Source organism: Streptomyces sp. NPDC002588 (assembly GCF_040295925.1).
Classification (GTDB): Bacteria; Actinomycetota; Actinomycetes; order Streptomycetales; family Streptomycetaceae; genus Streptomyces.
This window is the reverse complement of the sequence record NZ_JBEOWF010000002.1, coordinates 227,841-283,393: the sequence shown is the minus strand read 5'-3', so window position 1 is coordinate 283,393 and position 55,553 is coordinate 227,841. Positions and strand designations below refer to the sequence as shown.

The window sequence follows — 55,553 nt, the reverse complement described above, 5'->3', positions numbered from 1 at the left end:
GACACGGGTGAGCGCATCGAGGCCGACGAGATCCTCTTCGCCATCGGCCGCGCCCCCCGTACCGACGACATCGGACTGGAGACGGTCGACCTGGCACCGGGCTCCTGGCTCGGTGTCGACGACAGCCTGCGCGTCACCGGCACCGACTGGCTGTACGCGGTCGGCGACGTCAACCACCGTGCCCTCCTCACCCACCAGGGCAAGTACCAGGCCCGGGTGGCCGGCGCCGCCATCGCCGCCCGCGCCACCGGGACCCCGCCGGCGCAGACCGGCCCGTGGAGCGTGCACGCCGCCACGGCAGACCACCAGAGCGTCCCCCAGGTCGTCTTCACCGACCCGGAGGCGGCCGCCGTGGGCCTCTCCCTCGCGGAGGCCGAACAGGCCGGGTACCGGGTGCGGGCCGTCGACGTCGACATGTCGTCGGTGGCCGGGGCGGGCCTGTACGCCGAGGGCTACAAGGGCCGCGCCCGGATGGTGGTCGACCTGGAGGAGGAGATCCTGCGCGGTGTCACCTTCGTCGGCCCGGGCGTCGGGGAACTGATCCACTCCGCGACCGTCGCCGTCGTCGGCCAGGTGCCGATCGCCCGCCTCTGGCACGCGGTCCCCTCCTACCCGACGCTCAGCGAGGTGTGGCTGCGCCTGCTGGAGGCGTTTCGGGACAACTGACCCGCGAGCTACGGCAGTTCGAAACCCAGCGTCTTCGCCGCCTCGATCGGCGTCGGCTGGGTCCAGCGTTCCAGCACGGCCTGGTTGGCGGCGAGCGAGCGCGGTTCGGCCCGGTCGAGGTAGAGCACGCCGTCGAGGTGGTCCGTCTCGTGCTGCACGATCCGGGCGGGCCACCCGGCGAACACCTCGTCCAGCGCCCGCCCGTGCTCGTCCGCACCCGTCAGCCGCACCTCGGCGGGCCGGGCGACCACCGCCTGGTAGCCGGGAACGCTCAGACAGCCCTCGAAGAACGCGGCACGCGCCGGACCGACCGGCTCGTACGCCGGGTTGACGAGCACCCGGAACGGCTGCGGCACCCGGCCGCGGGCGAGGCGCACCTCCTCCGGCACCGGTGCCGGATCCTCGATCACCGCGATCCGCAGGTCCACCCCGACCTGCGGAGCGGCGAGACCGACGCCGGGCGCCGCGTGCATGGTGATGCGCAACGCCGCCACGAACCGCGCCAGCAGCGCGGGGTCGAGCTGACCGTCGTAGGGCTCGGTGCCCGAGCGCAGGACCGGGTCGCCGGCCGCGACGATGGGCAACGGGCCACCGGGGGCGAGGAGTTCCTCGACGCGGTCGGCAAGGGGCGGGCGGGGGCGGGGAGTTGCCATCCGGCCAGCATGCCATGGCCGGAGATCGTGTGACGCAGGTCACTGGAACTGGCGGGAACTCGGTGGGGATCCGCCCCGACTACTGGGTCACCACGGCTGAAAACCGTCCCCTCCCGCCCGTCCGTCCCCTCCCCGACCCCCCGGAGAAGCCGCCGATGTCCACCGCTCCCTCGACCTCCCCCACTTCCGGCTCCGCTCCAGCGGGGGGACCTCCGCCGGACGAGGCCCCCGAGGCGGCGCCGGCGCCCGCGCCGAAGCCCCGCGGCCCCTGGGCCCCGCTGCGCCCGCTCGTCCTGCGCCTGCACTTCTACGCCGGCCTGCTGGTCGCGCCGTTCCTGCTCGTCGCCGCTCTCACCGGGTTCCTGTACGCCACCTCGTTCCAGGCCGAGAAGCTCGTGTACGCCCACGAGCTGACCGTCCCCGTGGGCGACACCAAGCTGCCGATCTCGGAGCAGGTGGACGCCGCACGCAAGGCCCACCCCGAGGGCACGGTCTCGGCGGTGCGGCCCTCCCCGGAGGACGACGCCAGCACCCGCGTGATGCTCTCCGGTGTCAAGGGAGTCGACGCCACGCACACCCTCGCGGTGTTCGTCGACCCGTACACCGGCAAGGTGCGCGGCGCGCTGGAGCAGTACGGCTCCACCGGCGCGCTGCCGCTGCGCACCTGGATCAGCGAGTTCCACCGCAACCTGCACCTCGGCGAGAACGGCCGCCTCTACAGCGAGTTCGCCGCGAGCTGGCTGTGGGTGATAGCCGGCGGGGGCGTCGTGCTGTGGTTCTCCCGCCGCCGCGCCCTGCGCAAGGTGCGCGGCACCAGCGGCCGGCGCCGCACGCTGGGTCTGCACGGCACCGTCGGCGTCTGGGCCGCCGTCGGATTCTTCTTCCTGTCCGCGACCGGACTGACCTGGTCGACGTACGCGGGTGCCAACATCGACGAACTGCGCACCTCGCTCGGCCAGGCCACCCCGTCCGTCTCGGCGGTCGCGAGCGGCGGCGAGCACGCCGGTCACGACGCGGCCTCGGCGGCGGGCGGGGACGGCGAACACGGCGTCGGCCTGGACGAGATCCTGGCGGCCGCGCGCGCGAAGGGGCTCGGCGACCCGGTCGAGATCGTCCCGCCCGCCGACGCCACCTCCGCCTACGTCGTACGGCAGGTACAGCGCAGCTGGCCGGAGAAGCAGGACTCCGTCGCCGTCGACCCGGCCACCGGTGAGGTCACCGACACGGTGCGGTTCGCCGACTACCCGCTGCTCGCCAAGCTGACCCGCTGGGGCATCGACCTGCACACCGGCGTCCTGTTCGGCCTGGTCAACCAGATCGCGCTGATGCTCCTCGCGCTCGCCCTGATCCTGCTGATCGTGTGGGGCTACCGCATGTGGTGGCAGCGCGGCCGCGGCAACGCCTTCGGGCGCCCCATCCCGCGCGGCGCGTGGGCACAGGTCCCGCCGTACGTCCTGGTCCCGCTGATGGCGGCGGTCGCCGTGCTCGGCTACTTCGTCCCGCTGCTCGGCATTCCGCTCGCCGGGTTCCTCGTGGCGGACGTCGTCCTCGGTGAGATCGCCCACCGTCGCCGCACGGCCTGACGGCCCGTCCGGTCGCTGTGGCCCGCCGTGTCCAGTGCTGTGACCGGAAAGCCATGAAGACGGCGACCGCCGGCATGCCGTAGGCGATGGAACGGCGGGCACGTACCGGCCGCAGCAGGCCGGCCGGCACGTAGAAGATCACCCGCGCAGTATGTCCGTAAAAGTGTTCGGTGATCCAGGCCCCGGCCGGTTCTCCGGCCGGTTCACCGCTCGGTCTCCGGTCAGTTCCCCGGCCGGCTCTCCGGGAGGTCGCCCGACAGCGCGGAGGCGATCCGCAGATGCTGAGCCGCCTCCGGGTGGCGGCCCTGCCGCTCCAGGGTGCGGCCCAGCATCAGCCGGGCGTAGTGCTCCACCGGGTCGCGCTCCACGATCAGCCGCAACTCGGTCTCGGCGCGGCGCAGTTGGGCCGAGTGGTAGTAGGCGCGGGCCAGCAGCAGCCGCGGTCCGGTCTGCTCCGGCACCTCCTCGACCAGCCCGACCAGCACCCGCGCGGCGGCGGCGTAGTCCCGGGCGTCGAAGAACAGCCGCGCCCGCTCCCAGCGCTCGGCCGGCGTGCCGTGCGCGTAGTAGGCCGTGTCCTGCGTGTCGTCGTACATGGTGTCCACCTGGGGCCTCCTTCGAGGCCGACAACCGGACGTCGTAGTTGAATATTCCACTAAGCCTGGGTGGTCAGGGCGGCCAGCTCCGCGCCGGCCCGCTCGATCACCAGGGTGAGGACCCGGCCGGCGGCCGCGAGGTCCTCGGTGGGGATCCCGGCGTAGATCCGGGCGGAGAACGGGGCCGTCTCGGCGCCGACGGTGGCGAGCAACTCCCGCCCGGCGTCCGTGGGGCGGATCCCTTCCTCACCGGCCGCCAGCAGTTCCCGGTCGAGGAGCTCCCCGACCGTGGCGCGCACGGACTCCGCGTCGACCTTGAGTGCCGCGACGACGCCGGCGACCAGTGTGTCGAGGTCCAGCGGGCCGTCGGCCGTGACGGCCGCCCGGAGGGTGATCTGCTGCTGGAACGTGGCCCCGTGGCGGGCCAGGACGTGTTCCAGGACGGCGCGGCCCGCGTAGTGCGCCAGGCCGATCAGGCGGGCGTCGGCGAGCGGTGTGGTCGTGGTCATGACTCTCCCTGTGGGCTCTCGGAGGAATCGAGGGGTACGTCGAGCAGGGCGGTGAGCTCGCCGGTGAACTCCCGTGTCCGGGCGCTGTCGAGGCCGCCGAGCGGCTCCAGCAGCCGCTCCAGCAGACCCTGTACGACCTTGATGGCCCGCCCGGTGACGTCCTGGCCCTGTTCGGTCAGGGCCAGTTGCACGGCGCGCGGGTCGCGGGGGTCCCGGGTCCGCTCGATCAGTCCGGCGGACTCCAGGGCGCGGGCCAGCTTCGAGACGTAGAGCGGCTCGAGGCCGGTGTGGTCGGCGAGCCGGCGCTGACTGGGGCGTTCGCCGTCGCGCTGCATGCCGTACAGCGACGCGACCAGCGAGTACTGCGCGTGGGTGAGACCGAGCGGGGCCACCGCCCGGTCCACCGCCACGCGCCACTTCGTCGACAGGCGCCACACCAGGAAACCGGGCGTGGCCCGTTCGGAACCCTTGCTCATGCCGAATAGATTACATGGCTACTATGTCCATGGCTACTAAATCTGCGTCGCTGTCGGGTGCGGTGCCCGGGCCGCCAGTGCCTCCAGCAGAAGGTCGACCGCCTCCTCGAAGGAACTGTTCCCCATCGTGTGCAGCGTGTGGCGCACGGCGGTCAGCGCGGGGTACGAGTCCGGGTCCAGCCCCTGGTAGACCTCGCGCCACGCCCGGTGGTCCGCCTCGCGCCGCTGCCGCGGGAGCGCCTGGAACGCCGCGTCCATGGCGGCATGACCGAGCACGGTGTCGATGAACGCCAGATACAGGCGCGTCGCCTCGGCCGGTTCGAAGCCCGCCGACAGCAGCAGGGCGACCCCGGTCTCCACGGCACGGATCTCGTTCTCGCGCCGGGTCACCCGGTACGAGGCGAAGGCGGCCGCGCGCGGGTGGGCGAGATATCCGGCGCGGACCCGCAGGGCCATCTCGCGCAGGTCCGCCACCCAGTCGCCCCCCGGGGCGAACCCCGCCATGGCGTCGCCGATGATCCGGTCGGCGACGGCCAGCACCAGGTCGTCGGTGCCGTGGAAGTAGCGGTACAGGGCGCTGGGATCGCAGCCGAGGGCCGTGCCGAGCCGGCGCACGCTGAGCGCCTCCGGGCCGTGCTCGCCGATCAGCCGCAGGGCGGTCTCCACGATCAGGTCCTCCGACAGCAGGACTCCCGAGCGGGTGGGCCGGCGGCGTCTGCGCTCCTGCGGGACACGGGTGGTCATGGCGGGGCTCCTGTCGTCGCGGACCGCGTACCGGCAGTGAAAGGGGCCGGTCAGCCTTATGTCAACAGGATTGACGCAAGGCGAAGCCCAGGTGTTCCATCACAGTCCCGCGCGGCTCTTCCCTCGTCCCCGTCGCCTCCCCGCGAGGAGCCTTCCATGTCATCCCCATCACTGCGCCGTTCCCTCGGCGTCGTCGACGGTGTCGCCATCGCGGCGTCCAGCACCGCCGCCACCACCAGCATCGCCATCGGCATGGGCACGATCGCGACCATCGTGGGTCTGCAGGCTCCGGCGCTGCTGCTCCTCGCCTTCCTGCCCGTGCTGGGCATCGCCACCGCCTACGCCCGCCTCAACCGTTCCGAACCCAACTGCGGCAACGGTTACACCTGGGTCGGCAGGACTCTCGGCCCCTGGCCCGGCTTCCTGACCGGATGGGTCACCATCGTCGGCTCGGTCATCTTCTGCGCCTACACCAGCGCGATCATGGGCTCGGTCGTCCTGATCTTCGCCAACAAGGCCGGCCTGCACACCGTGGCGGGCATCGCCCTCGATCCGTCGTCCACCGGTGTCACCACCGCCGTCGGGCTGGTGCTCCTGCTCGGCCTCACCGCTCTCGCCGTCACCGGGACACGCACCACCACCCGCTTCCAGTTCGTGCTGCTGGTCTTCGAGTACACGGTGCTGCTGGGATTCTGCGGCTGGGCCATGATCACCGGTGGACAGTCGTTCTCCCTGTCCTGGTTCAATCCGTTCGAGATCACCGACGGTACGGCGTTCGCCCAGGGCATGGTCCTCGCGGTGTTCTTCTTCTGGGGCTGGGACGCGGCCTTCAGCGTCAACGAGGAGACGAAGAGCCCGGGCGACGCGGCCCGCGGCGGCCTGATCGCCCTGCTCGCGATGCTCGGCCTGTTCCTCTTCGCCTCGGTCGCCTTCCAACGGGAGATGAGCCTGACCGAACTCATCGAGAACGGCCCGCAGGCCCTGCCGTACCTCGGTGAGAAGCTGGCCGCCGAACCCTGGGCCACCCTGCCCGTGGTCGCCCTGATGTTCTCGGCCGCCGCCTCGGTCCAGTCCACGCTGATCCCCACGGCGCGCGGGCTGCTCGCGATGGGCCGGGACCGCACCATGGGGCCGGTGTGGACCCGCGTGCACCGCCGGTACGGCACCCCCGCCGCCGGAACGGTCGTCGTGCTGTCCATCGCCGCCGTGATCGCCCTGCTGGCCGTCGCCATCCCCCGGCTGAGCGACATGCTGCTGGCCGCCGTCAACTCCATCGGCCTGCTCGTGGCCCTCTACTACGGACTCACCGCTCTCGCCTGTGCCGTCCGCTTCTGGCCCGACCGCAGGGAAGGCCTCCGGACGGCGTTGCTCGCCGTGGGCGTGCCGGCCGTGTCCGGTCTGGTGCTCCTGGGGCTCGGCTGCTATCTCGGACACTCCTACCTGACCATGAGCGACCACTTCGAACTGAGCCCCGACAACGGGTGGTTCATGTTCTCGCTGCCCGCCCTCATCGTCCTCGCCGGGCTCGGGATGGCCGCGGTCGCCAAGTACGTCCGCCGGTCGCCGTACTTCACCACCGGCCGCGGCACCGACGCCGAGGCGATCACCCTCCCGATGGACCGCACCGCCGTCTGAGCCCGCCTCCCGCCCCGCCCACCACGGAGTTCACCCCCCATGTCGCAGTCCCAGGTCTCCGGCCCCGCCGACCTCGTCCTCACCGGCGGGCCCGTCCACACCGTCGATCCCGCCCGCAGCCGCGCCACCGCCGTGGCCGTGCGCGGCGGGCGGATCACGGCCGTCGGCCACGGCGAGGTGCACGCGCTGATCGGGCCGGGCACCGAGGTCGTCGACCTAGCCGGAAAACTGCTGGTACCCGGCTTCCAGGACGCCCATGTGCACCCGCAGGGCGCGGGCCTGGAACTCGGCCTGTGCCATCTCGCCGACACCGTCGACCCCGCCGAGTACCTGCGGCGGATCCGGGCGTACGCCGACGGCCACCCGGACGCCGAATGGATCACCGGCGGCGGCTGGTCCCTGGAGGCGTTCCCCGGCGGCGCCCCCACCGCGGACGCCCTCGACGCGATCGTCCCCGACCGGCCGGTCTTCCTGCCCAACCGCGACCACCACGGCGCCTGGGTCAACACCCGCGCCCTGGAACGGGCCGGCATCGACGCCCGCACCCCCGACCCCGCCGACGGCCGCATCGAACGCGACGCCGACGGCGACCCGACCGGCATGCTCCAGGAGGGCGCCGTCCACCTGGTGGGCCGGCTGGTGCCCGCCCCCACCGCCGACGAGCAGCTCGCCGCCCTGCTGCGCGCCCAGGCCGTGCTCCACTCCCACGGTGTCACCGCCTGGCAGGACGCCATCGTCGGCGCCTACGCCAACATGCCCGACCCGGCACCCGCCTACCGGGCGGCCCTGGACCGGGGACTTCTCACCGCCCGCGTCGTCGGCGCGCTGTGGTGGGACCGCGAACGCGGCGCCGAGCAGATCCCGGAACTTCTCGCGCGGCGCGAGGAGCTGAGCGGAGGACGGTTCCGCGCCGGCACGGTCAAGATCATGCAGGACGGCATCGCCGAGAACCACACCGCGGCCATGCTCGACCCGTATCTCACCGGCTGCGGCTGCGCCTCGGACACCAGCGGCATCAGCTTCGTCGAACCCGGAGACCTGAGGAAACACGTCACCGAACTCGACGCGCTCGGCTTCCAGGTCCACTTCCACGCCCTCGGCGACCGGGCGGTGCGCGAGGCGCTCGACGCCGTCGAGGCCGCCCGCACCGCGAACGGCCACCGCGACACCCGCCACCACCTGGCACACCTCCAGGTCGTCCACCCCCACGACGTACGACGCTTCAGGGAGCTCGGCGCCACCGCCAACCTGCAGATGCTGTGGGCCGCCCACGAACCGCAGATGGACGAACTCACCCTGCCGTTCCTGGGCCCCGAACGCGGCGCCCGGCAGTACCCCTTCGGCGACCTGTTGCGCGCCGGGGCGACCCTCGCCGCCGGGAGCGACTGGCCGGTGAGCAGCCCGGACCCGATCCAGGCCCTCCACGTCGCCGTCAACCGTGTTTCCCCCGACGCCCCCGAGGGCACCCCCGAGTTCCTGCCCGAACAGCGCCTCGACCTCGGCGCCGCCCTCGCCGCCCACACGGCGGGCAGCGCCTACGTGAACCACCTCGACACCCTCACCGGCAGCATCACCGTCGGCAAGGCCGCAGACCTGGTCGTCCTCGACCGCGACCCGTTCACGGGCCCGCCCGAGGAGATCGCGACCACCCGGGTCCTGCAGACCTTCGTGGCAGGAAAACGCGTCCACACGACCCCGGACGCCTGACCCGGACTCGGCCGGCCGGGCCGGGCCGGCGGTGCCGCGATCACGGGAAACGGGCGAGTGCTAGGGTCGGCCGCATGCCCGAACTCATCGCCCCCACAAGCCTGTTGAGGTCCTCGTGGCTTGCCGCCTGGGAGGAGTGGCCCCCAGGTGCCCACCAGGACGGGACGGGTCTGCGTCTCGCGCCCGAGGGCGACCTCGCCGACCCCGAGATCTTCTCGGAGTGGGTCGGACGGCTGCTGCAGCAGGCCGACAGGTCGGTCGCCGTGGGAGAGGAGCGGGTGCACGCCACCCACTGGTGGATCGTCGAGGGCGACACCTGTCTGGGGGCCATCGACCTGCGGCACTACCTGAACGCGTTTCTGCTCGACGTCGGCGGCCACATCGGCTACAGCATCCGGCCCTCCCACCGCAGGCGTGGCCTGGCGTCGTGGGCTCTCGGGGCGGTTCTCCCCGAGGCACGCGCGCTCGGCCTGGAGCGCGTCCTCGTCACGTGCGACGACGACAACATCGGGTCGGCACGCAGCATCGAACGCAACGGCGGTGTCCTGGAGGACGTCCGCACGACCGACACGGGCAAGAAGCGCCGCTACTGGATCACTCTCTAGGTGGTGGCGCCCCGCCCCCTACCCCTCCGCGGGGTAGCGCGTGCCCATGATCTCCTCCAGCAGGGCCTTCGACTCGCGCGGCTGGAGGGCCTGGTCGGCCAGGCGGTCGAGGGCGACGCGGTACTCCTCGGTCTCGTCCCGGTCCTCGAGGAAGGTCGCGCTCCTGATCTGCTCCAGGTAGACGATGTCGGGCAGATCGGCGCCGCCGAACCGCAGATAGGTGACCGGTATGGCCGGCGCGGAGGCGTGGGTGACGTCCAGCGGGACGATCTGGACCGTGACATGGGGCAGCCGGGACAGCTCCACGAGGTGGGCGAGCTGTTCGCGCATGACCTCACGGCTGCCGAGGACGCGCAGCAGCACCGACTCGTCGAGGATCGCCCACACCCGCGGAGCGTCCGCGCGGCGCAGCAGATCGGTGCGCCGGGTACGCAGCTCCACCCGGCGCTCCACCTCCCGCGCCGATGCCGAGGGCAGCCCGCGCTCCACGACGGCCCGCGTGTAGGCGGCGGTCTGCAGCAGGCCCGGCACGTACTGGATCTCGAAGGTACGGATCGCGGTCGCCGCCTCCTGCAGTCCGACCAGGCGGTCGAACCACTCGGGCATCAGCCGCTTGTCGTACCGCTGCCACCAGCCGGGTTCCCCCGCCTGCCGCAGCAGCCGGAGCAGCACGGAGGCCTCGTGGTCGTCGGCACCGTACAGCGTCAGCAGCGCGCGGACATCGGTCTCCGTGGGAGGGCGGCGTCCCTTGCCCGCCTCGATGCGCGACAGCTTCGCCGGGCTGAACCCGACGGCACGCGCGGCCTGCTCCTGAGCGAGACCGGCGTCCTCCCGCATACCCGCAAGCTGAACCCCGACCAGCATTTTGAGCAAGGTCGGGGCGGGCTCGGCCCGGTTCAGATACGGTTCGAGACGGGAGGCTCGAGGCGACTCGGCAGGCATCCTGTGACTCCCCATGGACCGGCAGACGACAGCCCCCATTATCGCATCCTCCGGCCTACGACCGTATGGAGCACGGGAATTGACCCGCCCGCCGTGTCGGACCGCCCGCTCACAGCAGGTGGTCGAACTCCCCGTCCTTCGCCCCCGCCAGGAACGCCGCGATCTCGGCCGGCGTGTAGACGAGGGCGGGGCCTTCGGGGTCACGGGAGTTGCGCAGCGCCACATCTCCGCCGTCGAGTGCCGCGACCTCGACGCAGTTACCCTCCGCGTTGCTGTGGCTGCTCTTGATCCAGCGCACGCCCAGCGCGCTCGCGCGCACTCCGTTCGGAACCGACCCGGTTACTGAGGACACGGCAACTCTCCTCGCTCGTACGCGCGCAATTTCCCGTGAAATTGCACGAGGACATCTTCAGCGTGGATAATAGCTCTGCCGTCAACCGTTGTTCAGGCGGCCCGTCCTGACCTCGCCTCAGGGAGATGCCCCGTGCCATCACCTGCGCAGTTCCGGAACCGCGAGTCCGTGCGTGACTCGTCCAGAACCGCAGTCCTGCGCCTCGAGGACAGCCGGGAGGGTTTCGCCGCGGCACGCGACTTCACCCACCGCACCCTGGACGGCTGGTCCCTGGACCGCTGTGCGGACGACGCGGCCACCGTCGTCACCGAACTCGCCGCCAACGCCGTGCTGCACGGCGTCCCCCACCCCTCGACGGACCACTTCGGCGTCCGGCTCAGGCTCACCCTGCGCCGCCGGCACCTGATGTGCGCCGTCACCGACCCCGGCGACGGCCTGCCCGTCTACCCGCACACCGGCGACGAGCTGCTGGAGCACGGCCACGGGCTGCACATCGTCGAAGCCCTCTCGGAGCACTGGGGCTGGACCCGCCGCTGCCCGGTGGGCAAGACCGTCTGGGCCATGCTGCCGACCGACCCCCACCTCTGAGATGACTGCCGCGAAGACCCCCGCACCCCTCAAGGACCTGGGACACGTCCCGTGGCCCGAGATCCAGGACACCACCGGATCGGCCGCCGGCATCCCCGCCCTGCTCACCGCCGTCGCCCGCGGCGACGCCGAGACCGCGGACACCGCGCTCGGCCAACTGCGGCGCCGAATCTGCCAGTTCGGCTTCGTGGTGGATCAGGCGACGGCCGCGACGGTGCCCTTCCTCTGGGAGCTCGTACGGCTCCCGCAGGTCACCTGCCGGGCGGACATACTGCGACTGCTGAAGAGCATCGCCGACGCCCGCCAGTGGGAGACCACCGCCACCGCCTACCCCAAACTGCTGCGCCATCCCGGCAACCACGTGGCCTGGGAACGGGAGGCCCGCCACGCCGTCCGCGCCCAGCGCGCCGTCCTGCAGGACCTGCTCACCGACCGCGACACCGAGATCGCCGAGGCGGGCCGGGAACTCGCCGCGGCGATCGACGGCTGACCCCGCCGCGACGCTGAACGACTGAAGAGGGGCCGGCGGGTGAGCGCGCGGCCGCGCCCGACCGCTAGGTTGACCGCATGAGCAACCTTGACCGCGCGCCCGTGCCGAGTGTCTGCGGCGGACGTGGATTCGTCGTCGCCGAGCCGGTTCGCGAACTGCTGAGCCCCCGACAGGTGAAGCTCGGTGAGTCGACCGAGGTGCGCCGGCTGCTGCCGAACCTCGGCAGGCGCATGATCGGCGCCTGGGCCTTCGTCGACCACTACGGCCCCGACGACATCGCCGACGAACCAGGCATGCAGGTCCCGCCGCACCCGCACATGGGCCTGCAGACCGTCAGCTGGCTGCACGAGGGCGAGGTGCTGCACCGCGACTCGACGGGCAGTCTGCAGACCATCCGGCCGAGAGAACTCGGGCTGATGACCTCGGGGCGCGCGATCAGCCACTCCGAGGAGAGCCCGAGGCCCCACGCCCGCTTCCTGCACGGCGCCCAGCTCTGGGTCGCGCTGCCCGACGCCCACCGCCACACCGAGCCCCGCTTCGAGCACCACGCCGACCTGCCCACGGTCACCGCTCCCGGCCTCACGGCCACCGTGATCCTGGGCGACCTCGACGGCTCCCGCTCGCCCGGAACGGCGTACACCCCCATCGTGGGCGCCGACCTCGCGCTCGCCCACGGGACGGACGTACGCCTGCCGCTCGAGCCCGACTTCGAGTACGGCGTGCTGTCGATGTCCGGCGAGGTGCACGTCGACGGAGTGCCCGTGCTGCCCGGCTCGATGCTCTACCTCGGCTGCGGCCGCACCGAACTGCCGCTGCGCGCCGCATCCGACGCGGGTGTGATGCTGCTCGGCGGGGAGCCGTTCGAGGAAGAGCTGATCATGTGGTGGAACTTCGTCGGACGGACCCAGGAGGAGATCGAACGGGCTCGCGAGGACTGGACGGCGGGTACCCGCTTCGGCGAGGTGACAGGGTACGACGGGGATCCGCTGCCCGCACCGGAACTGCCGCCCACGCCCCTGAAACCGCGCGGCCGAGTGCGCTGACCGGCCATGACCGGGGCTTTTACGACAGGCCCTGAACGAGGCGGGCCACGCCGCCGAACTCGATCCACTCCTGGGTGAGCTGGCGGGGGGCGAGCTCGGTCTCGGGGCGCCAGGTGGAGACCTCCACCAGTCCCGGTTCGAGGATCTCCAGCCCCGCGAACCACTCGGCGACGTCCTTCTTCTGGCGTACCCGGCCCCAGTGTCCCTGCGTCGCCTTGTCCATGAAGTCGGTGACGAACTCCCGGACCTTCGCGTCCTCGCTGACGAGCTGGCACATCACCAGGCAGCTGCCGGGCGCGAGGCGTTCGGACACCCGGCGCACCACGGCGAGCGGGCCGTCGGTGTCGCTGTCCGGGATGCAGTGGAAGACGGAGTTGAACAGCACGGCCACCGGCTGGGTGAAGTCGATCAGGCGCTCGGTGTCGGGGTGGGTGAAGATCGCCTCGGTCTCCCGCAGGTCGGCGTGGATCACCGTGGTCCGCTCGTCCTGCTCCAGCAGGGCGCGGCCGTGCACGAGGACCATCGGGTCGTTGTCCACGTAGACCACGTGGGCCGTCGGGTCGATGCGCTGGGCGACCTGGTGGACGTTGTCCTGGGTGGGCAGACCTGAGCCGTGGTCCAGGTACTGCCGGATGCCGTACTTCTGCGTCAGCGTCCTCACGACGCGCTGCAGGAAGTGCCGGTTGTTCAGCGCGAGGGCCCGGGTGCTCGGGACGACCTTGTCGAGTTCCTCGCAGGCGGCCCGGTCGGCCGCGTAGTTGTCCTTGCCGCCCAGATAGTGGTCGTACATGCGCGCGGCCGTCGGGACCGCGGCGTCGATCTCCATGGACAGCTGCTTGTCAGGCCGCATCTCTTCCCCCGGTGCCCCGCCGTGCCCGACACCGGCACGGTCGGCAACCCATCCTAGGGAAACGGTGATTGACGCCACCACCCGGTGACCGACCGTTCCCCTGAAGGCGTCGTTCCGCGCCGTCGATCTGGACTCCTGGTCCAGCCTCTGGACGTGTGGTCTAATCATGGGTGTGAGGTCGAGAGGTGTGAGGCCGGGAGACGGCGCGAGGGATGCGGAGCGGGACGCGATCCTGCGGGCGCTCGCCCCTGTCGTCGACGGGATCGCGGCGACCTTCGGGCCGGTGTGCGAGGTCGTGCTGCACGACTACCGGCGGCCGGAGCGGTCCGTGGTCGCCGTCGCCGGCTCGGTGACCGGGCGCTCGGTCGGCGGGGCGATGAGCGAGATCGGGATGAGGATGCTCGCCCGCGGCGACGAGGCCCGCGACGAGCTGAACCACGTCACCCGCACCGGCACCGGCGCCCTCGTCAAGTCGTCCACGATGGTGCTGCGCGACTCGGCGGGCACGGTGTTCGGCGCCCTGTGCGTCAACGTGGACGTCACCGAGGTCGACCGCGTGCGCGGCCTGCTCGACGCCCTCGCCGGCCCGGTCACCGACCCGCCGGTGACCACTTTCGCCGACGACATCGACTCCGTCGTGGACGCCCTGCTGGACGCCCACCTCCGCCGCCACGGCCGGACCTGGGCCGGTCTCGACCGGGCCCGCCGCCTCGCGCTGTTCCGCGGCCTCGACGAGCGGGGCGTGTTCGCCGTACGCCGCGCCGTCGAACAGGTCGCCACCCGCCTCGGCATCTCCCGCGCCTCCGCCTACCACTACCTCGCACAGGCCAGGGCCACGGCCACCGACAACCCCGAGGGAGCCCACCCGTGACCACCGCACCCCCGCCGATCACCCTCGACGACGTCCGGGACGCGGCCGCCCGCCTCGAGGGCGTCGCCCACCGCACCCCCGTGCTGGGCTCCCGTACCCTCGACGCGGCCGTCGGCGCCGAGGTGCTGCTCAAGTGCGAGAACTTCCAGCGGGTGGGCGCCTTCAAGTTCCGCGGCGCCTACCACGCGATCTCCCGGCTGGCCCCCGGGCAGCTGGCCCGCGGCGTCGCCGCCTACTCCTCCGGCAACCACGCCCAGGCCGTCGCCCTCGCCGCCCGGGAGCTCGGCACCACCGCGGTGATCGTCATGCCCGAGGACGCACCGCGCTCCAAGCGGGCGGCGACGGCAGGGTACGGCGCCGAGATCGTGACGTACGACCGCTACCGCGGAGACCGGGTGGCCATCGCGCGGGCCCTGGCCGACGAGCGGGGGCTGGCCCTGATCCCGCCCTACGAACACCCGCACGTCATGGCGGGACAGGGCACCGCCGCACTCGAACTCATCGAGGAGGCAGGAGAGTTGAACGCGCTGCTCGTGCCGGTCGGCGGCGGCGGGCTGATCGCCGGGAGCGCCACGGCGGCCAAGGGTCTGCTGCCCGGCATCCGGATCGTCGGAATCGAGCCCGAGGCCGGGGACGACACCAGACGCTCGCTCCAGGCGGGCCGGCGGATCGAGATCCCGGTGCCGCGCACCATCGCCGACGGTCAGGCCCTGCAGACACCGGGTGAGCTGACCTTCTCGGTGAACCGGCGGCTGGTCGACGAGATCGCCCTGGTCTCGGACGACGAGATCCGCGCGGCCATGCGCTTCGCCTTCGAGCGGCTGAAGATCGTCGTGGAGCCGAGCGGCGCCACTCCGCTGGCCGCCCTGCTCGCCGGCCGGGTGGATCCCCCGGGCCGCCGGATCGGGGTGATCGTCTCCGGCGGCAACATCGACACCGGCCGCTTCGCCGAACTGTGCGGCGGTTCCTGAACCGGGCCGAATGGCGGTGCCCGGCGGAGGGGCGGAGGATGGGCGGTGGGGTACGGGCCCCCATCGCCGGAGGGGTGCGGCCCCACCGCCGCAAGGAGGGCTCATCATGCTGGAAGTGAAGACGCTCGACAAGCCGGACGAACGCCGTGATTTCCCCCGCGGACACCTCGAGGCCGTCCACATGACGGGCCTGGACTTCGCCATGGGCACCTTCGAACCCGGATGGCGCTGGTCGGAATCCGTGAAGCCGATCGCGGGCACCGACAGCTGCCAGGTGCACCACAACGGTTACGTGGTCTCCGGCCGTATGCACGTCACGATGGACGAAGGCGGCGAGAGCGAACTCGGTCCCGGTGACGTCTTCGTGATCCCGCCAGGACACGACGCCTGGGTGGTCGGCGACGAGCAGTGCGTGGTGTACGACTTCGCCGGCGCCATGGCCAAGGACTACGCGAAGGCCGGGGGACAGTAGCCGCGCGGGCTCAGATCGGGAGCAACCGCTCCACCAGCGCGCCGAGTTGATGTGCGTTGCGGCACTCGTGCATCGCGACCAGCCCGGCGTACTCGGGGGCGGCCGAGTCACCCGTGCCCCACAGGGGGCGCGGCTCCGGGTTCAGCCAGTACAGCCGGCGGGCCCGTTCGGCGATCTCGCGGACCGCCGGCAGGTTCGGATCGCTCATGTTGGTGCGCGCGTCCCCCAGTACGAACACCGTCGTCCGGGGGCCCACCGCCGCGCCGTGCCGCTCGGCGAACTCGCCCAGCGCGGCGCCGTAGTCGCTGCTGCCGTGATATCCCGTCAGCCGCGCCTCGGCCAGGATCCGGGCGCCGAGTCCCGCCGGGTCCGCCGCGCCGCGTTGGAGCAGGCCCGTCACCTCGTCGATCCGGTTGACGAAGGCGAACACCCGCACCTTGCTGAACTGCTCGTGCAACGCCTGCACCAGCAGCATGGTGAAGTCGGAGAACCCGGACACCGAGCCCGACACGTCGCACAGCAGCACCAGTTCGGGCCGGACCGGGCGACGGCGGCGCAGCACCGGCCGCATCGGCACCCCGCCGGTGGACAGCGAACCGCGCAGGGTGCGCCGCAGATCGATCGTGCCGCGCGCGGCCCGGCGGCGGCGCGCGGCCAGCCGGGTGGCCAGCTTGCGCGCCAACGGCTGTACCGTCCGCCGCAGTTCGGCCAGCCGGTCGCGGCCCGCGTACAGGAAGTCCACCCGGTCCGCGGTCGGTGCCACCGCCCGCCGAGCGATCTCGTCCCGCCCCCGCCGCTCCGCCACCCGGCGCCGCGCCTCCTGCGCCACCAGCGTGCGGAACACCTCGATACGCCGCCGGATCTCCTCCTCGAGAAGCCGGTCCGCGAAACCCGAACCGCCTCCCTGCCGGCGCATCTCGTCCCGTACCCGGGCCAGCAGCGTCTGCGGCCGCAGCCGTTCGAGGGTCTGGTGCGACGACCAGCCGTCCGCCCCCGGTGAACTCCCGTACCCGCCGAGACCGTCGACCGCCTCGATCGCCAACCTGCCCATCAGCGTACGGTCGTTGTCGGCGAGTGCCGCAGCGAGCCGGTCGCGCAGCTCGTCCCGGTCGCCGCTCTCACCCGCGGGCGCGCCGACGCCGTACGGGAAGTACAGGTCGAAGACGGTGTCGAACAGCCGCCGTTGGTCCGTCGAGTGCAGCAGGGTGGCGGCCAGGCCCTCGCGCAGCAGCCCCCGGTCCGCGAACCCGAGTGCCGCCGCCGCCTCGGCCCCGTCCACCGTCTCGCCGGTTCCGATCCGCACGCCGTGCGCGCGCAGCGCCGCGACGAGGCCGGTCAGCCGCTCGGCGGCGCCGGCGTTCACATGGCGTCCAGGTCGAGCTTCGCCCCCGCCTTCAGGACGTCGTCCTGATGCTTGAGGATCACGCCCAGGCTGTCCTGCACGACCCGTTCGTCGAGGGTGTCGGCGCCGAGCGCGAGCAGGGTCCGCGCCCAGTCGATGGTCTCGGCGACCGAGGGCACCTTCCGCAGGTCCATCGCACGCAGCGCGGCGACCACCCGGACCACCGATTCGGCCAGCGCCGCGTCGATCCCCGGCACCTTCAGCCGGACGATCCGCCGCTCCAGCTCCTCGTCGGGGAAGCCGATGTGCAGGAAGAGGCAGCGGCGGCGCAGGGCCTCCGACAGCTCGCGGCTGGCGTTCGAGGTGAGGACGACGAAGGGGCGGCGGGTCGCGGTGATCGTGCCCAGCTCCGGCACCGTCACCTGGAAGTCGCTGAGCACCTCCAGGAGCAGGCCCTCCACCTCCACGTCGGCCTTGTCGGTCTCGTCGATCAGCAGGACCGTGGGCTCGTCGCCCCGGATCGCGGTCAGCAGCGGGCGCGGCAGCAGGAACTCCTCGCTGAAGATGTCCGTGCGGGTCTCGTCCCAGGTCTCGTCGCGGCCGGCGCTGATCCGCAGCAGCTGCTTGGCGTGGTTCCACTCGTACAGCGCCCGGGACTCGTCCACACCCTCGTAGCACTGCAGCCGCACCAGCCGCGCCCCCGCCACCGCGGCGACGGCCTTGGCGAGTTCGGTCTTGCCGACCCCGGCCGGGCCCTCCACGAGCAGCGGCTTGCCGAGCCGGTCGGCGAGGAAGACGGTCGTGGCTACCGCGGGGGAGGCCAGATAGCCGGTCTCGGCGAGACGTGCGGAGACGTCGTCGACGGACGTGAACAACGGGGCCTCCCGGGCGGTCGATCGTGGGCGGTGCTCGGTTCCGGGCACTATCTAAGCGCTTGTTCACCTCGCTTGTCGATGTTGTCGATGTTGTCAGTGGCCCCGGCTACGGTGCGCTCATGGGTATGTATCTCGTGAGTGTGAGCACGGAGGACTGGTCGGTGGCCGGGGAGGACGGCCACGGAGACCTCGCCACGGCGCTCCGCGCGGAACTGGCGCGGCGTGGTCTGCCGCCGTACGAACCGAAGGATCCCGGCGCCCCGGGCTGGTTCGAGGAGAAGCTGAGCCCGCCGATGGACGGCTTCGACGACCTGTGCCGAGCGCGGCTGACCGAGGAGGAGCGGCACACCCTCCTCGACTGGTCGCTCCTGGTCCCGTTCGCGCTGGACGAGGAAGTCCTGCTGCCCGTCGGCTCCGCTTACACGGACGAGACGCTGGTCGTCGGAGCGCCGCGGGTCCTCCCGCTCGCCGAGCGGCTCGCCGGGGCCCTCGGCCTGCCGCTGGACCTGATACCGGCGAACTCCGGCAACCCAGTGCCCCGGCAGGCAACGTTCGCCCCGTCGCGACGCCCGGCACCCACTCCCGCCGCACCGGCCGAAAGCCCAAGTACGTCCAGTACGAGGGCTTCCGGCCGGCACGCCGGGAGCACGCACCGGACGCCGCTCCTCGACGGGCGAACGTTGCCTGCCAGGGCACTGGAACTGACCTTCTGGTTCCTGGAAGGCGAGGCGGAACAGGCCGCCGCCACCCGGCCGGGCCCCTGGGCCGACGACCTGGCCACGGCGTTCTACACCGCGCTCTACCTGCGCGCCGCCCAGTACTCGCTACGGCACGGCTGCCCGATGACCTACTGCTGAGCTCACCGGAAGGCGGCCGCGTTGTGCCGCGCCCACTCCTCGAAGGCGCGCGGCGCACGGCCGAGCAGTCGCTCCACATCGGGGCTGACCCGCTGCTCGGCGGGTGTCGGCTCGCCCAGGACCGCCAGGGTGGTCTCGACGACCGGCTCAGGCAGGAAGGCCAGCAACTGCTCGCGCGCCTCCTGCCGTGTCTGCTCGACGAAGCGGACCGGCTCCCCGAGCGCGGCGCCGATCGCCGCCGCCCGCTGCCTGGGCGTCGTCGGGACGGGCCCGGTCAACTCGTAGGCCTGGCCGGTGTGTCCGTCCTCCCGCAGCGCCACGGCCGCGACCGCGGCGATGTCCGCGGGGTCGACGGTGGGCAGCGCCACGTCGGCGAAGGGGGCGGCGGCCGTGCGGTGGGCACGCACCGGCTCGGCCCAGGCGTAGGCGTTGGAGTGGAAGGCGCCGGGCCGCAGGAAGGTCCACGCGAGGCCCGACTCCCGCACGGCGTCCTCGACCGCGCGCATCATGCCCCCGTGCGAGGCCGACTCCGGGCGCGTGACCACCCCCAGGGAGGACAGCAGCACCACCCGGCCGACCCCGCTCTTGTGCGCAGCGTCGATCACCTCACGCGGCTTGAGCAGATGCTGGCTGGGCCCGCCGTCATGGAGGAACAGCGCGTCGGCGCCGTCGAGCACGGGCCACAGGCTGCCCTTGTCCGTGAGGTCCGAGCGCACCGCCCGTACACCGTCCGGGACGTCCCCGTCCGAGATGTTCCGGGACGTGGCGGTCACCCGGCTGCCCGCCGCCGCGAGGATCCGCACCAGTTCACGGCCGACGTTACCCGTCGCTCCCGTCACCACGATCATGAGTAACTCCCTGTTGGAAATGGGTGGTTGGCGTTACGGGAGCGACGCTAGCAGCGCACGTATAGTAGGTTCCTAGAGGAAAGTGACTTACCCGGAGGGGTGCGTATGACCGGAGACGTGCGTATGCGGGACGTCTCGGCCGATCCCGAACTCGCCTGTTCCATCTCCCCGGTCCTGGACATCGTGTTCAGCCGCTGGACCACCCCGATCCTGTGGACGCTCCACACCCACGGCCGGCAGCGCTTCGTCGAACTGGAGCGCCGGATCGCACCCATCACCCCCAAGGTGCTGACCCAGCGCCTGCGCCAACTCGAACGCGACGGCCTGGTGGTGCGCACCTACCACCCCGAGGTGCCGCCCCGGGTGGAGTACGAGATCAGCGCGCTCGGCCTCAGCCTCCGCCCGCTCTTCGCCCACCTCACCGAGTGGGCGGAGAACCATCTGTCCAGCGTGGAACAGGCCCGGGAGGAGTTCGACCGCCGAGGCTGACCTCAGCCGACCAGGATCACCTCCAGGGTGCGCGGGCCGTGCACGCCCTCCACCCGGTCCAGTTCGATGTCGCTGGTGGCCGACGGGCCGGAGATCCAGGTCAACGGGCGGGCGGGGTCCAGCCGTTCCAGGGCCTGCGGCACCGAGGACACCACCTGTTCCGGGACGCGCACCACGCACACATGGTGGTCGGGGACCAGGGTGATCCGGCGCCGGCCCTGGTCGGGGCCGCCGTCCAGGACGATCGTCCCGGTCTCGGCGGCCGCCACCGCGCACGCCGTGACGACACTGTCCACCCGGTCGAGCTCGTGCGGGGTGCCCTCGGCGTGGTCCTCGACCCGGTCGGCGTCGGTCGCCGCGAGCCAGGCCGGGTCGAGACCCGACGGCACGACGACCGACTTCGTCCCGCGCTCGGCGAGCAACCGGCCGATCAGGGACGGCAGTTCGGCCTCCGAGCAGCGGTGCACGAGGGCCCGGTAGTCCGCCAGGTTCTCCGCGAGCAGCTCCACCGTCTCCTCGACGCTCCGGTCCCCGTGCTCACGCAGATAGTCGCGCGTGACGGCGTCCTCGTACGGCGGTTCGTCCCGCGGCACGTCCGCCAGCGCCCGCCGCACCCGCCCCAGGATCCGTTCCCTGCTGTTCACTTCGCGCCCCCCTCGCCGGTGCTCCCGCCCCGCGTCCGCTGCCACCAGTCGCGGAACGGCTCCGCCGGGACCGCGGGCAGATCACGGGTCCCGCTCCAGGCCCTGCCCGGACCCGGCAGCGAGCGCGGATGCAGGCCCCGCGTCCGGGAGGCCAGCCGCTGCCCGGCGCGCAGGGCGCCGGGGCGGGAGAACGCCCAGCGTGCCGCGCGCATGGCGGCCCGCTCCGCGGCGTGTCCCTTGGCCGGCTTCAGCACCACCTTGTTGCCCTCCCGCACCACAGGTCCCCCCTCGACGACCCGCTCCCGCAGATGCACCAGCACCTCCGGGATGTCGATGGCGACCGGGCACACCTCGTAGCAGGCACCGCACAGCGAGGAGGCGTACGGCAGCGAGGCGTCGATCTCACTCCCCGTACCCCGCAGCTGGGGGCTGAGGATCGCGCCGATCGGACCCGGGTAGACCGAGCCGTAGGCGTGGCCGCCGGCCCGCTCGTACACCGGGCATACGTTCAGACAGGCCGAGCAGCGGATGCAGCGCAGCGCCTGGCGGCCGACCTCGTCGGCGAGGGTGTCGGTGCGGCCGTTGTCGAGCAGGACCAGGTGGAAGGTGCTCGGACCGTCGCCGTCCGTCGTGCCGGTCCAGGTCGAGGTGTACGGGTTCATGCGCTCGGCGGTGGAGGAGCGGGGGAGGGTCTGCAGGAAAACCTCCAGGTCGCGCCAGGTCGGCACGATCTTCTCGATGCCGACGACCGAGATCAGCGTCTCGGGGAGGGTGAGGCACATCCGGCCGTTGCCCTCGGACTCCACGACCACCAGGGTGCCGGTCTCCGCGACCATGAAGTTGGCGCCGGAGATGCCGACCTTGGCCCGCAGGAACTTCTCCCGGAGGTGGAGGCGGGCCGCCTCGGCCAGCTCGGCGGGCGTGTCGGTGAGACCCTCCGGGGCCGGGCGCCCCCACTCGCTCATCTCCGCGCGGAAGATGTCCCGGATCTCGCCCCGGTTGCGGTGGATCGCGGGCACCAGGATGTGCGAGGGCCGGTCCTTGCCCAACTGCACGATCAGCTCGGCGAGATCGGTCTCGTAGGCGCGGATCCCCTCGGCCTCCAGCGCCTCGTTGAGGCCGATCTCCTGGGTGGCCATCGACTTGACCTTGACGACCTCCGACTCGCCGGTCGCCTTGACCAGGTACGCCACGATCCGGTTGGCCTCGTCGGCGTCCGTGGCCCAGTGCACGGTGCCGCCCGCGGCCGTGACCGCCTCCTCCAACTGCTCGAGATACCGGTCGAGATGACGCAGTGTGTGGTCCTTGATCCGCTTGCCCGCCTCGCGCAGGGCCGCCCAGTCGGACACCTCGGCGACGGCCTTCGCCCGCTTGGCGCGGATGGTGTGGGTGGCGTGCCGGAGATTGCCGCGCAGCGTCTCGTTCCGCACGGCCTCGTGCGCGGCCGCCGGGAAGGCCGGCATTCCTACGAACGTCCCGCTCATACGGCCTCCTCCTCCGTGCTCGCCAGGATCTCCGCGATGTGCACCGGCCGGACGCCCGACCCGAGCCGGGTCATGGTCCCGCCGATGTGCATCAGACAGGAGTTGTCGGCCGCGCACAGCACCTCGGCCCCGGTCGACTCGGCGCTGCGCACCTTGTCCGCGCCCATCGCCGCCGACACGTCGGCGTTCTTCAGCGCGAACGTGCCGCCGAAACCGCAGCACTCGTCCGCCCCGGGCAGCTCCACCAGCTCCAGCCCCCGGACCGCCTCCAGCAGTCGCCGGGGCCGCTCGCCGAGCCCGAGCCCGCGCAGCCCGTGACACGTCGGGTGGTAGGTCACCCGGTGCGGGTAGTAGGCGCCGACGTCCGTCACCCCCAGCACGTCCACCAGGAACTCCGTCAGTTCGTACGTCTTCGGGACCACCGGCGCCAGCGTCGCCGCGAGACCGCCCCCACGTCCCTCGGCCCGGGCCCGCTCACCCATGCGCGGATACAGCTCCCGCACCATCGCCCCGCAGGAGCCCGAGGGCGTCACGATCGCCTCGTACTCACCGAAGACATCGGAGAAATGCCGGGCGAGCGGTTCGGCCTCATGGCGGTAGCCGGTGTTGTAGTGGGCCTGGCCGCAGCAGGTCTGGGCCATCGGGAAGTCGACCTCGACACCCAGCCTGGTCAGGAGTTTCACCACGGCACGGCCGGTGTCCGGATAGAGCGTGTCGTTGACACAGGTCAGGAACAGGGCGACACGCATCGCGGCTCCTCGGGGTCGATCATCGGATGAGTGCAGGGTAGTCGGGCACAAGGCCGTGGGGGAGACCTCCGCTCACCGCGTGGCGAGCCGGTCCTGCGCCGCCCGCCACCGCTCGGCGGAGCCCTGCGGCTCGTAGCGCGTCAGCGGCTGGGTGCGGGCGAGCAGACGCCGCATGCCGGAGCGGTCGCCGACCAGCCCGTGCGTCCGCGCCTGCACGAGCACGTTGCCGAGGGCGGCCGCCTCCGTCGGACCGGCCACCACCGGCAGCCCACAGGCGTCGGCGGTGAGCTGGCACAGCAGAGCGTTGCGGGTGCCGCCCCCGACGATGTGCACGACGTCGACGGGATGGTCCGCCAGCCGCTGGGCGTCCGCGATCGCCCGCCGGTGGGCCAGGGCGAGGGAGTCCAGGATGCAGCGGGTGATCTCGCCGGGCGTCCCGGGCACCGGCTGCCCCGTGGCCCGGCACGCCTCGGCGATCCGCTCCGGCATCCGCCCCGGCGCCAGGAAGGCGGCGTCCCCCGCGTCCACGACCGACCGCAGCGCGGGAGCGGCGGCCGCCTCCCGCAACAGGGCGCCCAGATCGGGGTCCCCCCAGGCCCGTACGCACTCCTGGAGCAGCCACAGCCCCATGATGTTGCGCAGATACCGGACCGTGCCGTCGAGCCCCAGCTCGTTGGTGAAGTTCGCGGCGCGGCTCTCCTCGGTCAGCACCGGAGCCGTGAGCTCCAGCCCGGCCAGCGACCAGGTGCCGGTGCAGATGTAGGCGAACCGCTCGCCGGCCGCCGGCACGGCGGCCACCGCGGACGCCGTGTCGTGCGACCCGACGGCGGTCACCGGCACCGGCCCGGTCAGCCCGGTCTCCTCCAGCACCTCGTCCCGCAGCAGCCCGGCCGGATCACCGGGCCGCCGCAGTGGCGCGAACAGCTCCAGGCCGATCCCCAGCCGGGCGGCGACGTCGTACGACCAGTCGCGCGTGCGGGGATCGATCAGCTGGGTGGTCGAGGCGTTGGTCAGCTCGGTGCCCTGCTCGCCGGTCAGCCAGTACGTCAGCAGGTCGGGGACGAGCAACAGGCGCTCAGCACCGGCGAGACGGTCGGCCACGAGCTGGTACAGGGTGTTGAAGGGCGCGTACTGGATGCCGGTCGCCGCATAGAGCTCCGCCGCCGGCACGGTCGCCCACACCTTCCCGGCGACGCCCTCGGTCCGCGCGTCCCGGTAGTGCACCGGGTTGCCGAGCAGGGCCCCGTCCGCGTCCAGCAGTCCGTAGTCCACGGCCCAGCTGTCGATGCCGACGGAGTCGACCTGCCCGGCCGCCCGCAACCCGTCCAGGACACCGGCGTAGAGGGAGAGGATGTCCCAGCGCAGCCCCTCCGGCACCCGCACCGGCCGGTTCACGAACCGGTGCGCCTCCGCGAGCTCCAGCGAGTCCGGGCCGACCCGGCCGACCATGACGCGCCCGCTGGACGCGCCGAGGTCGACCGCGGCGTACGACCGCACGCCCGTCACCGGAGGAAAGCGGCCGCCACACCCGCGTCGACGGGCACATGCAGCCCGGTGGTGTGGGTCAGCTCGCCGCCCGTCAGCGCGAAGACCGCGCTCGCGACGTGCTCGGGCAGCACCTCCCGCTTGAGGATGGTCCGCTGCGCGTAGAACTCGCCCAGCTTCTCCTCCTCCACCCCGTACACGGCGGCCCGCTGGGCGCCCCAGCCCCCGGCGAAGATCCCCGACCCCCGCACCACACCATCCGGGTTGACACCGTTGACGCGGATCCCGTGTTCACCCAACTCGGCGGCCAGCAGCCGTACTTGATGGGCCTGGTCGGCCTTGGTGGCCGAGTAGGCGATGTTGTTCGGCCCGGCGAACACGGCGTTCTTGGACGCGATGTAGACGATGTCGCCGCCCAGCTGCTGAGCGATCATCACCCGAGCCGCTTCACGGGAGACGAGGAAGGACCCGCGGGCCATGATGTCGTGCTGCAGATCCCAGTCGCGCGCCGAAGTCTCCAGCAGCGGCTTGGAGATGGAGATCCCCGCGTTGTTGACGACGAGGTCGACCCCGCCGAAGGCGAGCACGGCCGCCTTGAAGGCGTCGGCGATCTGCTCCTCGGAGGTGACGTCGACGGTGACCGCGACGGCCTTGTCGGCGCCGCCCAGCTCCTCGGCGACGGCGGCGGCGTTCCCACCGTCGAGGTCGGCGACGACGACACACGCCCCCTCGGCGACCAGCCGGTGCGCGATCGCCTTCCCGATCCCGCTGCCGGCCCCCGTCACCAGCGCCACCCGCGTGGCCAGCGCCTTCGGCCTGGGCATCCGCTGGAGCTTGGCCTCCTCGAGGGCCCAGTACTCGATGCGGAACTTCTCCCGCTCCTCGATCGGCGCGTACGACGACACCGCCTCGGCGCCCCGCATCACATTGATCGCGTTGACGTAGAACTCCCCCGCGACCCGGGCGGTCTGCTTGTCCTTGCCGAAGGAGAACATGCCCACGCCCGGGATCAGCACGATCGCCGGGTCGGCGCCGCGCATCGCGGGCGAGCCGGGCTCGGCGTGCCGCCGGTAGTAGGCGGCGTACTCCTCGCGGTACGCGGCGTGCAGCTCCTTCAGCCGGGCGACCGCCTCCTCCAGCGGGGCGCTCGGCGGCAGGTCCAGGACCAGCGGCCGCACCTTGGTGCGCAGGAAGTGGTCCGGGCAGGAAGTGCCGAGCGCGGCGAGCCGCGGATGTTCGGCCCGCGCCAGGAAGTCGAGGACGACGCCGGAGTCGGTGTAGTGCCCGACCTGCGCCCGGTCCTGGGAGGCGACGGCCCGGACGTACGGCGCGAGCGCGGCGGCCCGCTCCCGCCGCTCACCCTCGGGCAGCGCCTCGTACCCCTCGACGACGGCCCCGAAGGGCTCGGTCTTCCCCCGCTCGGCGAGGAACTTCTCCGCGGTCCGGATGATGTGCAGCGAGTTGCGCTCGCACTCCTCGGCGGTCGCACCCCAGGCGGTGATCCCGTGCCCGCCGAGGATCACCCCGACGGCCTGCGGGTTGGCCTCCTTGATCGCGGCGATGTCCAGCCCCAGCTGGAACCCCGGCCGACGCCACGGCACCCACGCCACGCTGTCCCCGAAACACTCGGCGGTCAGCTTCTCCCCGTCGGCGGCGCAGGCGAGCGCGATCCCGGAGTCCGGGTGCAGATGATCGACATGGGCGGCGTCGACGAGTCCGTGCATGGCGGTGTCGATGGACGGGGCGGCTCCGCCCTTCCCGTGCAGGCAGTAGTCGAACGCGGCGACCATCTCGTCCTCGCGCTCGACGCCCGGGTACACGTCGACGAGTCCCCGCAGCCGGTCCAGCCGCAGCACGGCCAGCCCCGCCTCGGTGAGCGTCCCGAGATCCCCGCCGGACCCCTTCACCCACATCAGCTCGACGTCCCCGCCGGTGACGGGGTCGGTGTCGGTTCCCTTGGCGGACGCGTTGCCGCCGGCGTAGTTCGTGTTACGGGGATCGGCGCCGAGCCGACGGGACCGGGCGAGGAGGGCGGCGGCTTCGGGATGGGTGGACATGGAGATCCTTACTTCTCGAACGAAGGGTGAGTCGGTTTTCCAGGGGCACGGGGCTGCATCGGTGTGCGGCTCCGCCGCGTGGGCGCGACCAGCCGCATACGGCCCGCAGTCCGCGCGTCACAGATCCGGGCAGACGCTCACGCCCCCCAGCCGGCCTGCTCCCCACCGACCCGCTCGGCGACGATCTTCTCGGCCCACCCGGACCGCCGATACGCGGCAGTCGGCTCCGGGTCCAGCCCCATCTCCTCCCGCACCTCACGAAGCAGCGGCCGCACATCCGTGTTGTACGCGTCCATCAGCACCGCGTTGGCCTCCAGCACGTCACCGGAAGCCTGCGCCGCAGCCAACGCCGCCCGATCGACGAGCAGCGCCTTCGCCGTCGCTTCCTGCACGTTCATCACCGACCGGATGATCGCCGGGATCTTCGCCTCGATGTTGTGGCACTGATCCAGCATGAACGCCACCTCGGAGCCGAACCCGCCCCCGCGCACGACCTCGTACATGATCCGGAACAGCTGGAAGGGATCCGCCGCCCCCACCATCAGATCGTCGTCGGCGTAGAACCGCGAGTTGAAGTCGAACCCGCCGAGCTTGTCCTCCCGCAGCAGCGTGGCGACGATGAACTCGATGTTGGTCCCCGGTGCGTGATGCCCCGTGTCGACCACGACCTGCGCCTTCGGCCCCAGCTTCAGACAGTGCGCGTACGCCGTCCCCCAGTCGGGCACGTCCGTCGTGTAGAACGCCGGCTCGAACAGCTTGTACTCCAGCAGCATCCGCTGCCCGTCCCCGAGCCGCCCGTACACCTCGGCGAGCCCCTCGGCCAGCCGGTCCTGCCGCGCCCGTACGTCGTCCTGGCCGGGGTAGTTCGTGCCGTCCGCGAACCACAGCTTCAGATCACGCGACCCCGTCGCGTCCATGATGTCGACGCACTCCAGGAGATGCCCGACGGCCTTGCGCCGCACCGCCGCGTCCGGATGACAGATGCTGCCCAGCTTGTAGGCGTCGTCCTGGAAGGTGTTGGAGTTGATCGTCCCCAGCTTCACACCCCGGTCCTCGGCGTGTTTCGCAAGCGCGGAGTAGTCCTCCACCTTGTCCCAGGGGATGTGCAGCGCCACGCTCGGCGCCACGCCGGTGACCGCGTGCACCTGCGCCGCGTCGTCCAGCTTCTCCTGCGGGGTGCGGGGGACGCCCTCCTGGGCGAACACCTTGAAGCGGGTCCCCGAGTTCCCGTACGCCCACGACGGCGTCTCGACGGCCTGGGTCTTCAGCGCGGCCTTCACCGCGGCGAGGTCGGTCACTTCGGGCTCCTGTGACATCAGTCCGGAACACCTCCCGGATGAAACGATTCAGGAGGGGAAGTTATGAGGCCACAGGGGGAGTGTCAACCCCTCCGACCCGGCTTGTCTTCCGTGACCGTCGCGTGACCTTCGACTATCGAAAACTTTTCGAGACGGACCCATTGACGTGACATACCCGCGGTGCCTAACGTCCCGGCAATCCAGTTGAAACCTTTCACGACGCCGTGGCGGACCCCGGAGGGCACCGGTGCGGACGTCGTCGAGGAGCCACCCATGACCCACCCGTCCGACACGGGACCGGCCCCGGTGCTGGCGCTGAGGGACGTCGCCAAGTCCTTCGGCGCCGTACGCGCCCTGCGGGGCGTCTCCCTGGAGCTGTTCCCCGGCGAGGTGCACGCCCTCGCCGGGGAGAACGGCGCGGGCAAGTCGACCCTGATCAAGACCCTCGCGGGGGTGCACCGACCGGATGCCGGCCGGGTGCTGCTCGACGGTGAGCCCGTCGTCTTCCACGGTCCCGGCGACGCCCGCGACGCGGGCATCGCCGTGATCTACCAGGAACCCACGCTCTTCCCCGACCTTTCGATCGCCGAGAACATCTTCATGGGCCGCCAGCCCCGGCGGACCCTCGGCCGCATCGACCACAAGGCCACCCACGCGGCCACCGCCGCACTGATGGCCCGGCTCGGCGTCGACCTCGACCCCGAGCGCCCGGCCCGTGGCCTGTCCATCGCCGACCAGCAGATCGTGGAGATCGCCAAGGCGCTCTCCTTCGACGCCCGGGTCCTGATCATGGACGAGCCGACCGCCGCCCTCACCGGCAGCGAGGTCGCCCGCCTCTTCGGAGTCGTGCGCACCCTGCGCGAACAGGGCTCGGCGGTGCTCTTCATCTCCCACCGGCTGGAGGAGATCTTCGAGATCTGCCAGCGGGTGACGACCCTGCGCGACGGCGCCTGGATCGCCAGCGAGCCCCTCGACGGCATGACCGAGAACGACCTGGTCCGCCGGATGGTCGGCCGCGAGCTCGACGAGCTCTACCCCAAGCAGGACGTCACCCCCGGCGAGGTCGCCCTCAGCGTCCGCCGCCTCACCCGCGAGGGCGTCTTCACCGACGTCTCCTTCGAGGTCCGGCGCGGTGAGATCGTCGGGCTCGCGGGCCTGGTCGGCGCCGGCCGCACGGAGGTCGCCCGGGCGGTCTTCGGCATCGACCGCTGGGACGCCGGCGAGGTCGCGGTCGACGGCCGGGCCCTCACCAACGGCGCCCCCTCCACCGCGATGTCCGCCGGCCTCGCCCTGGTCCCGGAGGACCGCCGCGCCCAGGGCCTGGTGATGGACATGTCCATCGAGCGCAACATCGGCCTCACCGGCCTGCGGACGACCGTCAGGGCAGGTCTGATGGACCGCGGCGCCGAGCGCAGCCGCTCCCTCGACTGGGCGGTGAAGCTCCAGGTGAAGTACGCCCGGATCGCCGACACCGTCAACACGCTCTCCGGCGGCAACCAGCAGAAGGTCGTCCTCGCCAAGTGGCTGGCCACCGGCCCCAAGGTGCTCATCGTCGACGAGCCGACGCGCGGCATCGACGTCGGCACCAAGGCCGAGGTGCACCGGCTGCTCAGCGAACTGGCCGCCGACGGGGTCGCCGTCCTGATGATCTCCTCCGACCTGCCCGAGATCCTCGGCATGGCCGACCGCGTGCTGGTCATGCACGAGGGGCGCCTGACCGCCGAGATCCCCCGCTCCGACGCCACCGAGGAAACCGTGATGGCCGCAGCCACCGGGAGGGCCGCCGCATGAGGCCCACCCCCTTCGGGAGCCGCCGCATGAGGCCCCCCGTCCTCGGGAGGGCCGCCGTATGACGGTCACGACTCCCGAACAGGCCCCCGTCGCCGAGGCGCCCAAGTCCAGCGGCACCCGGCTCGTCGACCGTGTCTTCAAGATGCGCGAACTCGCCATCCTGGTCGTCTTCCTGGTGATGATCGCCGTCACCCAGGCCGGCAACAGCGAGTTCCTCTCCGAGCAGGGCATCAAGGACCTGCTGCTGAACGCGACCATCCTGGTGCTGGTCGCCACCGGCCAGTCCCTGGTCGTCATCACCCGCAACGTCGACCTGTCGGTCGGCTCCACCCTCGGCATCACCGCCTTCGCCGCCGGCACGTATCTGCACGGCGGCGGCAACCCGGTGATCGCGATCGTGCTCGCCGTCCTGCTCGGGATCGGTTTCGGGCTCCTGAACGGCCTGCTGGTCAGTCTCGGCCAGGTGCCCGCCCTCGTCGTCACCCTCGGCACGCTGTACATCATCCGCGGCATCGACTCCATCTGGGTCGGCTCCCGCCAGATCACCGCGGCCGACCTGCCCGGCGGCTTCGTGGACTTCGGCTCCGGCGGCCTGAGCGCCGTGCCGTACCTCGCGCTGATCGCCCTCGTGGTCCTGGTGGCGACCGCCTACTACCTCAAGCACTTCGGCAGCGGCCGCGAGCTCTACGCCCTCGGCTCCAACCCCGAGGCCGCCCGCCTCGCCGGCATCCCGGTGCGCAAGCGGATCCTCGCCGCGTACACCTTCTGCGGCGGCCTCGCCGGCCTCGCCGGGGCGATGTACCTGGCCCGGTTCGGCAACGTGGACTCCGGGACCGGCAACGGCTACGAACTCACCGTCGTCAGCGCGGTCGTGGTCGGCGGTGTCGTCTTCACCGGCGGCTCCGGCAGCGTCTACGGCGCTGCGCTCGGGGCCCTGCTGCTGACCTCGGTCAACAGTGTCCTGCCCGCCCTCGGCGTCAGCTCGGTGTGGGTGCTCGCCATCAACGGCGTCCTGCTTCTCCTCGCCATCGCGGTCGACCGGATCGTGGCGCTGCGGGTGGCGGCCGCCCTGAAGAAGAAGTCGGCCTCCGCGAAGCCGGCCATAGCGAAGGGGGAGGCCCGTGCCTGAGTCCGGATCGCTCGCGCACCGCGTGATCCGCGGGTCCACCGTGAGGTGGGACGGGGCCGTCGGTGCCCTCCTGATCGTCCTGCTGCTGTTCTCCTTCACCTCCGTCGACGGCTTCGGCAACGCGCTGAACCTGTCCTTCCTGATCGGCAACACCCTGCCGATCGCGCTCATCGCCCTGCCGATGACCCTGCTCGTGGTCGCCGGGGAGATCGACCTGTCGGTCGCCTCCACGGCCGGCCTGTCCGGCGCGGTCATGGGTGCCCTGTGGAACCAGGGGATGACCATCGAGACGATCATCCCGATCTGCCTGCTGCTGGGCGTGGTCTGCGGACTGGTCAACGGTCTGCTCGTGACCCGCCTGGGCCTGCCGTCCCTGGCCGTCACCATCGGCACCCTCGCCGCCTACCGGGGCATCGCACAGATCGTGCTCGGCTCGGACGCGGTGACCGACTTCCCGTCGCAGTACCTCGACTTCGCGGCCGGACGGATCGGGAACAGCTTCCTCCCGCAGGCCTTCCTGCCCTTCCTGGTCCTGCTCGCGATCGCCGTGGTCGTCCTGCACGCCACCCCGTTCGGCCGCTCGCTGTTCGCGATCGGCGCCAGCGAGGAGGCGGCCCGGTTCGCCGGCATCCGCGTCAAGCGGCAGAAGCTGATCCTGTTCACGGTGACCGGCCTGATGGCCTCCCTCACCGGCGTCTTCTGGGCCCTGCACTACGCCAGCGCCCGCTACGACAACGCCACCGGGCTCGAACTCTCCGTCGTCGCCTCGGTGTTGCTCGGCGGCATCGACTTCGACGGCGGCAAGGGGACGCTGGGCGGCGCGATCGCCGGTGTCTTCCTGCTCGGCGCGCTGCAGAACGTGATGAGCCTGGTCAACGTCTCCGCCCAGTCGCAGATCGTCGTCACCGGCGTGCTGCTGGTCGTCTCCGTGCTCGGCCCCCGGGTCGCACGCCAGATCTCCGTCGCGAGGGCGGGCCGTCAAGCCGCCTCGACACCGACGTCGTAACTCCGCCTCGCCTCACCCTCGTAAAGGACACACCACCATGCGCAAGTCATCCCTCCGTCGTGCCTGCGCGGCCCTCGCCGCCGTCTCCTCGCTCGCCCTCGCCGCCACCGCCTGCGGCGGCACCACCAAGGAGGACGTGAAGAACGAGAGCACCGGCTCGGCCGTCTCCGCCGGCAAGGCCGACCCGAACGCGGCCACCAAGAAGGGCCTGACGGTCGGCTTCCTGCCGAAGCAGGTCAACAACCCCTACTTCACCTCCTCCGACAAGGGCGGCGAGGCGGCGCTGAAGGAGCTGGGCTCCAGCTACAAGGAGGTCGGCCCGTCCAGCGCGACCGACACCTCGGGGCAGGTGTCGTACGTCAACACCCTCACCCAGCAGCAGGTCGACGCGATGGCCGTGTCCGCGCAGGACCCGGGCGCCCTGTGCACCGCGCTCAAGCAGGCCATGAGCAACAAGATCAAGGTCGTCACGTACGACTCCGACACCAACCCCGAGTGCCGCAACGCCTTCGTCTCGCAGGCCTCCGCCGAGGACCTCGGCCGCACCGAGGTGCAGCTGCTCGCCGAACAGATCGGCTACAAGGGCGAGATCGCGATCCTGTCCGCCGCGCAGACCGCGACGAACCAGAACACCTGGATCGACTACATGAAGGACGAGCTGAAGGACGCCAAGTACAAGGACGTCAAGCTCGTCAAGGTCGCGTACGGCAACGACGACGCCCAGCAGTCCTTCCAGCAGACCCAGGGCCTGCTCGCGCAGTACCCGAACCTGAAGGGGATCATCTCCCCGACCACCGTCGGCATCAAGGCCGCCGCCCAGTACCTCTCCGGCTCCAAGTACAAGGGCAAGGTCAAGCTGACCGGCCTCGGCACCCCCAACGACATGCGCAAGTACGTCAAGAACGGTACCGTCGACGCCTTCGAGCTGTGGGACCCGTCGAAGCTCGGCGCGCTGGCCGCGCAGACGGCCGTGGCGCTGGTCTCCGGCCAGATCACCGGCAAGGAGGGCGAGACCTTCAAGGCCGGCGGCACCACGTACACCATCGGCAAGGACGGCGTGATCAGCCTGGGCAAGCCGACCGTGTTCGACGCCAAGAACATCGACCAGTTCAACTTCTGAGCCCCCTTCACCCCCCCACAGGGAGCGGTACTTCATGCAGCGCGTGTGTTTCCTGCTCAAGGTCCGACAGGACCGCCTCGCCGAGTACCGCGAACGCCACGCCGCCGTGTGGCCGGAGATGCTGGAAGCTCTCTCGGCCACCGGCTGGCGCAACTACTCGCTCTTCCTGAGAGACGACGGCCTGCTCGTCGGCTACCTGGAGACCGAGGACTTCGAGGCCGCCCTCGTCGGCATGGAGGCCACGGACGTCAACACCCGCTGGCAGGCCGAGATGTCCCCGTTCTTCGAAGCCCTCGACGGAGCACGGCCCGACGAGGCCATGAAACCGCTCACCGAAGTGTTCCACCTCGCCTGACAACGGAGTCCTCGAGATGCACAGACGTACGCTGCTGGGTGCCGCCCTCGCCGGGGCCGTGGTGACCCCCGCGCTGGCCTCCGGCACCGCCCGGGCGGCCGACCCGGGTCCCTCGGTCACCCGGACGGGTACCACACAACTCGACGCCACGGCGATCTTCTTCGTGTCGTACGACGGCCTCGTCAACAACAACTCCTTCCAGAAGAACGGCCTGTTGACGTACAAGGGCTACCAGTACGCCGCCTGGTACACCTCCACCGGCAACGCCGTCGTCGCGCGCCGGGTCCTCGGCGCCGCCACCTGGTCCAAGGTCACCCTGTCCCACGTGCTCAAGTCCAGTGACTCCCACAACGTCATCTCCATGGGCGTCTCCAAGGCCGACGGCCGGCTCCACCTCAACATGGACTCCCACAGCGACGGCTTCTTCTACGTCAAGTCGGTGGCGGGGCTGCTCGACAACCCCGGCACCACCTCCTGGACCTCGTCCGTCTTCGGCGCCGTACAGACCACACTCGACGGGCTCTCGCTCACCACGCAGTTCACCTACCCCCAGTTCATCTCCACCCCCGAGGGCAGGCTCCAGCTCAGCTACCGTGTCGGGATCTCCGGCAACGGCCGCAACGCCCTCGCCGAGTACGACGGTTCGACGTGGACCGCGCTGGGGGAGTGGTCCAGCTCCACCGGCACGTACACCAGCTCGCACGGCTCCAGCACGGCCCGCAACATGTACCTGCACGGCATCGACTACGACACGGCCGGCCGGCTGCACTCCTTCTTCACCTGGCGCGAGCAGAACGGCGCCGTGATGTGCAGCAGCGGCGGCATCACCAACCACGACACCGGTTACGTCTACTCGACCGACCGGGGCCGCACCTGGCGCAACGACGCCGGCGCGCTGGTCGCCACCACCGGCACCTCCGACACCGTCGCCGTCACCGACGCGGGCCTGGTCGTCGACTCCCTCAACCCGGACCACTCCCTGATGAACCAGGAGAGCCAGTCCACCGACTCCGCCGGCCTCCCGCACGCGATCATCAGCTACGTACCGGGCCGTTTCGGCCAGTGCACCACCGACTACGTCAGTGACCGCACCGCCAACGGCCGCGCCTTCCACGTCCGCAAGAACTCCTCCGGAACGTGGCAGAAGACGGAGATCCCCGTCGTCCTGAACTCCAGCCAGCGCACCAGACTGGTCCTGGACAAGTACGACAACGCCTACGCGGTCTTCCCCTTCGGGCGGATCGCCGGCGCGTCGAAGTCCTCCGGGTACTCCGACTGGACACTGCTGTTCGACGGCAGCGGACTGAACGCCTTCGGTGAGGTCGTCATCGACGAACCGAGGGTCAAGGCCGACAACACTCTGTCGTTCATGTACCAGGAGAAGTCGAGCGGGACGACCCCCTCGGCGCTCCACGTCGTCGACTTCGCCCTGCCCGCCTGACCGTATCGCCCGCACGGCCCCGGGGCGGCGTGACGGTAATGTGAAGACCGTCCCGCCGTACCCCGTTCACCTGGAGGTTCCCGCCCGATGGCCCAGTCGGTGGGTATCAAGGACGTCGCCCGTGCCGCCGGAGTCTCCGTCGGCACCGTCTCCAACGTCATCAACCGCCCGGACACCGTCGCCACGGAGACCCGGGCCCGAGTGCTGTCCGCGATAGACCGCCTCGGCTACGTCCGCAGCGAGTCCGCGCGTCAGCTGCGCGCCGGCCGCAGCCGGATCATGGGCCTGCTCGTCCTCGACATGGGCAACCCCTTCTTCGTGGACGTGGCGCGCGGCGCCGAGCGGGCCGCCCGGGACGCCGGGCTCGGCGTGATGGTCTGCAACAGCGCCGAGAGCGTCGGCGAGGAGGCCGAGTACCTGTCGCTCTTCGCCGAACAGCGGGTACGCGGCGTCCTGCTCACCCCGGCCGACGCGACCGGCCGCAACATCGAGTCCTTCCGGCGCCACGGCATCCCGTTCGTGCTGGTCGACCGGGTGTCCGACGGCACCACCGAGTGCTCGGTGTCCGCCGACGACGTGGCCGGCGGCGCGCTCGCGGTACGTCATCTCATCGACGCCGGACACCGCTCCCTCGCCTACGTCAGCGGCCCGCCCGGCTTCACCCAGGTCCGCGACCGGCGCACCGGCGCGCTGAACGCGCTCGCCGAGGCCGGCCTCGGCCCGGAGTGCCTGCGCGAGCTGCCCACCGAGCGGCTCGACGTGGCCGCCGGACGGGACGCCGGCGCCCGCCTCCTCGGCCTCGCCGACCGCCCCACGGCCGTGTTCTGCGCCAACGACCTGCTCGCCCTGGGCGTCCTGCAGGCCATGTACGCGGCCGGCGTCAGCGTCCCCGACGACCTCGCCATCGTCGGCTACGACGACATCGAGTTCGCCGCCGCCGCGGCCGTCCCCCTCACCTCGGTCCGCCAGCCCGCCGTCACCATGGGCGCGCTCGCCGCCGAACTGCTGCTGGAGGAGACGGAGGAGAGCGAGGCGGGCGGCCGCAGACACGAACACCGGCGGGTGGTGCTCCAGCCCGAGCTGGTGGTCCGCCGCTCCAGCCTCTCGGCACGCTGAGGTAGGCCGAGGGGAGCGGACGGAAGCCGAGGGAAGCCGAGGGATGCCGAGAGATGCCGAGGGAAGCCGAGGGATGCCGAGAGATGCCGAGGGAAGCTGAGCCGTCGTTCAGTAACCGTTCATGATCCCCCGGCCGTCACGGCCGCACGGAGATGTGCTGAACTGGGACGCGGCCCGCACACCGAGCGTCCCAGGAGACCCCTGTTGTCCCTCAGCTACCGCCAGCCCGGCGTCGTCCTCACCGACCGCCGCTTCACCGTCCCCCTGGACCACACCGACCCGGCCGGGGAGACCATCGAGCTGTACGCCCGTGAGGTCGTCGCGAGCGACAAGGCCGGCCAGGGACTGCCCTGGCTGCTGTTCCTCCAGGGCGGGCCCGGCTTCGGCGCCAACCGGTTCGTCGGCAAGCCGGCCTGGCTCGGCCGCGCCCTGAAGGAGTTCCGTGTCCTGCTCCTCGACCAGCGCGGCACCGGCGCCTCCACGCCCGCCAACCGCCAGACGCTGCCCTGGCGCGGCGGCCCGCCCGAGCAGGCCGACTACCTCAGGCACTTCCGCGCCGACTCCATCGTCCGCGACTGCGAGCTGATCCGCCGCGAGGTCACCGGCGGCGCCCCCTGGACGGTCCTCGGCCAGAGCTTCGGCGGCTTCTGCGCGGTCAGCTACCTCTCCCTCGCCCCCGAGGGCCTCGCCGCAGCCGTACTCACCGGCGGCCTGCCCTCCCTCGACGCCCACGCGGACGACGTCTACCGGGCCGCCTACCCGCGCATGGAGCGCAAGAACGCCGCGCACTACGCCCGCTACCCGCAGGACGTCGAGCGGGTCCGCCGGATCGCCGACCACCTCCTCCAGTACGAGGTCACCCTCCCGAACGGCTACCGCCTCACCGCCCCGGCCTTCCAGACCCTCGGCATCCTCCTCGGCGGCGGCGAGGGCACGCACCGGCTGCACCATCTCCTGGAGGACGCCTTCGTCCGCACCCCGCACGGCCCGGAGCTGTCCGACGCCTTCCAGGAGGAGATGCAGAACCACCTCTCCTTCGCCGCCCACCCCCTCTACGCCCTCGTCCACGAGGCGATCTACGGCCAGGACGCCCGCCCCACCGCCTGGTCCGCGGAGCGGGTGCGCGCCGAGTTCCCGCAGTTCGACGCGGCCAAGACGCTGACCGGCGACGGACCGGTGCTGCTCACCGGAGAAACGATCCATCCCTGGATGTTCGACACCGACCCCGCGCTGCGCCCGCTGCGCGAGACCGCCGAACTCCTCGCCGCCCGCACCGACTGGACGCCCCTGTACGACCCGGCCCGCCTCGCCGTCAACGAGGTCCCGGTCGCGGCCGCGATCTACCACGACGACCTGTACGTCGACACCGCCCACTCCCTGCACACCGCCCGCGCGATCCGCGGTCTGCGCACCTGGGTGACCGACGAGTTCGAACACGACGGCGTCCGGGCCGGCGGCCCCCGCGTCCTGGACCGGCTGCTGGCCCTGCTCCGGGACGAGGTGTGAGACCCGGGCGGGCGGTCGCAGCGTGTGATGTCAGTGTCACGGTTTAGTCTTCACACAGGACTGGAGGGCGCGGTGGGCTCGGGCGTCCGCGGACTCTGACGGGGGCGGCGGCCTCCGTGGGTTCGGCGGCAGGCCGGCCGTGGCGTTCGAGCTGTTCGACCGACAGGGACCGGCGCGGCCCGCGCCGACATGCGGAGAGGCGAAATGGAAGCGGACGACACGGCCCTGCTGGCGGCGCGTTTCGAGGAGCACCGGGGCCGCCTGAGAGCCGTCGCCTACCGGATGCTCGGCTCGCTCAGCGAGGCCGAGGACGCCGTGCAGGAGACCTGGCTCAAGCTCAGCCGCACCGACACCGGCGCCATCGAGAACCTGGGCGGCTGGCTGACCACGGTGACCGGCCGGGTCTGCCTGGACCTGTTGCGCTCCCGCACCGCCCGCCGCGAACAGCCGATGGGCGAAGGACACGAGGGATACGCGGGGTCCGCGGGATACGAGGGGTACGAGGGGTACGGCACCTTCGTCCCCGATCCGGTCATCGGACCGCTGTCCGTGACCGACCCCGAGGAGGAGGTGCTCCAGGCCGACGCGGTGGGCCTCGCGCTGCTGGTCGTGCTGGAGACCCTGGAGCCCGCGGAGCGGCTCGCGTTCGTGCTGCACGACATGTTCGCCGTGCCCTTCGACGACCTCGCGCCGATCGTGGAGCGCAGCTCCGCCGCCACCCGGCAGCTCGCCAGCCGCGCCCGCCGCCGCGTCCAGGGCGCCACCCCCTCGACGGAGCCGGACCTCGCCCGCCAGCGCGAGGTGGTGTCGGCGTTCCTGGCCGCCGCCCGCGCCGGGGACTTCGAGGCGCTGCTCGCGGTCCTGCACCCCGATGTGGTGCTGCGTGCCGACGCCGGGGCGCTGGTGCGGGGCGCGGCCGCGTCCAAGGTGGTGCACGGGGCGAAGGCGGTGGCCGAACAGGCGGTGCTGTTCCGGCAGTTCGCGCCGCACGGGCGGCTCGCGCTGGTGGGCGGCGCGGTCGGGATCCTCAACGGCCCGGAGGGCGAGCTGCGTTCGGTCATGGGCATCACCGTGGCGGGCGGCCGGATCGTCGCCCTGCACATCCTGGCCGACCCGGAACGGGTCGCCGCCCTGGAGGTGCCGGAGGGAACGTGAGCGCAGGTCAGTAGGGTGGAGGGCATGCCAGACCAGATAGCGGGCCGCGTGGACCGGGACGAGCTGCGCGGTGACTGCGCCAACTGCTTCGGCCTGTGCTGTGTGGCGCTGCCCTTCGCCCGCTCCGCGGACTTCGCCCACGACAAAGCCGCGGGCAGCCCCTGCCCGAACCTCGCCGAGGACCACCGCTGCGGCATCCACGACCGGCTCAGGCAGCGGGGCTACAGCGGCTGCACGGTCTACGACTGCTTCGGCGCCGGTCAGCAGGTCTCGCAGGTCACCTTCGGCGGCCGGGACTGGCGTGGTGCCCCGCGGGAGCGCTCCCGGATGATGTTCGAGGTGTTCCCGGTCGTCCGCCAGCTGCACGAACTGCTGTGGTACGTCACCGAGGCCCTCGCCCTGCCCGCCGCCCGCCCGGTCCACGCGGATCTGCGCCGGGCCCTGGACAGGACGGCCGGCCTCACCCGGCTGCCCCCCGAGGAGCTGGCCGCGCTGGATGTCCCGGCCCACCGCCAGGAGGTGAACGTCCTGCTGCTCAGGACCAGCGAGCTGGCCCGGACCGGCATCCAGGGGCGCGGGAAGAACCGCCGGGGCGCCGACCTGATGGGTGCCCGCCTCAAGGGCGCCGACCTGCGCGGCGCGAACCTGCGGGGAGCCTGTCTCATCGCGGCGGACCTCACCGGCGCGGATCTGCGCGGCGCCGACCTGATCGGGGCCGACCTGCGCGACGCCGATCTCACCGACGCCGACCTGACCGGCGCGCTCTTCCTGACCCAGCCGCAGCTGAACGCGGCCCGGGGCGGTGCGGGCACCCGGCTGCCGGGATCAGCCGTCCGCCCGGCGCACTGGACACCGGAGTTCTGACCCGGCCTCGCCCGGCACCCCACCGTCCGGCGCCGGAACGGTCGGCACCCTCTCGGCCGGGACCGAGCCGGCCGGCGTCGTCGTGGGGGCCGGGCGCCGGTCGAGGTGGAGGCGCAGGTTCTCCGGCATCAGTGTCAGCCGCTCCGTGACCCGCAGCCGGTACGCCGGGTCGGGGCGCAGTTCGTAGCGGCGCAGCAGCAGTCCGAGCACCAGCGTGGCCTCGTGCAGTGCGAACTGGCGGCCGATGCAGGCCCGCGCGCCGGTGCCGAACGGCTTGAAGGTGTGCGGGGCACGCGCGCGGACGGCGGGGGCGTCGAAGCGGTCCGGGTCGAACCGTTCGGCATCCGCGCCCCACACCCGCGGATCGCGGTGCAGCATCGGCGTCAGCACCAGCGCCCACGCGCCCCGCCGCATCGGATGCTCCCCGCCCAGCACGGTGTCCTCGCGCGCCTCCCGTGCGAACGCGGGCGCCGTGGGCCACAGCCGCAGCGTCTCGTCGAGCACCCGCCGCACGTACCGCAACTTCGCCACCTGGTCGTATCCCGGCGCCAGCGCGTCGCCCCACACCCGCTCCACCTCGGCCCGGGCGCGCTCCGCGACCTGCGGGTTCCGGGAGAGGTAGTGCAGGGCGAAGGAGAGGGCGCCCGAGGTGGTCTCGTGACCCGCGACCAGGAACGTGATGACCTGCCGGCGCACGTTCTGCGCGGAGAGCCGCTCGCCCGTCTCCGGGTGGGCCGTGTCGAGCATCCGGTCCAGCAGGTCGCCGCCCCCGCCGCCGTTCTCGCGCCGCGCCCGGACGAGGTCGTCGACCGTGCGGTCGAGGTGGGCGATGTCGGCCTCGTTGCGCCGTGCGGCGCCCCTGGACAGCCCGGGGAACGGCATGGTGTTGAGGCGCTGGGCGTAGCTGAGCGTGCCCACCATCGCGGTCACGAAGGGGTGCGGCCGGGAGCGTTCGAAGGAGCCGAAGTCGTGCCCGAAACCGGTGCGGGCGATCGTCTCCAGGGTCAGCTTGGTCATGTCCCCGGGCACGTCGACGGACCGCCCGGCGGCAAGTTCCCCGTCCCAGTGGCCGGTGAGCCGTTCGGCCACGTCCAGCATCATCGGGTGGTAGGCCGCCATGGCCTCCCGGCTGAAGCCCGGGGCGAGGACGTCGTGCGCCAGCTGCCAGTTGGGCTCGTGGTTGTACGCCGTGAACAGGGCGTCCCCGACCACCGGCCGCAGGTTGGCGATGCCCAGCCCCACATGCTTGGCGAACCGCGCCTCGTCGGCCAGGTCGGCGGCGAGTTCCGCACCCCACACGAACACGAACTCCCGGCCGAACACCTTGCGCCGGAAGACCGGCCCCAGCTGCCGCGCGTACCGCAGGGAGTCCTGCAGGGGGGTGCGCCGGCTCGCGCCCAGGATGTCGCCGAGCAGCGGAAGCCGGTGCGGGGGGTGCGGGATGCGGTCCAGCTCGGGCCAGCCGAGTTCCGCGCCGCGAAATCCCCTGGGCAGGACGTCCCCGGTCGTCGTCACCGTCTCCGCCATGACGCGATCTCCCTTGATGCGAGCGGCAGATGGAGCATGTTGTACGTGAGTTCAATAGCGCGCCCAGTCTCGTACCGTTGCTGAACCGGCGTCAAGTAAAGTGCGGGCATGGCCGCGAACCCGGGAGAGCGCACCCGGCGCCGACTGAGCACCGGGGAGCGCAGGGAGCAGCTCCTGTCGGTGGGCGCGCGGCTGTTCTCAGAGAGCCCGTACGACGAAGTCTGGATCGAGCAGGTCGCCGAGATCGCCGGGGTCTCGCGGGGGCTGCTCTACCACTATTTCCCGACCAAGCGGGACTTCTTCGCGGCGGTCGTGGAGCGTGAGAGCGAGCGGATGCTGCGGATGACGGCGGCGGTGCCCGGCGTCCCGGTCCGTGAACAGCTCGGCTCGGGGCTCGACACCTACCTCGAGTACGTCGAGACCCACGCGCACGGCTACCGGGCCTTCCATCGCGCGGACGCGGCCGGCGACCAGGCCGTGCGCCGGGTCTATCAGCGGGCCCTCGCGGCGCAGGAGCGGCAGATCCTGGCGGCGCTGGGCGCCGACCCCGAGTTCGGCCCGCTCTTCGAGAAACGCCCCGACGTACGGCTCGCGGTGCGCGGGTGGCTGGCGTTCACCACGGCCGTCTGTCTGGAGTGGTTGCGCGGCACCGACTTCACGCGGGAGCAGGTGCGTGACCTGTGCGCGCGGGCGTTGCTCGGGGTCATCTCCGTTCCCCATGGTTGGCGCGAGCCCGGATCTTCGGTAGGTTAGGCAAGGCTTACCTAAGGAGGTCTGGGATGCGTGACAGTGCGATGGGTGAAGGCGCGGCGGGTGACAGCCACGGCTGGGCGGCCGCGCCCGGCGCGGCCGAGCGGGCCCGTTCGGTGCTCGCCGCGGCGTGGTCCTGCGCGGTGACCGCGGGCGGCGGACGTGAGGAGTTCGTCGGCGCGCACACCGTCGACGAGGACGGCCGGGTGCGTGTGCACGTACCAGAGGACAGCGCCCTGCTCGCGGCGGCGATCTGCGCCCCCCGGGGCGAGCCCTCAGCCGTGCTGGAGTTCGCCGACGTCGCGCCCGTCCCCGTCCGGGGACGCATCCGTGCCCGGCTGTGGCTCGCCGGCTGGTTCGCCCCCGAGGAGGAGCACCTCGTCCTCCATGCCACCCGGATCGTGCTGAAGCAGCCCTCCGGAGCGGTCGTCGTCGGCCTCGACGAGTTCGCCCGGGCCGAGCCGGACCCCCTGGCCGTCGCGGAGGCCCAACTGCTCACCCATCTCGCCGACGCCCACCCCGACGCCGTCGAGCGGCTCACCCGGCTCGTCCGGCCCGAGAGCCTGCACGGCGCCGTACGGGTCCAGCCGGTCGCCGTCGACCGGCACGGACTGACGCTGCGCATCGAACGCGCCCGCGCCCACGGCGACGTACGCCTGCCCTTCCACCGTCCCGCCGACGACGTCGGCCAGCTCACCGAGCGCATGCACGTCCTGCTCACCCAGGCGAGCACCGCCTCCTGCCCGCGCGTCCTACAGCGGCAGCGCACAGACGGCGACGGGTGACGCGTACGGTTCGCCCGCGAGGCGCAGTCCGCCGCTCCCGTCCACCTCGAAGACGCTGACCGTGCCGGAGCGCTGGTTCGCCCCGAACAGCAGGCCGCCGTCCGGCGCGAGAGCGATCTGCCGTGGGAAGTCCCCGTGCACCGGCACCGTGCCGAGCAGCCGGAGCCGGGCCCCGTCCGCCTCCACCGCGTACCGCGCGAGCGTGTTGTCGCCGCGGTTGGCGAGGAAGGCGAAGGCGCCGTCCGGGGTGACCGCGAACTGCGCCGGATAGTTCGTGGCCGCCTTCGCGCCCGTGGACTGCGCCGAGCCGATGGCCAGCCGGCCGGTGGCGGCGTCGTAGGCGCAGACGGCGACCGAGTCGTCGGTCTCGCAGGCGAGGTAGGCGTGCCGGCCGCCGGGGTGGAAGGTCAGATGGCGCGGCCCGGCTCCCGCCCGGGTGTGAGCCTGCGCGACCTCCGTCAGCGTGCCCGTCTTCGCGTCGAGGCGGTAGCTGTACACCGTGTCCGTGCCGAGGTCGACCGCCAGGACGTGCCCGCCGTCCGGGGCGCTGACGAACTGGTGGGCGTGCGGCCCCTGTTGACCCGGCCCCGGGGCCGGACTGCCGTGCGTGACCATGTCGGTGCGCTCGCCGAGCGCCCCCGAGGCCCCGATCGGGTGCACCGCCACACTGCCCGAGCCGTAGTCCGCGCTCAGCAGCCAGCGCCCGCCCGGATGCACCGACAGATGACAGGTGTGGGCCCCGCCCGTCGCCCGGCTGCCGAGCACCTCGCGGTCCGACAGGCGTACGGCCGTCACGGCGCCCTTCTCCCGCTCGTCCGCCGCGTACAGCGTGCCGCCGTCGGGGTGCACCGCGAGGTATGACGGGTCCGGGACGCCGGTGATCGTGCCCCGGCCGGCGATCCGCCCCGACGACGGGTCGTACGCCGCGACCCCGATGCCCTTCCCGCCGCCCTCGGCGGAGGTGTACGTGCCCAGGTAGAGCGGCCGTGGGCCGGAGGTCCCGGGGGAGGGGGTGGGTGAGGCGGACGGCGACACCCGCCGGGGCGGCGCGGCCTCCTGCGTTTCCTGCGCCGTCGGCTCGGTGCCGTCGCCGCCGCATCCCGCCAGCGCCGTGGCCGTCGCCGCGCCGCCCAGCGCTCCGACGAAGCGGCGCCTGCTCCAGCCCTCGCCCGCCGCTTCCCTCCGCCTATCCATGTACGCACCTCATGACAGCCACCTTTGCCCCAAGCGGCTGTCGAACGCAAAAGCGGAAGGAACTCAGAAAGAACGCCCGTCGATCCCCGTGCGGCTGCGCCACAGCTCCTCCTGGACACCGAGGCGCTCGCGCAGCCGGGTCAGACGCGGCATGCGGGCGCGCTGCTGCTGCGACACGCGGTCCAGTTCCTCCAGGAGACGGCGCGAGCGGTGCTCGGTGTCGAGCTCGTCGAGCATGCGGTTCACCTCGGTCAGCAGGGCGCCGTGCAGCTGCCACTGCCGGGCGTCCTGCTGGAGCCGCTCCAGGAACAGCTGAGCCAGCTTGTCGCGGGTGGCGGCGGCCTGCCGCAGCTCCGCCGTGAGCCGGGCCTCGGCGGCGTCCGCGTTGTGGCTGACATGCGTGGTGACCAGCACCGCGAAGCTGACCACGGCGTCGGCGACCTCCGACAGCAGCCGCTCCACCACCTCGCCCGTCTCCGTCTCGAACAGCGGCGCGGGCTCCCGCTCCTTGGCGAGGTCGGTGAGGGTGCGGGCGAGGACCCGCAGGACGACCGTGCAGATCTCCAGTGTGTCCAGGCCGGTGCGCAGCACCACCCGGTGCAGCACGCCCTCCCGCACCCGCGGATTGAACCGCAGACTGTCCTCGGCCTGCCGCAGGGCCGCGTCCACCCCCACGATGTCGTGGTCGAGACGGCGGGCCTCGTGCAGCCGGGCGGTCGCCTGCTCCACGGCGGGCCGGCCGGCGGCCTGCTCCCCGATGCGCAGCAACAGCTGCCGCACCCGGCGGGCCAGCCCCTCGATCGACTCGCCCGCCTCCTCGATCCACACCGGCGGCGGCAGCAGCAGATTGCAGCCGAGCCCGACGACCGCGCCGATCAGTGTCTCCACCACCCGCGCCCACGCGGTGTCCCCGACGGTGGTCACCCCGAGCACCAGCATGGCGCTGATCGCCACCTCGGGCACGTACTCGTCGACCCGCACCAGATGTCCCACGGCCAGCGCGGCCAGGATCAGCAGCGCGAGGCTCCACCAGGTCAGCCCCACCAGCAGGCTGAAGGCGATGGCGACGAGGACGCCCGCGACCACCGCGTTGACCCTGCGGATGCCGTTGGTGAGGGTGGCGAACAGGGTGACCTGGACGACCAGCAGCGCGGTGAGCGGCGCGGTGAGCGGGGCCGGCTCGGGGCTCAGCCGCAGCGCGACGACATACGCGACCGTCGCGGCCGCGGCGGACCGGAGGGCCTGGACGACCACGGGTTCCCGGTGGCGCCGCACGAACCGCACGAGCGGGGCCGCCCGCTCACGTACCTCTTGCATTCTCAGACCGTTTCCCGTTCCCAACGCCGCCCGAACGTTTCTCCTGTTGTCAGGATGCCCCAGGGCGCGTCCGGAGCACCGCCTTCACCCGATGGACGCCCCCGGCTGCGTGACCGGTGACCGGCGACCTTCGCCCGGTTTCCGCACCGGTCCGTGGAGCACCGACGCCGCGGGGTCCGGGAGCCGCTCCACGGGGTGGCGTGCCGCCGGCCCGGCGTGGCGACGAAGGATCAGGTGTACAGCTTGTCGAGGAAGGCGTACAGGTTGCCCGTCGTACGGGTGATCTGCTCCTCCAGGGTGAGGCTCTCCTCGAAACGGCCGCCCCGCTCCGGGACCTTCCTGCCGCGCACGTACAGCGAGCACGCCAGGTCCGTGCACATGTACAGGCCGACCGAGTTTCCCTCGCGGCCGGCCGCGCCCGCCTTGCGGGCCGTCATCAGCGAGACCCCGCCGCCGGGATGGATGGTCAGGCACAGCGAGCACATGCTGCGGTGCGGGGAGCCGCGCCGCGAGGACGGGAACCGCAGGGTCACCGCCATGACCCTGCCCTGCCGCTCGACGGCGAGACAGCTGCGGTCCGGCGCCCCCGGATCGCGCCAGCCCAGGAAGTCCAGTTCCTCCCAGGGGAGTCGGTCGAGTTCGCGGGGCAGCGACAGCCGCTTGGCCTCGCCCTTCGAGCAGTTGATGAAGGAGTCGCGGATATCGCTTTCGGTGAGTGCCTTCATGAGGGAGCCTCCTGCATGTCTGATCCTGATCTGCCTAGGATCTCTAGTTTTGTGCCTAGGGTAGATAGCCTCAGTGAGGGGAAGCCAGTGGATTTCGCCGACGACGCCCCGCCGTCCGCACGCGTGCGGACGGCCTTGCGCCATGTCGCGGCCCGCTCGTCCGGCCCGGCCCTCGGCCCGGACCTGCGCGTCACGCTCAACTTCCATCCGGACCGGGAATGCGGCGGTCTGCCGATCCTCCGCGCGCTCGCCCGGGACGGCGCCTACCACTCGCAGTTCGTCACCGGCACCGGCAACGGAGGCCTCACCGCGCACCCCGGCGGTGACCGGTGGCGCTGGGAGAGCCGGATCTTCGGCGGGGCGTACGACGACGCCGACCCGCGCGAGCGGCCGGTGTACGGCGCGCTGGACTTCCGCCGCCAAGTCGTGGGCGCGGCCCCGCGGTTCGGCTCCTCGCACTTCCGCCTAGGGCCGGCCGCCCTCCCGCGCGCGACCTTCTGCTACCCCGACAGCGCGGCCGAGCCCGCCCACTTCGGCGTGGCCGCCGGCATGTCCCTGCTGGCCCTCGCCGAGGCGGACGAGCGCGACGCCCTCAACGACTACGTCGAGGCCCATGTGCACGGCGGCGTCGACCTCGCCCGGGACGTGGAGGCCCTTGTCCTGGACGCGAGTTACCGCGGCACGCCCGTCGAGACCGCGGCCCGCGCGCTGCCCTGCCCGGTCCATTGGCACCCCGGCTACCGGCTCACCGTCGCGGAGCTGTACCGCCACGCCGCCTACCGCGGCCGGGAGTACGCCGACCTGGGCGCCCGGATCGCCGAGGACGGGGTCGTCGACCCGCGCATGATCGGCGACGCGGCCCGCGGCGGACGGTACGCGCTGCAGGACCTCAAGATGGTGTGGCACACCCTCGCCCGCTTCGGGGCACCGGAGGGCGCGGGCACGGCGGAGTCGACGGAAGGGGCCGTCGCCCGTTCCCTCGCCGACACCGCCGGCTACTCGACGCCGCCCGGGACGGAAGCCGGTGCCGGGAGCAGCACCCCGGCCGTCAGTACCCCCTCCGCGTAGACGCGGGCGACCGTTCCGTGCGGTTCGCCGAGCCCCGGCGGGCCGGCAGACGCCGTAGGTGGCAGGTCACGCCGTCCGCGCCGAGGTCGGTCTCACGCCCGGCCTCCTCACGCATGGACGGGGTGCACCGCCTGCCAGGCCAGCCGCCCGTCCGCGCCCTCCCCCAGGCCGGTGAGGAACTCGTCCAGCGCCAGGAACTCCTGCCAGACGGGCCGCCCGCACGCACGGGAGAGCTCCGCCACCACCAGATCCTCCAGATCGGCCACCCGCTTGTTCTTCCACACCTTGTCGGCCAGGCTCACCAGCAGATCGTCCACGCCGACGTCCGGCGCCCGCCAGGAGGCGTGACTCCCCGCGAAGCGCGCCCGCTCCGGCGGCACACCACGGGCCAGCAGCAGTTCCCGCCCGGCCTCCTCGTGGCGGGAGCCGGGCCCGGACAGCTCCTCCGGGTGCAGCACCTTGCCGATGTCGTGCGTGGCCGCCCCGAACAGCACCGCCTCCCGGTCCACGGCCAGTTCGGGACAGTGCCGTCCGGTCCACTCCACGAGCCGTGCCGCGACGTCGTGCACGGCCCGCAGATGTGCGACGAGCCGGGGAGGCGCCCCGAGCTCGCCCAGCAGTGCCGCGGCGTCCGCCGGCAGCGGGCGCAGCGGAGGCGCCGAGGTCGGGTCCAGGGCGATCGACAGCACGTTCGGAGCGAGGGCCATCGGGTCAGCCTAGTGACGCGTGGCCGACCGCTGGGCAAGCCCCCGCGCCCGCGGAGCGGGGGAAACACTTAGCTCACACCATGAACTAAGGGGTGGAGGAATATCGCGTCGGACCGGCTCCCGGAGGTATGTTGCAGGTCGGGCAGGGTGCGGCAGGGGAGCCACATGGCGGGGCGGGGCGGGCGTTCGGTACGCGATCTCAGGCGGGCCAACCGCACGGCCGTCCTGCAGCGCCTCTACTTCGACGGCCCCCTCAGCCGTTTCGAGCTGGGCCCGGTCACCGGCCTGAGCTCCGGGTCGGTCAGCAATGTGGTCGCCGATCTGATCGCCGACGGACTGGTCGAGGAGGCCGGCAGCGTCGACTCCGACGGGGGCCGCCCCCGCATCCTGCTGCGGGTCGCCCCCGTCGGCGGCCACATGATCGGCGTGGACGTCGGCGAGACCCGGGTGAGGGTCGAGCTGTTCGACCTCACCCTCACCGAACTCGGGCGCACCGAGCGCCCGTTGGAGCGTGGGCGGTACGAGGCCGAGGGGATCGCCGGACATGTCCGCGAGGGGATCGCCGAGGTGCTTTCGGCCGTGGATACCGCCCCCGACCGGCTGCTCGGCGTCGGTATCGGCGTCCCCGGCATCGTCGAGCACACCCCCGGCGGGGCCGTCGTGCACGGTCAGACCATCGGCTGGGACGCCGTCCCGCTGGAAGCGCTGCTGCGCGAGGGCTCCCCGCTGCCCGGCGGCGTGCCGTACTTCGTCGACAACGGTGCGCGGACCCTGGGCCAGGCCGAGATGTGGTTCGGCGGCGGACGCGGCGCCGGTACGGCCGTCGTCGTCCTCCTCGGCTCCGGGGTCGGCGCCGGCCTTGTCACGCCCGAGGCGGAGCAGGGCCGGGCCCTCGAAGTCGGGCATCTCACGGTGCGGGTCCGGGGCCGCCGCTGCCGTTGCGGGGCCCTCGGCTGTCTGGACGCGTACGCGGGCGCCCAGGCGCTCCTGGACCGCTGGCGCGAAGAGGGCGGACGGCCGCCGCAGGGCACCGATGAAGAGAGCGCGCTCACCGCGATGCTCGCCGCCGCCCGTCCCGACGACGGCACCGAGGGCGACCCCGTGGCCCGCGCCGTCCTGGAGGAGACCGCCGAGTACCTCGGCGCCGGGCTGGCCGGCCTCGTCAACCTCTTCCAGCCCGAGCGCATCCTGATCGGCGGCTGGGCGGGACTCCGGCTCGGCGCCCGCTTCCTGCCCGCCGTCCGCCGCCACACCACCGCCCACGCCCTGCACCACCCCGCCCGGAAGGTCAGCGTGGAGCTGGGGCGGCTCGGCCCCGACGCGGTCACCGTGGGCGCGGCGATCCTTCCGCTCGCCGACTTCTTCGCCCGCGGCGGCAAACCTCGAGCCCCACAGCCCACCGCCCCCGGCCCCGCCTAGCGCACGGTGCTGAAGGGACGAGCCCCGCACTGAGGTTTCGCTTCCCGTGGCCGGAGGTACTCGCGGCGAGCGAAGGACTACCGCAGCGAGGACCACCGCGAAGGGAGCACGCCGTGGCCGAAGACCGCCACGAGGGCCCCCGCGGGACCGGCGCACCGGTCCCGCGGGACCTGCCGGACCAGCAGGCCCACCCCGGCCACGACCCGTGGGACATCGAGGACGCCGACGACACCGACGCCACGGAGGGCGACGACGTGCCCGACACCGACGAGGCGGGCACCGGCAGGCAGGGGGCCGCGCGGCCCGCGGGCGTCCACCCCGGGCAGCCCGTGCCCGACGAGCCGTCCGACTGAGCGCAAGGAGAGCGAGGAGAGCCGGGAGGACCGGATCATGGGATTCGCGGACCGGGCCCGCTCGTGGCCCGTCTACCGACAGCTCACGGGCGACGACCGCACCGGCCGGGGCAGTGCCGCCAGGTCGCCGCACACCGGGCGGCTGCGCCCCCGTACCGCCGCCGCCGACCGCGTCGTACCGTCGGTCTGCCCCTACTGTGCCGTCGGCTGCGGACAGCAGGTCTACGTCAAGGACGACCGGGTCGTGCAGATCGAGGGTGACCCCGCCTCGCCGGTCAGCCGGGGCCGGCTGTGCCCGAAGGGCTCGGCGACGCTCCAGCTCACCACCGGTCCCGCCCGCGAACACCAGGTCCTCCACCGGCGCCCCCACGCCACCGACTGGGAGCCGCTCGACCTGGACACCGCCATGGACATGGTCGCCGACCGGGTGATCCGCACCCGCCGTGAGACCTGGCAGTGGGAGCAGGACGGCAGCCGCACCGCCCGCACGATGGGCATCGCCGGCCTCGGCGGCGCGACCCTCGACAACGAGGAGAACTACCTCATCAAGAAGCTGCTGACCGGCCTCGGTGTGGTCCAGGTGGAGAACCAGGCCCGGGTCTGCCACAGCTCCACCGTCGCCGGCCTCGGCACCTCCTTCGGCCGCGGCGGCGCCACCACTTTCATGCAGGACCTCCAGCACGCCGACTGCATCGTCATCGAGGGCTCCAACTTCGCCGAGTGCCACCCGGTGGGCTTCCAGTGGGTGATGGAGGCCAAGAAGCGCGGCGCGACGATCATCGACGTCGACCCGCGCTTCAACCGCACCAGCGCGCTGTCCGACCTCTACGTCCCGATCCGTGCCGGCACCGACATCGCCTTCCTGGGCGGGATCGTCAACCACGTCCTCACCGAGGAGAAGGACTTCCGCGAGTACGTCCTGAAGTACACCAACGCGGCCACCCTGGTGAGCGAGGACTTCCGCGACACCGAGGACCTCGACGGCGTCTTCTCCGGGCTCGACGAGGAGCGGCGGCACTACGATCCCGCCAGCTGGCAGTACGAGGGCGTGGAGGTGCAGCAGCCCACCGGCGAGGTCGACGAGCAGTACGAGCGGCGCACCCGCAAGACCGCGGGACCCGAGGCCCATGGCTCCGGCGGCGCCCGCACCGGCCACCACGCGCCCACCGACGACACCCTCCGGCACCCGCGCTGCGTCTACCAGATCCTCAAGCGCCACTACGCCCGCTACACGCCGGAGATGGTGGAGGACGTCTGCGGCATCCCCCGCGCGACCTTCGAACGTGTGTGCGAGGAACTCACAGCCAACTCGGGGCCCGAGCGCACCAGCGCCTTCGTCTACGCCGTCGGCTGGACCCAGCACTCCACCGGCAGCCAGTTCATCCGCGCCGCGAGCGTCCTGCAACTGCTGCTCGGCAACATCGGCCGTCCCGGCGGCGGCATCCAGGCCCTGCGCGGACACGCCTCCATCCAGGGCTCCAGCGACATCCCGACCCTGTTCAACCTGCTCCCCGGCTACATCCCGATGCCGCACGCCCACCCCGACCTGACCCTGGACCGCTTCATCGGGACGAGCCGCACCGGCAAGGGCTTCTGGTCGAACATGCGGGCGTACGCGGTCAGCCTCCTGAAGGCCTACTACGGCGACGCCGCCACCCCCGAGAACGACTTCTGCTTCGACCACCTCCCGCGCCTGACCGGCTCCCACTCCACCTACGACACGGTCATGGCCCAGCTCGACGGCGACTGCAAGGGCTACTTCCTGCTCGGTGAGAACCCCGCCGTGGGCTCCGCCAACACCCACCTCCAGCGCCTCGGCATGGCCGGGCTGGACTGGCTGGTGGTCCGCGACTTCTCGCTCATCGAGTCGGCGACCTGGTGGAAGGACGGCCCCGAGATCGACAGCGGGGAGCTGCGCACCGAGGACATCGGCACCGAGGTGTTCTTCTTCCCGGCCGCCGCCCACACCGAGAAGTCCGGCTCCTTCACCAACACCAACCGCTGGGTGCAGTGGCACTACGCCGCTGTCGAGCCGGAGGGCGACGCCCGCAGCGACCTGTGGTTCATGTACCACCTGGGCCGCCGCATCAAGGAGAAACTGGCCGGTTCCACCGACCCCATGGACCGGCCTGTCCTCGACCTGACCTGGGAGTACCCGGTCGACGGCCCGCTCGACGAGCCGGTCGCGGACGCCGTCCTCGCCGAGATCAACGGGCATGGGCCGGACGGTGCGCCGCTCGGCGCCTACACCGAGCTGAAGGACGACGGCTCCACCCGCTGCGGCTGCTGGATCTACTGCGGCGTCTACGCCGACGGCGTCAACCAGGCCGCCCGCAGGAAACCCGAGTGGGAGCAGGACTGGGTGGCCGCCGAGTGGGCGTGGGCCTGGCCCGCCAACCGCCGCATCCTCTACAACCGCGCCTCGGCCGCCCCCGACGGAACCCCCTGGAGCGAACGCAAACGGTACGTCTGGTGGGACCCGGAGGCGGGGGAGTGGACCGGCCGCGACGTACCCGACTTCATCCCCGGCCGCGCCCCGGACTTCGTACCCGACGAGGACGCCGAGGGCACCGACGCGCTGCGCGGCGACGACCCGTTCATCATGCAGGCCGACGGGAAGGGCTGGCTCTACACGCCCGCGGGGCTCGAGGACGGACCGCTGCCCACCCACTACGAGCCGCAGGACTCCCCGTTCCCCAACGCCTTCTATCCGTCGACCCCGCGAAACCCGGTCCGGCAGCTGCTGCCCCGCGAGGGCAACCGCTACCACCCGAGCGGCGACGAGAAGGGCGCCGGCGTCTTCCCGTACGTCGTCACCACCCACCGGCTGACCGAGCACTTCACCGCGGGCGGTATGAGCCGCTGGTCGCCGTACCTCTCCGAACTGCAACCGGAGTTCTTCTGCGAGGTCTCGCCCCAGCTGGCCCGGGAACGCGGGCTGGAGAACGGCGGCTGGGCGACGATCGTGACCGCCCGGGGCGCCGTCGAGTCCCGGGTCCTGGTGACCGACCGCATCCGCCCCCTCCGTGTTCAGGGCCGTACGGTCCACCAGATCGGACTGCCCTTCCACTGGGGCCCCAACGGCATGTCCACCGGCGACGCGGCCAATGAACTGGTCGCCATCGCCCTCGACCCGGACGCGCACATCCAGGAGGACAAGGCGCTCACCGCCGACATCCGCGCCGGCCGCCGCCCGCGCGGACCCGACCTGCCGAAGCTGGTCGCCGAGTACCGGCGGCGGGCCGGCATCACCGCGTCCACCGGAACGGAGGCCCGCAAGTGAGCGAGCAAGAGCGGGTCGGCTTCTTCACCGACACCTCCGTCTGCATCGGCTGCAAGGCCTGCGAGGTCGCCTGCAAGGAGTGGAACGCCCTCCCCGAGGACGGCCTCTCCCTGACCGCCATGTCGTACGACAACACGGAGGCGCTCGGGGCCTCCACCTGGCGGCACGTCGCGTTCATCGAGCAGCCCAGGCCGGACGGCCGTGCCGAACTGCCCTTGGCGGGCGGCGAGCCGGAAGGCCAGGACATGCGCTGGCTGATGTCCTCCGACGTCTGCAAGCACTGCACCCACGCCGCCTGTCTGGACGTCTGCCCCACCGGCGCCCTCTTCCGCACCGAGTTCGGCACGGTCGTCGTCCAGGAGGACGTCTGCAACGGCTGCGGCTACTGCGTGCCCGCCTGCCCGTACGGCGTCATCGAGCAACGCCCCGCCGACGGACGGGCGTTCAAGTGCACGATGTGCTACGACCGGCTCGGCGCGGGCCAGGAACCGGCCTGCGCGAAGGCCTGTCCGACCGAGTCCATCCAGTTCGGCCCGCTGGACGAACTGCGCGAGCGGGCCGCCCTGCGCGTGGACCAGCTGCGCGAGGAGGGCGTCCCCGGGGCGCGGTTGTACGGCCACGACCCGGACGACGGAGTGGGCGGCGACGGCGCCTTCTTCCTCCTGCTGGACGAGCCCGAGGTGTACGGACTGCCCCCGGACCCCGTCGTCACCACCCGCGATCTGCCCGCCATGTGGAAGCACGCGGGCGCCGCGGCCCTCGCCCTGCTGGGCGGTGTCGCGGTGTCCTTCGCCTCCGCCGCCGGAGGGGGACGGGGATGACGGGCCCGGGGCAGGGCGGGCGGCGCCGCCGGGGCGAGCAACCCGTCGTCCCCCGCGCCGAGTTCGGCTCCTACTACGGCCGTCCCGTCATCAAGGCGCCCTCCTGGGCCGCGCGCGACATCGCCGGATACTTCTTCCTCGGCGGCCTCGCGGGCGCCGGCTCGGTGCTGGCGGCCGGCGCCCAGTTCACCGGCCGTCCCGTGACCGCGACGGCCCTGAAGGTCTCCTCCCTCACCGCCGTCTCCCTCTCGGCGGCCGCCCTCATCCACGACCTGGGCCGCCCGGACCGTTTCGTGAACATGCTGCGCGTCTTCAAGCCGACCTCGCCCATGAACATGGGCTCCTGGCTGCTCTCGCTCTACGGACCCGCCGCGGGCGCGGCGGCGGCGAGCGCGGTGACCGGCAGGCTGCCGCGTCTGGGGGCCGCGGCGACCGGCGCCGCCGCGGCCCTGGGCCCCCTCGTCACCACGTACACCGGTGTCCTGGCCGCCGACACCGCCGTACCCGCCTGGCACGAAGCCCACCGTGAACTGCCCTACCTGTTCGCGGCGTCCGCGACCGCCGCCGCGGCCGGCATGGCCCTCGCGGTGGCCCCGGCCCACGAGAACACCCCCGCCCGCCGCACCGCCGCGCTGGCCGCACTCGCCGACACGGCCGTGTCCCGGGCCGCCGAACACCGCCTCGGCCCGGTCGCCGAGACCTGGCGCGAAGGCCGTGCGGGCACCCTGCTGCGCACGGCCCGCCTCCTGACGGCGTCCGGCGCGGCGGGCGCGAGCCTCCTCGGCGACCGCCGCGCCGCCGCCGTGGCCTGCGGCCTCGCCCTGCTCGCCGGCTCGGCCTGCACCCGCTTCGGCGTGTTCGCCGCGGGCCTCGCCTCGGCCGAGGACCCGAAGTACACGGTCGAGCCGCAGCGCGAGCGCCGTGACCCGCGGGACCCGCGGGCCGGATCCACGAGCCAAGGGTCTTCTTAGCCCGCCTTGCGGCCCCGCATCGGCTCCGTGGCCTCGCCCGCGCCGGTCCGCATGCCCAGCAGGAACTCCTCCAGCACCTCCGTGGCGGTGTGCCGCGGACGCCAGTCCAGTTCGGTCCGTGCGCGGGTGCAGTCCATCAGCGGGAGGCGCAGGACGGCGTCGAACAGGTGGGGGGAGGCCGGGAGCAGGTGCAGGCCCCAGGCCGCGGCGATCGCCGAGCGGGCCGCCGTACGGGGGAGCCGTACCGGGCGCGCGCCGAACATCCCGCCGATCAGTTCCGCGTCCACGGTCGGGTCCGCCGCGAGGTTGAAGGCACCGCGCACGTCGTGCCGCACGGCCAGCCGGTACGCCTGTGCCGCGTCGTCGGTGTGCAGGGCCTGGACCCGCAGGCCGGGGATGTCGGGCAGGAAGGGCAGCAACTCGGGGCGGGCGGCCGCGCCGGGCAGGAACCTGCCGCCGAAGATCCGCCGCTGCTCGCTCGCCGACTGCCGCTTGAAGAGGAACGCGGGCCGCATCCGCACCACCCGGATCTCCGGATGGTCGCGTTGGAAGGTGTCCAGGGCCCGTTCCAGATAGGCCTTCTCCCGGCAGTACGCGGCGCCGGGCCAGCCGTGCGTCGGCCACGACTCGTCGACCGCGCGGTCCTTCGGCCCCGGCGAGTACGCGCCGACCGACGAGGCGTGCACCAGCACGGACACGCCCGCCGCGGCCACCGCCTCGAAGACCCGGATGCCGCCGAGAACGTTGGTCCTCCAGGTGGCCGCCGGGTCGTGCGTGGGCTGGAACGCCCACGCCAGATGCACCACCGCGTCCGCGCCCTCGAACACCGCTGCCGGATCGGCCTCGGCCGATCCGAGATCGACGGCCGTCCACTCCGTCTTCGGCGGCGACCAGTCGGGGATCCGACGGGCCAGCCCCCGCACCGAGGCGACCTCCGGATCCTCCGACAGCAGACGCACCACGCTCGTTCCGACGTTGCCGGTGGCGCCCGTGACGACGACGTCGCTGCTCATCTGCGGCTCCTCTCGGCCATCCCTCCCGGGCGGACCGACCGAGTACCCCGGGGCGGGGCGCCGCACGCGGCGGTGACGCCGGTCAGCCGCGAGCGGCGAACGCGTCCACGCCCGTCAGTTCCGCCGACAGCGCCCACAGCCGCGCCGCCTCCTCCGGGTCCTTCGCCCAGGGCTTCACGCCCACCCGCTCGCCGTCCTCCGGAGCGGGTCCCGCGATGTCGCAGTCCTCCAGATAGACACCGCCCAGGCCGTCGAG

The 55,553-nt window shown here is 72.3% G+C and carries 55 protein-coding genes (2 of these 55 cut by a window edge); 31 read left to right on the top strand and 24 right to left on the bottom strand.

Translation table 11 applies throughout. From position 1 onward, the window contains the following. Positions 1–666 carry the 3' portion of a dihydrolipoyl dehydrogenase family protein gene (locus ABT057_RS03980; RefSeq protein WP_352340830.1) on the top strand. Its footprint begins 753 nt before the window's first position, so only the last 666 of its 1,419 coding nucleotides appear in the window; the start codon falls outside the window, past its left edge; the stop codon is at positions 664–666. 8 nt (positions 667–674) lie between these two features. Here ABT057_RS03980 and ABT057_RS03975 read toward each other — a convergent pair whose 3' ends face one another. After that, positions 675–1,319: a peptide deformylase gene (locus ABT057_RS03975; RefSeq protein ID WP_352340829.1), complete on the bottom strand. Its 645-nt coding sequence runs from the start codon at positions 1,317–1,319 to the stop codon at positions 675–677. A 155-nt stretch (positions 1,320–1,474) separates the two neighbouring features. On the opposite strand from ABT057_RS03975, the gene ABT057_RS03970 reads away from it, so the two are divergent. Continuing rightward, positions 1,475–2,902 carry a PepSY-associated TM helix domain-containing protein gene (locus ABT057_RS03970; protein ID WP_352340828.1) on the top strand — a complete coding sequence of 476 codons (1,428 nt, stop codon included), beginning with the start codon at positions 1,475–1,477 and terminating at the stop codon, positions 2,900–2,902. A 221-nt stretch (positions 2,903–3,123) separates the two neighbouring features. Here the strand turns inward: ABT057_RS03970 and ABT057_RS03965 are convergent, their stop codons facing one another. Genes ABT057_RS03965 through ABT057_RS03950 form a run of 4 tightly spaced genes read right to left on the bottom strand, consistent with a single transcriptional unit; the run spans position 3,124 to position 5,227 of the window. Then, positions 3,124–3,498 (bottom strand): tetratricopeptide repeat protein, encoded by a 375-nt coding sequence (locus tag ABT057_RS03965; RefSeq protein ID WP_352340978.1) that lies wholly within the window; start codon positions 3,496–3,498, stop codon positions 3,124–3,126. Between the two features lie 59 nt (positions 3,499–3,557). Beyond that, entirely contained in the window at positions 3,558–4,007 is a 450-nt protein-coding gene (locus tag ABT057_RS03960; protein WP_352340827.1) for a winged helix DNA-binding protein, read from the bottom strand. Next, positions 4,004–4,483: a MarR family winged helix-turn-helix transcriptional regulator gene (locus ABT057_RS03955; protein ID WP_352340826.1), complete on the bottom strand. Its 480-nt coding sequence runs from the start codon at positions 4,481–4,483 to the stop codon at positions 4,004–4,006. Before ABT057_RS03955 ends, ABT057_RS03960 begins: the two co-directional genes overlap by 4 nt. Before the next feature lie 36 nt (positions 4,484–4,519). Continuing rightward, positions 4,520–5,227, bottom strand: coding sequence for a TetR/AcrR family transcriptional regulator (locus ABT057_RS03950; RefSeq protein WP_352340825.1), 708 nt, complete (start codon positions 5,225–5,227; stop codon positions 4,520–4,522). 156 nt (positions 5,228–5,383) lie between these two features. Here ABT057_RS03950 and ABT057_RS03945 point away from each other — a divergent pair, with 156 nt between their 5' ends. From ABT057_RS03945 to ABT057_RS03935, 3 genes are all read left to right on the top strand, one after another. Beyond that, complete coding sequence (locus ABT057_RS03945) at positions 5,384–6,862, top strand: APC family permease (protein ID WP_352340824.1); 1,479 nt, start codon at positions 5,384–5,386, stop codon at positions 6,860–6,862. Positions 6,863–6,901: 39 nt separating this feature from the next. Continuing rightward, positions 6,902–8,569, top strand: a complete 1,668-nt coding sequence (locus ABT057_RS03940; RefSeq protein WP_352340823.1) for an amidohydrolase — start codon at positions 6,902–6,904, stop codon at positions 8,567–8,569. A 74-nt stretch (positions 8,570–8,643) separates the two neighbouring features. Next, complete coding sequence (locus ABT057_RS03935; RefSeq protein ID WP_352340822.1) at positions 8,644–9,174, top strand: GNAT family N-acetyltransferase; 531 nt, start codon at positions 8,644–8,646, stop codon at positions 9,172–9,174. A gap of 18 nt (positions 9,175–9,192) precedes the next feature. Here the strand turns inward: ABT057_RS03935 and ABT057_RS03930 are convergent, their stop codons facing one another. Continuing rightward, positions 9,193–10,116, bottom strand: coding sequence for a helix-turn-helix domain-containing protein (locus ABT057_RS03930; RefSeq protein ID WP_352340821.1), 924 nt, complete (start codon positions 10,114–10,116; stop codon positions 9,193–9,195). A gap of 109 nt (positions 10,117–10,225) precedes the next feature. Next, positions 10,226–10,435, bottom strand: a complete 210-nt coding sequence (locus tag ABT057_RS03925) for a DUF397 domain-containing protein (RefSeq protein ID WP_352340977.1) — start codon at positions 10,433–10,435, stop codon at positions 10,226–10,228. Positions 10,436–10,636: 201 nt separating this feature from the next. Between ABT057_RS03925 and ABT057_RS03920 the strand changes: the two genes are divergently transcribed. The 3 genes from ABT057_RS03920 (at position 10,637) to ABT057_RS03910 (ending at position 12,589) form a co-directional block, all read left to right on the top strand. Then, a complete protein-coding gene (locus tag ABT057_RS03920; RefSeq protein WP_352340820.1) occupies positions 10,637–11,056 on the top strand; it encodes an ATP-binding protein in 420 nt (139 codons plus the stop codon). A gap of 1 nt (position 11,057) precedes the next feature. Beyond that, positions 11,058–11,546: a hypothetical protein gene (locus ABT057_RS03915; protein ID WP_352340819.1), complete on the top strand. Its 489-nt coding sequence runs from the start codon at positions 11,058–11,060 to the stop codon at positions 11,544–11,546. Between the two features lie 77 nt (positions 11,547–11,623). Further along, positions 11,624–12,589, top strand: a complete 966-nt coding sequence (locus tag ABT057_RS03910) for a pirin family protein (RefSeq protein ID WP_352340818.1) — start codon at positions 11,624–11,626, stop codon at positions 12,587–12,589. A 19-nt stretch (positions 12,590–12,608) separates the two neighbouring features. On the opposite strand, the gene ABT057_RS03905 is transcribed toward ABT057_RS03910, so the two are convergent. Next, positions 12,609–13,439, bottom strand: a complete 831-nt coding sequence (locus ABT057_RS03905; protein ID WP_352340817.1) for an SAM-dependent methyltransferase — start codon at positions 13,437–13,439, stop codon at positions 12,609–12,611. A gap of 187 nt (positions 13,440–13,626) precedes the next feature. On the opposite strand from ABT057_RS03905, the gene ABT057_RS03900 reads away from it, so the two are divergent. From ABT057_RS03900 to ABT057_RS03890, 3 genes are all read left to right on the top strand, one after another. After that, a complete protein-coding gene (locus ABT057_RS03900; RefSeq protein WP_352340816.1) occupies positions 13,627–14,310 on the top strand; it encodes a helix-turn-helix transcriptional regulator in 684 nt (227 codons plus the stop codon). Continuing rightward, positions 14,307–15,281 carry a threo-3-hydroxy-L-aspartate ammonia-lyase gene (locus ABT057_RS03895; protein WP_352340815.1) on the top strand — a complete coding sequence of 325 codons (975 nt, stop codon included), beginning with the start codon at positions 14,307–14,309 and terminating at the stop codon, positions 15,279–15,281. Before ABT057_RS03900 ends, ABT057_RS03895 begins: the two co-directional genes overlap by 4 nt. Before the next feature lie 106 nt (positions 15,282–15,387). Then, positions 15,388–15,753 (top strand): cupin domain-containing protein, encoded by a 366-nt coding sequence (locus ABT057_RS03890; protein ID WP_352340814.1) that lies wholly within the window; start codon positions 15,388–15,390, stop codon positions 15,751–15,753. 10 nt (positions 15,754–15,763) lie between these two features. Here the strand turns inward: ABT057_RS03890 and ABT057_RS03885 are convergent, their stop codons facing one another. Together ABT057_RS03885 and ABT057_RS03880 are read right to left on the bottom strand one after the other, a co-directional pair. Beyond that, a complete protein-coding gene (locus ABT057_RS03885) occupies positions 15,764–17,116 on the bottom strand; it encodes a VWA domain-containing protein (protein WP_352340813.1) in 1,353 nt (450 codons plus the stop codon). Then, the gene (locus tag ABT057_RS03880) at positions 17,113–17,970 is read right to left on the bottom strand and encodes an AAA family ATPase (protein ID WP_352340812.1); all 858 of its coding nucleotides are present in this window, start codon (positions 17,968–17,970) and stop codon (positions 17,113–17,115) included. Before ABT057_RS03880 ends, ABT057_RS03885 begins: the two co-directional genes overlap by 4 nt. 119 nt (positions 17,971–18,089) lie before the next feature. Between ABT057_RS03880 and ABT057_RS03875 the strand changes: the two genes are divergently transcribed. Then, a complete protein-coding gene (locus ABT057_RS03875; RefSeq protein WP_352340811.1) occupies positions 18,090–18,827 on the top strand; it encodes a hypothetical protein in 738 nt (245 codons plus the stop codon). Between the two features lie 2 nt (positions 18,828–18,829). On the opposite strand, the gene ABT057_RS03870 is transcribed toward ABT057_RS03875, so the two are convergent. Beyond that, positions 18,830–19,675, bottom strand: a complete 846-nt coding sequence (locus ABT057_RS03870; RefSeq protein ID WP_352340810.1) for an NAD(P)H-binding protein — start codon at positions 19,673–19,675, stop codon at positions 18,830–18,832. Between the two features lie 105 nt (positions 19,676–19,780). Here ABT057_RS03870 and ABT057_RS03865 point away from each other — a divergent pair, with 105 nt between their 5' ends. Beyond that, entirely contained in the window at positions 19,781–20,164 is a 384-nt protein-coding gene (locus ABT057_RS03865; RefSeq protein WP_352340809.1) for a winged helix-turn-helix transcriptional regulator, read from the top strand. A gap of 2 nt (positions 20,165–20,166) precedes the next feature. On the opposite strand, the gene ABT057_RS03860 is transcribed toward ABT057_RS03865, so the two are convergent. From ABT057_RS03860 to rhaI, 6 genes are all read right to left on the bottom strand, one after another. Next, complete coding sequence (locus ABT057_RS03860; RefSeq protein WP_352340808.1) at positions 20,167–20,808, bottom strand: LutC/YkgG family protein; 642 nt, start codon at positions 20,806–20,808, stop codon at positions 20,167–20,169. After that, positions 20,805–22,292 carry a LutB/LldF family L-lactate oxidation iron-sulfur protein gene (locus ABT057_RS03855; protein ID WP_352340807.1) on the bottom strand — a complete coding sequence of 496 codons (1,488 nt, stop codon included), beginning with the start codon at positions 22,290–22,292 and terminating at the stop codon, positions 20,805–20,807. Before ABT057_RS03855 ends, ABT057_RS03860 begins: the two co-directional genes overlap by 4 nt. Next, positions 22,289–23,041 carry a (Fe-S)-binding protein gene (locus ABT057_RS03850; protein ID WP_352340806.1) on the bottom strand — a complete coding sequence of 251 codons (753 nt, stop codon included), beginning with the start codon at positions 23,039–23,041 and terminating at the stop codon, positions 22,289–22,291. The genes ABT057_RS03855 and ABT057_RS03850 overlap by 4 nt, the downstream gene beginning before the upstream one ends. A 72-nt stretch (positions 23,042–23,113) precedes the next feature. Continuing rightward, complete coding sequence (locus tag ABT057_RS03845; protein ID WP_352340805.1) at positions 23,114–24,538, bottom strand: rhamnulokinase; 1,425 nt, start codon at positions 24,536–24,538, stop codon at positions 23,114–23,116. 5 nt (positions 24,539–24,543) lie between these two features. Further along, positions 24,544–26,583, bottom strand: a complete 2,040-nt coding sequence (locus ABT057_RS03840; RefSeq protein ID WP_352340804.1) for a bifunctional aldolase/short-chain dehydrogenase — start codon at positions 26,581–26,583, stop codon at positions 24,544–24,546. Between the two features lie 137 nt (positions 26,584–26,720). Then, positions 26,721–27,881 (bottom strand): L-rhamnose isomerase, encoded by a 1,161-nt coding sequence (gene rhaI / locus ABT057_RS03835; RefSeq protein WP_352340803.1) that lies wholly within the window; start codon positions 27,879–27,881, stop codon positions 26,721–26,723. 273 nt (positions 27,882–28,154) lie between these two features. Between rhaI and ABT057_RS03830 the strand changes: the two genes are divergently transcribed. The 10 genes from ABT057_RS03830 (at position 28,155) to ABT057_RS03785 (ending at position 39,364) form a co-directional block, all read left to right on the top strand. Beyond that, positions 28,155–29,672, top strand: a complete 1,518-nt coding sequence (locus tag ABT057_RS03830; RefSeq protein WP_352340802.1) for a sugar ABC transporter ATP-binding protein — start codon at positions 28,155–28,157, stop codon at positions 29,670–29,672. Positions 29,673–29,730: 58 nt separating this feature from the next. Further along, positions 29,731–30,801, top strand: coding sequence for an ABC transporter permease (locus tag ABT057_RS03825; protein ID WP_352340801.1), 1,071 nt, complete (start codon positions 29,731–29,733; stop codon positions 30,799–30,801). Beyond that, positions 30,794–31,807 (top strand): ABC transporter permease, encoded by a 1,014-nt coding sequence (locus ABT057_RS03820; protein WP_352340800.1) that lies wholly within the window; start codon positions 30,794–30,796, stop codon positions 31,805–31,807. Before ABT057_RS03825 ends, ABT057_RS03820 begins: the two co-directional genes overlap by 8 nt. A 37-nt stretch (positions 31,808–31,844) precedes the next feature. After that, the gene (gene rhaS / locus ABT057_RS03815; RefSeq protein WP_352340799.1) at positions 31,845–32,927 is read left to right on the top strand and encodes a rhamnose ABC transporter substrate-binding protein; all 1,083 of its coding nucleotides are present in this window, start codon (positions 31,845–31,847) and stop codon (positions 32,925–32,927) included. 34 nt (positions 32,928–32,961) lie between these two features. Then, the gene (locus ABT057_RS03810) at positions 32,962–33,282 is read left to right on the top strand and encodes an L-rhamnose mutarotase (RefSeq protein WP_352340798.1); all 321 of its coding nucleotides are present in this window, start codon (positions 32,962–32,964) and stop codon (positions 33,280–33,282) included. Between the two features lie 16 nt (positions 33,283–33,298). After that, a complete protein-coding gene (locus ABT057_RS03805) occupies positions 33,299–34,723 on the top strand; it encodes a BNR repeat-containing protein (RefSeq protein WP_352340797.1) in 1,425 nt (474 codons plus the stop codon). A gap of 87 nt (positions 34,724–34,810) precedes the next feature. Next, the gene (locus ABT057_RS03800; RefSeq protein ID WP_352340796.1) at positions 34,811–35,839 is read left to right on the top strand and encodes a LacI family DNA-binding transcriptional regulator; all 1,029 of its coding nucleotides are present in this window, start codon (positions 34,811–34,813) and stop codon (positions 35,837–35,839) included. A 204-nt stretch (positions 35,840–36,043) separates the two neighbouring features. Further along, positions 36,044–37,345: an alpha/beta fold hydrolase gene (locus ABT057_RS03795; protein ID WP_352340795.1), complete on the top strand. Its 1,302-nt coding sequence runs from the start codon at positions 36,044–36,046 to the stop codon at positions 37,343–37,345. A gap of 204 nt (positions 37,346–37,549) precedes the next feature. Beyond that, positions 37,550–38,500 (top strand): sigma-70 family RNA polymerase sigma factor, encoded by a 951-nt coding sequence (locus ABT057_RS03790; protein WP_352340794.1) that lies wholly within the window; start codon positions 37,550–37,552, stop codon positions 38,498–38,500. Between the two features lie 24 nt (positions 38,501–38,524). Next, positions 38,525–39,364 (top strand): pentapeptide repeat-containing protein, encoded by an 840-nt coding sequence (locus tag ABT057_RS03785; protein WP_352340793.1) that lies wholly within the window; start codon positions 38,525–38,527, stop codon positions 39,362–39,364. Here the strand turns inward: ABT057_RS03785 and ABT057_RS03780 are convergent. Continuing rightward, positions 39,326–40,891, bottom strand: coding sequence for a cytochrome P450 (locus tag ABT057_RS03780; RefSeq protein ID WP_352340792.1), 1,566 nt, complete (start codon positions 40,889–40,891; stop codon positions 39,326–39,328). The two genes, ABT057_RS03785 and ABT057_RS03780, sit on opposite strands and share 39 nt — an antisense overlap. Positions 40,892–40,999: 108 nt before the next feature. Here ABT057_RS03780 and ABT057_RS03775 point away from each other — a divergent pair, with 108 nt between their 5' ends. Next, positions 41,000–41,644, top strand: coding sequence for a TetR/AcrR family transcriptional regulator (locus tag ABT057_RS03775; protein WP_352340791.1), 645 nt, complete (start codon positions 41,000–41,002; stop codon positions 41,642–41,644). Positions 41,645–41,670: 26 nt separating this feature from the next. Further along, positions 41,671–42,426, top strand: a complete 756-nt coding sequence (locus tag ABT057_RS03770; protein ID WP_502973766.1) for a DUF2470 domain-containing protein — start codon at positions 41,671–41,673, stop codon at positions 42,424–42,426. Here ABT057_RS03770 and ABT057_RS03765 read toward each other — a convergent pair. The 3 genes from ABT057_RS03765 to ABT057_RS03755 all read right to left on the bottom strand — a co-directional run bounded on the left by ABT057_RS03765 (position 42,394) and on the right by ABT057_RS03755 (position 45,662). After that, positions 42,394–43,620, bottom strand: a complete 1,227-nt coding sequence (locus ABT057_RS03765) for a lactonase family protein (RefSeq protein ID WP_352340790.1) — start codon at positions 43,618–43,620, stop codon at positions 42,394–42,396. The genes ABT057_RS03770 and ABT057_RS03765 overlap by 33 nt on opposite strands. Positions 43,621–43,683: 63 nt before the next feature. Then, on the bottom strand, positions 43,684–44,937 hold the full coding sequence (locus tag ABT057_RS03760) for an FUSC family protein (RefSeq protein ID WP_352340789.1): 1,254 nt from the start codon (positions 44,935–44,937) through the stop codon (positions 43,684–43,686). A gap of 230 nt (positions 44,938–45,167) precedes the next feature. Beyond that, entirely contained in the window at positions 45,168–45,662 is a 495-nt protein-coding gene (locus tag ABT057_RS03755; RefSeq protein WP_352340788.1) for an FBP domain-containing protein, read from the bottom strand. 87 nt (positions 45,663–45,749) lie between these two features. Here ABT057_RS03755 and ABT057_RS03750 point away from each other — a divergent pair, with 87 nt between their 5' ends. Continuing rightward, entirely contained in the window at positions 45,750–46,730 is a 981-nt protein-coding gene (locus tag ABT057_RS03750; RefSeq protein WP_352340787.1) for a DUF3626 domain-containing protein, read from the top strand. 107 nt (positions 46,731–46,837) lie between these two features. On the opposite strand, the gene ABT057_RS03740 is transcribed toward ABT057_RS03750, so the two are convergent. Continuing rightward, positions 46,838–47,437 carry an HD domain-containing protein gene (locus tag ABT057_RS03740; RefSeq protein WP_352340786.1) on the bottom strand — a complete coding sequence of 200 codons (600 nt, stop codon included), beginning with the start codon at positions 47,435–47,437 and terminating at the stop codon, positions 46,838–46,840. Between the two features lie 165 nt (positions 47,438–47,602). Here ABT057_RS03740 and ABT057_RS03735 point away from each other — a divergent pair, with 165 nt between their 5' ends. The 5 genes from ABT057_RS03735 to nrfD all read left to right on the top strand — a co-directional run bounded on the left by ABT057_RS03735 (position 47,603) and on the right by nrfD (position 54,284). Continuing rightward, a complete protein-coding gene (locus ABT057_RS03735; protein WP_352340785.1) occupies positions 47,603–48,856 on the top strand; it encodes an ROK family transcriptional regulator in 1,254 nt (417 codons plus the stop codon). 113 nt (positions 48,857–48,969) lie between these two features. After that, positions 48,970–49,209, top strand: coding sequence for a hypothetical protein (locus ABT057_RS03730; RefSeq protein ID WP_352340784.1), 240 nt, complete (start codon positions 48,970–48,972; stop codon positions 49,207–49,209). Between the two features lie 37 nt (positions 49,210–49,246). Next, positions 49,247–52,492, top strand: coding sequence for a formate dehydrogenase (gene fdh, locus ABT057_RS03725; RefSeq protein ID WP_352340783.1), 3,246 nt, complete (start codon positions 49,247–49,249; stop codon positions 52,490–52,492). Beyond that, entirely contained in the window at positions 52,489–53,313 is an 825-nt protein-coding gene (locus tag ABT057_RS03720; RefSeq protein ID WP_352340782.1) for a 4Fe-4S dicluster domain-containing protein, read from the top strand. Before fdh ends, ABT057_RS03720 begins: the two co-directional genes overlap by 4 nt. Beyond that, positions 53,310–54,284 carry an NrfD/PsrC family molybdoenzyme membrane anchor subunit gene (gene nrfD / locus ABT057_RS03715; RefSeq protein WP_352340781.1) on the top strand — a complete coding sequence of 325 codons (975 nt, stop codon included), beginning with the start codon at positions 53,310–53,312 and terminating at the stop codon, positions 54,282–54,284. The genes ABT057_RS03720 and nrfD overlap by 4 nt, the downstream gene beginning before the upstream one ends. Here nrfD and ABT057_RS03710 read toward each other — a convergent pair. Continuing rightward, positions 54,281–55,297, bottom strand: coding sequence for an SDR family oxidoreductase (locus tag ABT057_RS03710; RefSeq protein ID WP_352340780.1), 1,017 nt, complete (start codon positions 55,295–55,297; stop codon positions 54,281–54,283). The genes nrfD and ABT057_RS03710 overlap by 4 nt on opposite strands. Positions 55,298–55,379: 82 nt before the next feature. Then, positions 55,380–55,553: the end of an SDR family NAD(P)-dependent oxidoreductase gene (locus ABT057_RS03705; protein ID WP_352340779.1), read on the bottom strand. Its footprint extends 819 nt past the window's final position; the window shows 174 of its 993 coding nt (coding positions 820–993); the start codon falls outside the window, past its right edge — the gene reads right to left on this strand; it ends in the stop codon at positions 55,380–55,382.

Coding starts and splice junctions, on each gene's coding strand:
- ABT057_RS03975 (WP_352340829.1), bottom strand. CDS start 1,319: ATGGCAACTCCCCGCCCCCGCCCGCCCCTTGCCGACCGCGTCGAGGAA.
- ABT057_RS03970 (WP_352340828.1), top strand. CDS start 1,475: ATGTCCACCGCTCCCTCGACCTCCCCCACTTCCGGCTCCGCTCCAGCG.
- ABT057_RS03965 (WP_352340978.1), bottom strand. CDS start 3,498: ATGTACGACGACACGCAGGACACGGCCTACTACGCGCACGGCACGCCG.
- ABT057_RS03960 (WP_352340827.1), bottom strand. CDS start 4,007: ATGACCACGACCACACCGCTCGCCGACGCCCGCCTGATCGGCCTGGCG.
- ABT057_RS03955 (WP_352340826.1), bottom strand. CDS start 4,483: ATGAGCAAGGGTTCCGAACGGGCCACGCCCGGTTTCCTGGTGTGGCGC.
- ABT057_RS03950 (WP_352340825.1), bottom strand. CDS start 5,227: ATGACCACCCGTGTCCCGCAGGAGCGCAGACGCCGCCGGCCCACCCGC.
- ABT057_RS03945 (WP_352340824.1), top strand. CDS start 5,384: ATGTCATCCCCATCACTGCGCCGTTCCCTCGGCGTCGTCGACGGTGTC.
- ABT057_RS03940 (WP_352340823.1), top strand. CDS start 6,902: ATGTCGCAGTCCCAGGTCTCCGGCCCCGCCGACCTCGTCCTCACCGGC.
- ABT057_RS03935 (WP_352340822.1), top strand. CDS start 8,644: ATGCCCGAACTCATCGCCCCCACAAGCCTGTTGAGGTCCTCGTGGCTT.
- ABT057_RS03930 (WP_352340821.1), bottom strand. CDS start 10,116: ATGCCTGCCGAGTCGCCTCGAGCCTCCCGTCTCGAACCGTATCTGAAC.
- ABT057_RS03915 (WP_352340819.1), top strand. CDS start 11,058: ATGACTGCCGCGAAGACCCCCGCACCCCTCAAGGACCTGGGACACGTC.
- ABT057_RS03910 (WP_352340818.1), top strand. CDS start 11,624: ATGAGCAACCTTGACCGCGCGCCCGTGCCGAGTGTCTGCGGCGGACGT.
- ABT057_RS03905 (WP_352340817.1), bottom strand. CDS start 13,439: ATGCGGCCTGACAAGCAGCTGTCCATGGAGATCGACGCCGCGGTCCCG.
- ABT057_RS03890 (WP_352340814.1), top strand. CDS start 15,388: ATGCTGGAAGTGAAGACGCTCGACAAGCCGGACGAACGCCGTGATTTC.
- ABT057_RS03875 (WP_352340811.1), top strand. CDS start 18,090: ATGGGTATGTATCTCGTGAGTGTGAGCACGGAGGACTGGTCGGTGGCC.
- ABT057_RS03870 (WP_352340810.1), bottom strand. CDS start 19,675: ATGATCGTGGTGACGGGAGCGACGGGTAACGTCGGCCGTGAACTGGTG.
- ABT057_RS03865 (WP_352340809.1), top strand. CDS start 19,781: ATGACCGGAGACGTGCGTATGCGGGACGTCTCGGCCGATCCCGAACTC.
- ABT057_RS03855 (WP_352340807.1), bottom strand. CDS start 22,292: ATGAGCGGGACGTTCGTAGGAATGCCGGCCTTCCCGGCGGCCGCGCAC.
- ABT057_RS03850 (WP_352340806.1), bottom strand. CDS start 23,041: ATGCGTGTCGCCCTGTTCCTGACCTGTGTCAACGACACGCTCTATCCG.
- ABT057_RS03840 (WP_352340804.1), bottom strand. CDS start 26,583: ATGTCCACCCATCCCGAAGCCGCCGCCCTCCTCGCCCGGTCCCGTCGG.
- ABT057_RS03830 (WP_352340802.1), top strand. CDS start 28,155: ATGACCCACCCGTCCGACACGGGACCGGCCCCGGTGCTGGCGCTGAGG.
- ABT057_RS03825 (WP_352340801.1), top strand. CDS start 29,731: ATGACGGTCACGACTCCCGAACAGGCCCCCGTCGCCGAGGCGCCCAAG.
- rhaS (WP_352340799.1), top strand. CDS start 31,845: ATGCGCAAGTCATCCCTCCGTCGTGCCTGCGCGGCCCTCGCCGCCGTC.
- ABT057_RS03810 (WP_352340798.1), top strand. CDS start 32,962: ATGCAGCGCGTGTGTTTCCTGCTCAAGGTCCGACAGGACCGCCTCGCC.
- ABT057_RS03805 (WP_352340797.1), top strand. CDS start 33,299: ATGCACAGACGTACGCTGCTGGGTGCCGCCCTCGCCGGGGCCGTGGTG.
- ABT057_RS03800 (WP_352340796.1), top strand. CDS start 34,811: ATGGCCCAGTCGGTGGGTATCAAGGACGTCGCCCGTGCCGCCGGAGTC.
- ABT057_RS03790 (WP_352340794.1), top strand. CDS start 37,550: ATGGAAGCGGACGACACGGCCCTGCTGGCGGCGCGTTTCGAGGAGCAC.
- ABT057_RS03785 (WP_352340793.1), top strand. CDS start 38,525: ATGCCAGACCAGATAGCGGGCCGCGTGGACCGGGACGAGCTGCGCGGT.
- ABT057_RS03780 (WP_352340792.1), bottom strand. CDS start 40,891: ATGGCGGAGACGGTGACGACGACCGGGGACGTCCTGCCCAGGGGATTT.
- ABT057_RS03775 (WP_352340791.1), top strand. CDS start 41,000: ATGGCCGCGAACCCGGGAGAGCGCACCCGGCGCCGACTGAGCACCGGG.
- ABT057_RS03770 (WP_502973766.1), top strand. CDS start 41,671: ATGCGTGACAGTGCGATGGGTGAAGGCGCGGCGGGTGACAGCCACGGC.
- ABT057_RS03765 (WP_352340790.1), bottom strand. CDS start 43,620: ATGGATAGGCGGAGGGAAGCGGCGGGCGAGGGCTGGAGCAGGCGCCGC.
- ABT057_RS03760 (WP_352340789.1), bottom strand. CDS start 44,937: ATGCAAGAGGTACGTGAGCGGGCGGCCCCGCTCGTGCGGTTCGTGCGG.
- ABT057_RS03755 (WP_352340788.1), bottom strand. CDS start 45,662: ATGAAGGCACTCACCGAAAGCGATATCCGCGACTCCTTCATCAACTGC.
- ABT057_RS03740 (WP_352340786.1), bottom strand. CDS start 47,437: ATGGCCCTCGCTCCGAACGTGCTGTCGATCGCCCTGGACCCGACCTCG.
- ABT057_RS03735 (WP_352340785.1), top strand. CDS start 47,603: ATGGCGGGGCGGGGCGGGCGTTCGGTACGCGATCTCAGGCGGGCCAAC.
- fdh (WP_352340783.1), top strand. CDS start 49,247: ATGGGATTCGCGGACCGGGCCCGCTCGTGGCCCGTCTACCGACAGCTC.
- nrfD (WP_352340781.1), top strand. CDS start 53,310: ATGACGGGCCCGGGGCAGGGCGGGCGGCGCCGCCGGGGCGAGCAACCC.
- ABT057_RS03710 (WP_352340780.1), bottom strand. CDS start 55,297: ATGAGCAGCGACGTCGTCGTCACGGGCGCCACCGGCAACGTCGGAACG.